The 43706-nt window shown below is 52.9% G+C and carries 30 protein-coding genes and 1 tRNA gene; 13 read left to right on the forward strand and 18 right to left on the reverse strand.

What is annotated here, in order from left to right; genetic code table 11:
• From WG929_RS18995 to WG929_RS19045, 11 genes are all read right to left on the reverse strand, one after another.
• Positions 1-2371, reverse strand: a 2371-nt coding sequence (locus tag WG929_RS18995) for a hypothetical protein (protein ID WP_416207333.1), incomplete at its 3' end; no start/stop codon positions are given.
• Positions 2372-2507: 136 nt separating this feature from the next.
• Positions 2508-3926, reverse strand: coding sequence for an FAD-dependent oxidoreductase (locus tag WG929_RS19000; protein WP_416207334.1), 1419 nt, complete (start codon positions 3924-3926; stop codon positions 2508-2510).
• A gap of 50 nt (positions 3927-3976) precedes the next feature.
• The gene (gene gltB / locus WG929_RS19005) at positions 3977-8425 is read right to left on the reverse strand and encodes a glutamate synthase large subunit (RefSeq protein ID WP_416207335.1); all 4449 of its coding nucleotides are present in this window, start codon (positions 8423-8425) and stop codon (positions 3977-3979) included.
• A 181-nt stretch (positions 8426-8606) separates the two neighbouring features.
• Positions 8607-9941, reverse strand: a complete 1335-nt coding sequence (locus WG929_RS19010) for an SPOR domain-containing protein (RefSeq protein WP_416207336.1) — start codon at positions 9939-9941, stop codon at positions 8607-8609.
• Positions 9942-9962: 21 nt separating this feature from the next.
• Positions 9963-11048 carry a 3-dehydroquinate synthase gene (gene aroB / locus WG929_RS19015; protein WP_416207337.1) on the reverse strand — a complete coding sequence of 362 codons (1086 nt, stop codon included), beginning with the start codon at positions 11046-11048 and terminating at the stop codon, positions 9963-9965.
• Entirely contained in the window at positions 11045-11566 is a 522-nt protein-coding gene (gene aroK, locus WG929_RS19020) for a shikimate kinase AroK (protein ID WP_369856381.1), read from the reverse strand. The genes aroB and aroK overlap by 4 nt, the downstream gene beginning before the upstream one ends.
• Before the next feature lie 3 nt (positions 11567-11569).
• Positions 11570-13669, reverse strand: a complete 2100-nt coding sequence (locus WG929_RS19025; RefSeq protein ID WP_416207338.1) for a type IV pilus secretin PilQ — start codon at positions 13667-13669, stop codon at positions 11570-11572.
• Position 13670: 1 nt separating this feature from the next.
• The gene (locus WG929_RS19030; protein ID WP_416207339.1) at positions 13671-14219 is read right to left on the reverse strand and encodes a pilus assembly protein PilP; all 549 of its coding nucleotides are present in this window, start codon (positions 14217-14219) and stop codon (positions 13671-13673) included.
• A complete protein-coding gene (locus WG929_RS19035) occupies positions 14209-14844 on the reverse strand; it encodes a type IV pilus inner membrane component PilO (RefSeq protein WP_416207340.1) in 636 nt (211 codons plus the stop codon). Before WG929_RS19035 ends, WG929_RS19030 begins: the two co-directional genes overlap by 11 nt.
• Position 14845: 1 nt before the next feature.
• Complete coding sequence (locus WG929_RS19040; RefSeq protein ID WP_416207341.1) at positions 14846-15397, reverse strand: PilN domain-containing protein; 552 nt, start codon at positions 15395-15397, stop codon at positions 14846-14848.
• A complete protein-coding gene (locus tag WG929_RS19045) occupies positions 15397-16500 on the reverse strand; it encodes a pilus assembly protein PilM (protein ID WP_416207342.1) in 1104 nt (367 codons plus the stop codon). Before WG929_RS19045 ends, WG929_RS19040 begins: the two co-directional genes overlap by 1 nt.
• Positions 16501-16519: 19 nt before the next feature.
• Between WG929_RS19045 and WG929_RS19050 the strand changes: the two genes are divergently transcribed.
• Positions 16520-19150 carry a penicillin-binding protein 1A gene (locus tag WG929_RS19050; protein WP_416207343.1) on the forward strand — a complete coding sequence of 877 codons (2631 nt, stop codon included), beginning with the start codon at positions 16520-16522 and terminating at the stop codon, positions 19148-19150.
• Between the two features lie 76 nt (positions 19151-19226).
• On the opposite strand, the gene WG929_RS19055 is transcribed toward WG929_RS19050, so the two are convergent.
• Positions 19227-20633: an FAD-binding oxidoreductase gene (locus tag WG929_RS19055; RefSeq protein WP_416207344.1), complete on the reverse strand. Its 1407-nt coding sequence runs from the start codon at positions 20631-20633 to the stop codon at positions 19227-19229.
• A gap of 207 nt (positions 20634-20840) precedes the next feature.
• Between WG929_RS19055 and serA the strand changes: the two genes are divergently transcribed.
• Positions 20841-22070 (forward strand): phosphoglycerate dehydrogenase, encoded by a 1230-nt coding sequence (gene serA / locus WG929_RS19060; protein ID WP_416207345.1) that lies wholly within the window; start codon positions 20841-20843, stop codon positions 22068-22070.
• 65 nt (positions 22071-22135) lie between these two features.
• On the opposite strand, the gene WG929_RS19065 is transcribed toward serA, so the two are convergent.
• The 5 genes from WG929_RS19065 to hisB form a co-directional block, all read right to left on the reverse strand.
• Positions 22136-24382: a TonB-dependent receptor plug domain-containing protein gene (locus WG929_RS19065; RefSeq protein ID WP_416207346.1), complete on the reverse strand. Its 2247-nt coding sequence runs from the start codon at positions 24380-24382 to the stop codon at positions 22136-22138.
• A 93-nt stretch (positions 24383-24475) separates the two neighbouring features.
• Positions 24476-25243: an imidazole glycerol phosphate synthase subunit HisF gene (gene hisF / locus WG929_RS19070; RefSeq protein WP_369856371.1), complete on the reverse strand. Its 768-nt coding sequence runs from the start codon at positions 25241-25243 to the stop codon at positions 24476-24478.
• 24 nt (positions 25244-25267) lie between these two features.
• Entirely contained in the window at positions 25268-26008 is a 741-nt protein-coding gene (gene hisA, locus WG929_RS19075) for a 1-(5-phosphoribosyl)-5-[(5-phosphoribosylamino)methylideneamino]imidazole-4-carboxamide isomerase (RefSeq protein WP_416207347.1), read from the reverse strand.
• A 35-nt stretch (positions 26009-26043) separates the two neighbouring features.
• On the reverse strand, positions 26044-26688 hold the full coding sequence (hisH, locus tag WG929_RS19080; RefSeq protein WP_416207348.1) for an imidazole glycerol phosphate synthase subunit HisH: 645 nt from the start codon (positions 26686-26688) through the stop codon (positions 26044-26046).
• Positions 26689-26714: 26 nt separating this feature from the next.
• A complete protein-coding gene (hisB, locus tag WG929_RS19085) occupies positions 26715-27305 on the reverse strand; it encodes an imidazoleglycerol-phosphate dehydratase HisB (protein WP_416207349.1) in 591 nt (196 codons plus the stop codon).
• Positions 27306-27438: 133 nt separating this feature from the next.
• Here hisB and WG929_RS19090 point away from each other — a divergent pair, with 133 nt between their 5' ends.
• The 6 genes from WG929_RS19090 (at position 27439) to WG929_RS19115 (ending at position 32778) form a co-directional block, all read left to right on the forward strand.
• Entirely contained in the window at positions 27439-27837 is a 399-nt protein-coding gene (locus WG929_RS19090) for an acetyl-CoA sensor PanZ family protein (RefSeq protein ID WP_416207350.1), read from the forward strand.
• 187 nt (positions 27838-28024) lie between these two features.
• Positions 28025-28666 (forward strand): MlaC/ttg2D family ABC transporter substrate-binding protein, encoded by a 642-nt coding sequence (locus tag WG929_RS19095; protein ID WP_416207351.1) that lies wholly within the window; start codon positions 28025-28027, stop codon positions 28664-28666.
• A 166-nt stretch (positions 28667-28832) separates the two neighbouring features.
• Positions 28833-31223 (forward strand): bifunctional diguanylate cyclase/phosphodiesterase, encoded by a 2391-nt coding sequence (locus WG929_RS19100; protein ID WP_416207352.1) that lies wholly within the window; start codon positions 28833-28835, stop codon positions 31221-31223.
• A gap of 12 nt (positions 31224-31235) precedes the next feature.
• Positions 31236-32291, forward strand: a complete 1056-nt coding sequence (mutY, locus tag WG929_RS19105; protein WP_416207353.1) for an A/G-specific adenine glycosylase — start codon at positions 31236-31238, stop codon at positions 32289-32291.
• 27 nt (positions 32292-32318) lie between these two features.
• Positions 32319-32597 carry an oxidative damage protection protein gene (locus WG929_RS19110; protein ID WP_416207354.1) on the forward strand — a complete coding sequence of 93 codons (279 nt, stop codon included), beginning with the start codon at positions 32319-32321 and terminating at the stop codon, positions 32595-32597.
• 105 nt (positions 32598-32702) lie between these two features.
• Positions 32703-32778, forward strand: a tRNA-Phe gene (locus WG929_RS19115).
• A 595-nt stretch (positions 32779-33373) separates the two neighbouring features.
• Here the strand turns inward: WG929_RS19115 and WG929_RS19120 are convergent.
• Entirely contained in the window at positions 33374-33760 is a 387-nt protein-coding gene (locus tag WG929_RS19120; RefSeq protein ID WP_416207355.1) for a hypothetical protein, read from the reverse strand.
• A gap of 50 nt (positions 33761-33810) precedes the next feature.
• On the opposite strand from WG929_RS19120, the gene WG929_RS19125 reads away from it, so the two are divergent.
• The 5 genes from WG929_RS19125 (at position 33811) to WG929_RS19145 (ending at position 43558) form a co-directional block, all read left to right on the forward strand.
• A protein-coding gene (locus WG929_RS19125; RefSeq protein ID WP_416207356.1) for an IS5 family transposase occupies positions 33811-34561 on the forward strand; the annotation gives its coding sequence in 2 pieces (ribosomal slippage) (positions 33811-34140 and positions 34142-34561; 750 coding nt in all).
• 106 nt (positions 34562-34667) lie between these two features.
• Positions 34668-34877, forward strand: a complete 210-nt coding sequence (locus WG929_RS19130) for a hypothetical protein (protein WP_369856362.1) — start codon at positions 34668-34670, stop codon at positions 34875-34877.
• A 305-nt stretch (positions 34878-35182) separates the two neighbouring features.
• A complete protein-coding gene (locus WG929_RS19135; protein ID WP_416207357.1) occupies positions 35183-39391 on the forward strand; it encodes a beta strand repeat-containing protein in 4209 nt (1402 codons plus the stop codon).
• Positions 39392-39504: 113 nt separating this feature from the next.
• Positions 39505-41493 carry a ribosomal protein L7/L12 gene (locus WG929_RS19140; RefSeq protein WP_416207358.1) on the forward strand — a complete coding sequence of 663 codons (1989 nt, stop codon included), beginning with the start codon at positions 39505-39507 and terminating at the stop codon, positions 41491-41493.
• Between the two features lie 217 nt (positions 41494-41710).
• Positions 41711-43558 carry an ATP-binding response regulator gene (locus tag WG929_RS19145; RefSeq protein ID WP_369856359.1) on the forward strand — a complete coding sequence of 616 codons (1848 nt, stop codon included), beginning with the start codon at positions 41711-41713 and terminating at the stop codon, positions 43556-43558.
• Positions 43559-43706: the final 148 nt, after the last annotated feature.

Genomic DNA, 43706 nt, shown 5'->3' on the forward strand with positions numbered 1-43706 from the left:
TGCCGTTGCCCAGATCCGGGGTGCTGGTCTCCGTCGTGGTGGTCGCCAGGGTGACGGCTACCGCAATGCTGTCGAGCACGTCGCTGCCGCCTGCCAGGTACAGGCTGGCGGTCACTTCGCTACTGCTACAGGTTGGTGCTGCCGCACCGGCGGTATACCGGGTTTCGATCGCGCTGGTCAGGCTTTGGCTGGCGACGCTGAACGATCCAGCATCAGCCGCACAGGCTATGGTTTCTGTCCATTCGATACGATACGCCGCCGAGTTGATCGCCGCGTTGGCGTCCAGTGGGTTGACGGCATCTGCCGTCAATGTGGTTTCGTTGCTGCCGGTGATGGTCACCGCCAGATCGGCGGCGGTATCACGGAACTCGGCTCCGGTGCCAGTACCCAGTTTTGGCAAGGTCGCAGACAAGGTCGCACTGGCGCTCACGCCTGCAACAAGCGACCCGGAGTTCAGGTCATACAAGGAAACGGTGATTGTGTCGTTTAAGCAATTATGATTAAGCGCTGTATAGGTAGTCGTAGCTGTCCCTGTACTGCTGATCACATCGGCCCGACTGAAGCTGGCATCTGCACCACAGGCAGAGCGGAATTGATATTGATACCGAGCTGCCAGGGTTTCATTGAGGTTTTCTGAATCAACCAAATTCACAGAAACGGCGATTTCTTCACCAACCAGCACACTGGTTGCACCGAGACTTATCTCGTTGGCTATAAAGCCATCACCACTGCCAACACCGAGATCCGGTATTGCATCTGAATTGGCCGTATCCTGAGAAATGCTCAAGATCGTGCTGATCGAGTCCACTACGACGCTATGATCACTAGCCAATACGACCGTTAAGGTTACGGTATTGTCACCTATACAACTGGTTAAATTCCCAATGTAGCGGGTTGCTATCGTGCCATTTGTGATCGCTTGATCGGCCACACTGAACCCACCACAGGTGGTTTGCCAAAGAGCATCGTAGACTTCATTTTGCACCAGCGCATTGGCGGCGGATGGATCAACCAGTGTTGCGGATAAAATAGAATCGGTAGTTCCTGCCAGTTCGAGGTCACCATCCAGTTCTTCATTCTGGAATGAAATCCCGGAGCTGTACCCAAGTTGAGGCTTCACAACCGGCAAAGTATAGGTCGCCGTTGCCACAGGCGTTGCGGCGGTAACATCAGAACCATCAGGGTACAGATTTACAACAATGTGCTCGTCTGTTTCACAACCAGCATTGCTGTATCGGGATGAGACTTGGCCTGTTGAACTCTGTGTGACAGCCGGTGAAAAGCGGGCAACGGCTGGATCAGCCGAGCTGCAGTTGGACTGAAACTGGTAGATATAGGTATCACCCAGCAAGGTATTTTCAGTATTTTTATCGACGGCACTAACAGTGAAAACGACACTATCACCATAGAGTACGTGGTCGTCACTGACCGCTGGTTGCCCCTCGTAAAAGGAAGCACCCGTACCAGAACCCAGTGCTGCTTGAATGGCATCACCACCAGTGGAAGATACAGAAATAGACACTGTCGCAGTGATACTGTCGAGTACCGTCTTGTGCTCATCAGCCAGAACCAACTCGAGCGTGACGGTGTTGTCGCCAAGACAGCTTGTCAGGTTACCGTCATAACGGGTAGAAAATTCACCAGCGGTAACATTTTGATCGCTAATACTGAAACTGCCACAACTGGTCGTCCAGAGGACATCATAGTCACTGGAAGTCACCAGTGCATTCAGGTTGGACGGATCAACAATCGAGCCTGTCAGTACCGTTTCAGCCTCGTCAACCAGCTGGATATCACCTGAAAGAACACCATCCCGGAAGTCCACACCATTACCATTACCCAGTGCTGGAATAACGGCCGGAATAATAATGGAGGCGGTTGCCAGCGCTGAGTCACTGGCGATATTGGCACTGGCAGAAAATAGCTGTACAAGAATGGTGTCGTCTTCGCTGCAGCCATCATTCACATAGTTGGAACTCACCTGGCCGGTGGAATCGTAACTGGTCTGAGTTGTAAAGTGGGCCGTTCCCGCACCAGCACAATCAGAGCCGAAGACATATAAATAGCTGTCGGTCAAAGCTGTGTTGCTAGCGTTCTGGTCAACGGCGTCCACAGTAACAGTGACGACACCACCGATCAGCACATGGTCTACGCTCAGTCCCGGTTTGCCCGAGGTAAACGCACTACCCGTGCCACTGCCCAGCGCAATCGATAGTGCCGAACTTCCTGTATCGGTGCCGGTACCAGTGTCAGTACCCGTATCGGTCGTAGTATCGGTAGTAGTTGTGTCTACGACAGAGTCTCCCCCTCCACCACACGCCGTCAACCCCAGCGCCAGTAAAAAGGTGATTAACAAACCGCGACTAAACATACGGACAAGCTCCCTTGGAATTGTTCCTGACAGTTCTATGGTTCGGGAGAATACCACTTACGCATGAGCAACGGCCACTCACAAAAAACGCGGCCGGAGCCGCGTTTTCTACTTTCCGTCACAAAAATGGTATTTATCAGACATCCAGGTAATCGAGAATACCTTCTGCAGCCTGGCGGCCTTCGAATATCGCGGTTACGACCAAATCAGAACCGCGCACCATATCACCACCCGCAAAGATCTTCGGGTTGGTGGTTTGGTGCTTGAATTCCTGTGTTTCAGGAGCAATAACGCCATCCCAGGAATTCAATTCAATACCAAAGTCCTTGAACCAAGGGGCCGGACTTGGGCGAAAGCCAAAGGCGACCAGTACCGCATCGGCGGGCAGGATCTCTTCCGAACCTTCCACCACCTGCGGACGACGACGGCCATTTTCGTCAGGTTCACCCATTTCGGTCGTCACTACCTTGACGCCTTCAACCTTGTCTTCACCAACAATCGCAATTGGCTGGCGGTTGAACAGAAACTTCACCCCTTCCTCGCGCGCATTGGTGACTTCACGCTTGGAACCCGGCATGTTGGCCTCGTCACGACGATAGGCACAGCTAACGCGGGTTGCACCCTGGCGAATAGAGGTACGGTTACAGTCCATCGCGGTATCACCTCCCCCAAGCACAACCACCTGTTTGCCTTTCATGCTGATAAAGTCGGCGGCGTCTTTTTCGAAGCCCAGGTTACGGTTGACGTTGGAGATAAGGAAGTCCAGTGCGTCGTACACACCTGGCAGGTCTTCACCGGGGAAACCGCCTTTCATATAGTTATAGGTACCCATGCCCAGAAACACAGCATCAAACTCGTCAATGATGCTCTGGAAATCGACGTCCTTGCCCACTTCGGTCTCAAGACGGAACTCGACACCCATTTCTTCAAACACCTTGCGGCGGTTGGACATAACGGTTTTTTCAAGTTTGAATTCGGGAATACCGAAGGTCAGCAAACCACCGATTTCAGGGTACTTATCGAACACCACCGGAGTCACGCCGTTACGTACCAAAATGTCGGCGGCACCAAGCCCCGCAGGGCCAGCACCGATAATGGCCACACGCTTGCCCGTTGGCACCACGTTGGACATATCCGGTTTCCAGCCCATGGCAAATGCTGTATCGGTAATATACTTTTCGACATTACCGATAGTGACTGCGCCAAAACCGTCATTCAGGGTACAGGAGCCTTCACACAGACGATCCTGCGGGCATACCCGGCCACAGACTTCTGGCAGGGTGTTGGTCTGGTGACTCAACTCCACGGCTTCCAGAATATTGCCCTCACTGGCCAGCTTCAGCCAGTTAGGGATGTAGTTGTGTACCGGGCATTTCCATTCACAGTAGGGATTACCACAGGCCAGGCAACGATGTGCCTGGTCATTAACCTGCGCCTGCCTGAATGGCTCATAAATTTCCACAAACTGCTTCTTGCGGGTGGAAATTGCTTTTTTCTTCGGGTCCTGGCGACCCACTTCAACAAACTGAAAATTATTGTTCAGACGTTGTGCCATCTCGAACCTCTCTATACTCGTCCTAGACTCATTCTATTGTCGCGTCGTAATTACTCAGGACGAGCGCGGGTGTTTTTCAGCAACTGTTGCAGATCAGCAGCCTTCGGTTTAACCAGCCAGAAACGGCCAATAAAGCCATCGAAGTCGTCAAGGATTTCCTGTCCCCAGGCGCTTCCTGTCTCGGCAACAAATTCACGAATGACGCTACGCAGGTGGTTACGGTGTCCTTCGGTTTCTTCGTTGGCGATCCGGTGAATATCCACCAACTCGTGGTTGTACTTGTCAACGAAACTGTTATTGCGATCCAGGACATAGGCAAAACCGCCGGTCATACCTGCACCAAAGTTGTAGCCGGTTTCACCCAGCACACACACCATACCGCCGGTCATGTATTCACAACAGTGATCCCCAGCGCCTTCGACGACCGCATGTGCACCAGAGTTACGCACAGCAAAACGTTCGCCAGCGCGGCCAGCAGCCAGCAGTTTGCCACCCGTTGCACCATAGAGGCAGGTATTACCGACGATGGACGTATCATTGGTTTTGAATTCAGAACCTTGTGGCGGGAAGATAACCAGCTTGCCGCCGGTCATGCCCTTGCCCACGTAGTCGTTGGCATCACCTTCCAGTATCATGTCCAGACCACCCGCATTCCAGACACCGAAGGATTGACCGGCAACACCTTTCAGATTCAGGCGCAGCGGTTTATCCGCCATTCCCTGATTGCCATAACGCTTGGCGATCTCACCGGATAACCGCGCACCAATGGAACGGTCACAGTTGGTGATGGTAAATGCATACTGACCACCCGTTTTAGCTTCAATCGCCGCCAGCACTTCCTCAACCATACGCTCAGCCAGCAGTCCTTCATCGTAAGGTGCATTACGTTCAACTTCGACAGTGTGCGGTTTGTCGGCCGGAATCTGGTCATTCACCAGCAGCGGCGTCAGATCAAGATGACGCTGTTTACCGGTATTGCCTTCCAGCATATCCAGCAGGTCGGTACGACCAACCAGCTCTCCCAGAGTACGAACACCCAACTGAGCCATCAGACCGCGAACTTCTTCTGCCAAGAAGCGGAAGTAGTTTTTCACCATTTCGGCGGTGCCGATATAGTGCTTGTCGCGCAGGTCATCGTTTTGGGTTGCAACACCGGTGGCACAGTTGTTCAGGTGACATATACGCAGATATTTACAACCGACCGCAACCATTGGCAGGGTTCCGAAACCAAATGACTCCGCCCCCAGAATAGCAGCCTTGACCACATCCAGACCGGACTTCAACCCCCCATCCGTTTGTACCCGAACCTTGCCACGCAGGTCGTTGGAGCGTAGTGCCTGATGCGCTTCAGACAGACCCAGTTCCCATGGTGAACCCGCATATTTGATGGACGTTAGCGGTGATGCCGCCGTACCGCCATCATAGCCGGAAATAGTGATCAGGTCGGCATAGGCCTTGGCCACACCGGCTGCGATGGTGCCCACACCAGGCTCAGAAACCAGTTTTACCGACACCAGGGCTTTGGGATTCACTTGCTTCAAATCGAAGATCAGCTGAGCCAGATCCTCAATGGAGTAGATATCGTGGTGTGGTGGCGGTGAAATCAGCGTCACACCGGGCACGGAATAGCGCAATGTCGCGATCAGGTCATTGACCTTGCCACCTGGCAGCTGACCACCCTCGCCTGGCTTGGCACCCTGGGCGACCTTGATCTGCAGCACTTCAGCACTGGCCAGGTAAGCCGGAGTGACACCAAAACGACCGGAAGCAATCTGTTTGATCTTGGAATTTTTGTTGGTGCCATAACGAGCAGGATCTTCACCCCCTTCACCAGAGTTAGAGCGCCCACCCAATGCATTCATGGCCTCAGCCAAGGCTTCATGAGCCTCGGGGGACAGAGCCCCCAGCGACATGGCAGCCGTATCAAAGCGGGCAAACAGCTTTTCTGCCGGCTCCACTTCACTGATATCGACTGGCTGGATATTCTTGCGGAACCCCAACAAGTCACGAATGGTGGCGACTGGACGGGTGTTGACCAGTTCGGCAAAACGATCGTAGGCAGCCTGGCTATTCTGCTGTACGGCTTCCTGAATATTCTTTACCACATCCGGGTTATAAGCATGATATTCGCCACCGTGGACGTATTTCAGCAAGCCGCCCTGATCAATTTTCTTGCGCGCTTTCCAGGCGTGTTTCGAGATCAGTCGGAGATCTTCATCGAAATCGGCGAAAGTCGCCCCGCCAATGCGACTGGTGACGCCACAGAAACACAGATCGACCACCTCCCGGCTCAAGCCAATGGCTTCAAACAACTGCGAGCCACGATAAGAGGTCACCGTCGAGATACCCATTTTAGACATCACCTTCATCAAGCCCTTGCGAATCGCCTTGCGGTAATTCTGCTGCGACTTGAGCGGGTCTCCCAACAGCTCGCCGGAGCGGTGCAAGTCGGTCAGGACGGTGTACGCCAACCATGGATAGACCGCTGTTGCCCCAAAGCCCAGCAGCACGGCAAAGTGATGAGGATCTCGGGCATCACCGGTTTCAACCACGATATTACCGTTGGTACGTAACCCTTTGTGTACCAAATGATGGTGGACAGCGCCGGTCGCCATGACAGCAGGAATCAGCACCTGATCCCTGACCACATCACGGTCACTCAGAATCAGTATGACATTGCCATCCTGGATTGCCTGTTCTGCGGCAAGGATCAGATTCTGAACGGCCTGTTTCAAACCGATATCAGGATCAAACGCCATCGACAGCGTGGTATGGCGGAATGCGTCTGCGGTATTATTGGTCAGGCCAATAAACTTCAGCGGAGACAATACTGGTGACGTCAGAATAATACGATTGGCATGATCCGCAGTCTGTTCAAAGACGTTTTTCTCCGCCCCGATACAGGTTTCCAGCGACATCACAATCGCTTCACGCAGTGGATCGATCGGCGGATTGGTGACTTGGGCAAACTGCTGGCGGAAGTAGTCGGCAACATGACGGACACGCAAAGACAGCACCGCCATTGGCGTGTCATCACCCATGGAGCCGGTCGCTTCCTGACCCTCTTCACCCATCGGACGCAACACCTGGTCACGTTCCTCATTGGTAATCAGGTGGAGTTTTTGCTGACAATCAAGCGCCTCTCCGGCAATCGGATCAAATCCGGCCTTTTGCAGATAAAGCTCACTTTCAATACGGATTGCGTTCTCTCGCAACCACTTTTTATAGGGATACTCGGACTTCAGCGCATTATCGATGTCATCCGTTTTGAGCAACTTGCCCTGTTCGGTGTCGATTGCGAGGATCTGGCCAGGTCCTACCCGACCCTTGGCCACGACATCTTGCGGCAGATAGTCGTGTACGCCCACTTCGGAGGCTACGGTGATGAAATCATTTTTGGTGATCACCCAACGGGACGGACGTAAACCGTTACGATCCAGGCCACAAACGGCATAGCGGCCATCGGTAATCACCAGACCCGCCGGGCCGTCCCACGGCTCCATGTGCATGGAGTTGTATTCATAAAATGCGCGCAGGTCGGCATCCATGGTTTCGACATTCTGCCATGCTGGCGGAATCATCATGCGTAACGCCCGGAACAGACTCATGCCACCCGTAGTCAACAATTCCAGCATATTGTCCATTGACGACGAGTCAGATCCCGTTGTATTCACCACTGGCGACAAGTCGGTCAGATTTGGCAGCAGAGGGCTGACAAATTTACTGGAACGGGCATTTGCCCAGTTACGGTTACCCTGAATGGTGTTGATTTCACCATTATGCGCCAACATGCGAAATGGCTGGGCCAGCTGCCAACGCGGCATGGTGTTGGTTGAAAAGCGCTGATGGAAGACACAGATCGCGGTTTCCAGCCGTTTATCACCCAAATCCAGATAAAAATTCGGCAGGTCAACCGGCATCGTCAGACCTTTATAAGACAGCACTCGGGAAGACAGGCTGGCAATATAAAAATCTGGATACTGGGTCAGGGACTTTTCGGCATAACGCCGTGCGTAAAAAAGCTTTACGTCCAGTTCCGCATCGCTCAGTTCCGTATCAGCCGAGACAAAAATCTGCTCAAAGCGCGGCAGACAATCCAGCGCCATTGGGCCCAGACAATCGTTATTGGTTGGCACAGTGCGCCAGCCCAGAACATTCAGCCCCTGGTCGCGGATCGCTTTTTCCACTACGGCTTTCTGTTCCGCGCAAACGGCATCGTCAAGATCCACAAACAACATGCCAACCGCATATTGGACTGGCAGGTCGATACCAGCTTCTGGCGCCACTGCACGCAAGAAAGAGTCCGGCTTTTGCAGCAATAGTCCGCAACCATCACCGGTTTTGCCATCCGCTGCAATGCCGCCCCTGTGCGTCATGCAAGTCAGGGATTGGATCGCTGTCTTCAACAGCTCATGACTTGGTTGGCCCTTCAAGTGAGCCAGTAGACCAAAGCCACAGTTGTCTTTGTAATCGCCTGGAGTATACAGACCAGTTCTCATAGAACAGCTCTCACCAAAAAAATGCTATTAAAATTATTTGCGACTGGAAACAGCCGACTGCTCAAAATTTGAGCAATAAAGAGACAAAAGGACGCTCATTCTACACATCCGCACGTCCTCTCACAAATGGGCGCTGGCCAGCAGGCCAGCAACGACCGAAAGAGAGGGGCTAAAAACCCGTTTACAGAGGTTCTACCTGAGGGGCGATCTGGCTCATTTTCCGAACCCAGGGAGATCCCTTTTTTAAATCTCCAGGCCGTCTCCCGAGCCATACAGTCGCGTCTTCCCGAGATGAAAAAACACCTGCGATGACCACATACCAAGACTGGCCATTCCGTTGACTGCGATACCAGATCAATTTACCGTCTGCCTCCGACTGCCATTTGGCCACAAAATCTCGCGCACCTTGAGGTTCGGAAGTCCCTAGCAGCTGAATCCCCCACCCCTCTCCATTTTTTAACCAGGTGGGGTATCCAGACAAGCGGGACGGCAGTGACTCCGGTACGATGAGATCACCCTGCTTCGGAGCAACCTGAGTGGCCGCACTGGGTATTGCGTCTGTCTGCGCTACCCCTGCCCCACGATCAAGAGCTCCCTTTGGATCCTCGGAGTGTGTCGGATTCCCGACGACCTGTGAAGGCACCGACAAATCCTCTTCAGGCATTGCTGCCAAACTGCGATCGGATTGGACAAATACCGGTGGCAGCGGAACTTGAAGAACCGTGCTCGAAACATCATCAGCCCCGTCATCGTATAACAGCCAGAGAACCATCAACGTCAGCAACACAGCAGACACGAGGATAATCACCAACGGAGAGCGCAGCTTGAGCGAAAGAGCAGTCATATTAACGACACCCAGTGCATGGCCAATACCAGACTGCTGCGGAGTGGCTGACTGGTCTATGACTGCTTGCTGCTGACTGTCTGGTGGCAAAACGTCATGACTGACGTCATCCAGCAGCAGGTCAGGAAAATCTCCACCTATTGATGGCTCTGGCAAAGAGATACGGTAGACAGGGGCCACCGCAGGCCCTTCTTTCAAACCCTGATCAAACCCTTCACGACCAAACAGACAAAAGGAAATCGCATGGGACGACATCAACGCAAATTGGGCCAATGCCTGCAGCATCTCAAGGGGAAGATTCTCGCCCTGATCAACCAGAACCAGGAGCGGATCGGAAGACTCAGCCCGGAAACGGGCCTTTTCCAGTATTGCTTCCCGGGCAGCCACTTCATCAGCGGGTAAAGACGTTATTCCAAAAACCAGAGCAAGCCGGGCAATCAGATGGCGCGGATGATCCAGGTCTGCTGCCGTCAATTTCAACACCGGGCCAGATTCGGCATAACTGTCAGCGACCGCCGTCGCCAAAGCACCCGCCTCGACCTCGGATTGATGGCGAATCAGCACCATCAAAGGGGAGTAGCAGCACAGGTGACAGATCAGCTCCAGGTAACGGGCGGGTGAGGCATAGACATCCTGGTCACGATCCAGCGCCTGAGAAAATTGCGGTGTCATTCTGCCTCCGCGAGTTCGGGGTTAGCCGTTTAATGCAGCGCCTGCCAGCGTCTGGCAAAGCTGCGTCCTGTCCACATCTGATGTGATATAAGCCTGACCAATCTGGCGTAACAGCACCAATCGGATACGGCCGTCTAGAACTTTTTTATCGATACTCATTCGTGACAGAAAATCGGCTTCGGTCATATCTGCCGGAGGCAATACCGGGAGAGAGGCTTTTACCAACAAGGCTTTCAGCTCGTCCACTTCTGCGACAGAAATAGCCCCCATGCGACAGGACAGGTCGGCAGCCATCAACAACCCGGTGCCAACCGCCTCGCCATGCAGCCAATTGCCGTAGCCTTGATGGGACTCAATCGCATGGCCGAATGTATGGCCAAGATTCAGGATGGCGCGAATACCGCCTTCCCGCTCATCTTGTGCAACCACCCGAGCCTTGCATTCACAGGAGGTACGAATAGCGCGAGCCAGCAGTGTCGCATCGCCAGCCATCAGGTTGTCAATGTGCTGTTGAATCCAGCGATAAAATGCCAGATCCTCAAGCAGGCCATACTTGATGACTTCAGCCATTCCCGCAGATAACTCACGCGCAGGTAACGTTGTGAGCGTATTGGTATCGATCAGCACCGCCTGTGGTTGATAGAAAGCACCAATCATATTTTTGCCAAGACGATGATTAACACCCGTTTTGCCACCGACGGAAGAATCAACCTGAGATAACAATGTCGTCGGCAGCTGAATAAAACTCACCCCACGCTGATAGCTGGCAGCGGCATAGCCACACATATCCCCTACCACACCACCACCCAGTGCCAGTAGAGTCGTTGTGCGGTTGTGGCCCTTTTCCAACAAGGCGTCAAAGATCAGATTCAACGTCTCCAGGTTTTTGTATTGCTCGCCATCAGGGAGAATAACGCTATCAACCTGGTAGCCGTCCAGTAGCTGCTCGACCATCGCCAGATACAGGGGTGCCACCGTGGTATTGGTCACGATCATGACCTGATTGCCCTGGATATGGCGCGTCAGCAATTCTGGCAACACCAATAAATCAGCGCCAATATAGATTGGGTAACTGCGCTCAGCCAGCTCCACGGTCAATGTAATCATGACAAGGCCTTGATACGTTTTTTTATTTCATTGACGACCCAGCGGGGGTTCCGCTGGTCAGTTTGTAATACGACATGAGCGACTTCCCGATATAAGGGATCACGCTTTTTGAACAGCTCGCGTAGCACTTGCGCCGGATTAGCCGTTTGTAACAAGGGACGGTTCTTGTCCTTCGACGTCCGGGCAATTTGCTGCTCAACCGAGGTGCACAGATAAATCACGATGCCGCGACTGCCCAGATGCTGACGATTCTCCGCCCTCATCACAGCCCCGCCACCGGTAGCCAGAACCAATCCACGACGCTGCGTGAGTAGGTCTATCGCCTGCTCTTCGCGATCACGAAACCCGACCTCCCCTTCCATATCAAATATCCAGGGAATATTGGCTCCGCAGCGCTCCTCGATAAATTTGTCCGAATCGACAAACTCGAGGTGCATCTCGCAGGAAAGTAAACGGCCAATGGTGGTTTTACCCGCTCCCATTGGCCCTATCAGAAAAATCGATTGTTCGGACGGCATAGACTATCTGGCGCTGAAGGAGTCCTTCACCAGCTTCGGCGTGATGAAAACAAGTAACTCGCTCTTGTCATCCGAAACACTAGAGTAACGGAACAGGGCTCCAATTAATGGCAAATCCCCGAAGAAAGGCGTCTTGCTGACCGACCTGACTTCTTCAGAACGGAAGATACCACCTAATACGATGGTTTCGCCATTATCGACAAGCACCTGGGTTTGTACCGCATTGGTATTAATACTCGGACCAGCCGAGGTTTGCTCACCAACGGAGTCCTGATTGATTACCAGATCCATGATAATCCGATCATCCGGAGTGATCTGTGGAGTCACCTCAAGTCGCAACACGGCGGCTTTGAATGTCACGCTGGTGGCACCGCTGGACGTCGATTCTTCGTAAGGAATCTGGGTACCTGATTCAATAAAGGCAGTTTGCCCATCGGCGGTAATCACCCGTGGCTGGGAAACAATTTCAGCACGACCATCGGTTTCAATCGCCGATAACTCCAGATCCAGCAAATAGTCTGCGGTCTGATATCCAATCGCAAATGTCGTTGCAGATGCACTGGTTGCACCAAAGTCGACAATATTGGATGACGTCAGATCCAGCCCATCGGTTGTATCGCCGGAAGCCCGATCAAACAAAATCTGGTTGGTATCCGCGATGGTTTGCTGACTACCACCTGCTGTAACCCAATTGGAGCCATTATCCTTATAGAAGCCTCCACCCCATTTGACGCCCATTTCTTCACCAACAGTGGTCGAGGCAACCACAATACGCGCTTCAATCAAAACCTGCCGCACCGGCACATCCAGCATCACCAGCGCTTCACGCACCTTCTCCAGATTAGCGGCGGTATCCTTCATCAGGATAGTATTGGTTCGTTCATCCACAACAGCCGTACCACGATCAGATAACAATCCCTGATCCGAGGTCAGAATCGTTGCTATATCCGCTGCCTTGGCGTACTTGAATTGCATGAACTCCTGCACCAGTGGAGCCAGCTCTTCAACCTGACGCACGGCTTCCAACTCAATCTTTTCACGTGCAGCAATCTCTTCCGCCGGTGCGATCAACAATACCGAGCCCATCTGACGCTTGCCTAATGCCTTGGTCTTCAACACCAGATCCAGAGCCTGATCCCAGGGAACATTCTGCAAACGCAAGGTAATACTCCCCTGAACCGTATCCGAAGCAACCAGGTTCAATCCGGTAAAGTCAGCGATCAACTGCAGTACCGCTCGCACTTCAATATTCTGAAAGTTAAGCGACAGCTTTTCACCAGTGAAGGGGAATTTTTTCTTACGATCTTCAACCGCCTCTTCCGGTACATTAGTGACGTTAATCGACAGCAACCGATCGGTCTGATAGGCCAGATATTCAAAATCTTCCGACACTGGCTCAATCACGATACGGGTTCCACCCTCATGATCCTTGGCGTCAACATATTGAACCGGGGTCGCAAAATCAGTGACATCCAGACGGCGACTCAGCTCGCGAGGCAAACGAACCCCCGACAGGTCGGCAATGATTTTTGAGCCTTCGCGGCGAATATTGGCAGACGCCTTGGCATCATTGAGCATAATCTGAATCTGACCGTCACCCTGTTCGCCACGACGGAAATCAACATTGACGACCTTCAGTTCATTAACCCGTGCAGAAACTTTTGGAGCACCCAATAATTGTGGTTTGGTATCCTCAGCCGTCACCTCGTTAGCGACCCCGATACGCACCAGCAGGACATTCCCTTCCGCCTTGGTACTGTAGGACACCATCCGCGACAGATTAATCACCAATCGGGAACGATCCTGAGTGGTGACGACAACAGCAGATCGGGCGTTACCAGCACCAATCTGGTGGCGCTTCGCCTTCAGGGCACTGACAACGCCCGGCATATCAATAGCAATACGCGCAGGTTTCTCAATGGTATAACCACTGATTTCTGGAGGTGCACTGTCAAACTCCAAGCTGATTTCAGTGACATCGCCGGGCAACGACGAAAAATGGATATCGTTCAAGACGGCGGCGGAAGACAGGCCAGCCTGAAGCATCAACAAAGCTGCAACCCAGGTACGACCCAGAGTGCGTACAGCGTTTAAAAGATTCATTTCAGTTATCTCCGCCTATTCCTTCCAGAGCGATTGTTTTCGGGCGTTCAACCCAACCACCAAGACCGTTCGGTACGATCTCGATAAGACTGAGTCTGTTTTGGGATATGGTCATGATCCGACCGTGATTTTGTCCCATGTAATAGCCTTCCTTTACACGTACAACACTGCCATCACCGTCGTTTATCAGCGCCCACAGGATATCATCAGCCCCGGTCATGGTGCCGACCATCGTCAATTGCCCAAGTGGGAACTGCTCAAGATGTTCTTTCGGCCGATCAAAATCAGGTCGAACGTTACTTGATGGCTGAGCCGCCTGAAGTGAGCTGTCGACCACCACCGGCAATTCAAAAGGTGATCTTAATCCGGCAGCGCTATAACTGAAGTACTCATAAGGCTTGAATACTGGAATAGGCTCAATTCGACCACGGGGTTTAGCTAATGCCTGACTGACAAACTGCTGTAAATCAGACGTATTCGCTGGCTGTGAGCACCCTTGTAAAAACATCATTGTCACGCCCATAACAATCAGAAGCAGTCTATTCTTCATCGCCGCCTCCATACTGATAGGTCTTGGCCAGAATCGTCATAGACAAACCACCACCTTTGGCGGAACTGATGTCAAAATCATGTAAGGTCACAATCCTGGGCAAAGCGGCAACACCGGATACAAACGCCCCCATTTCATGATAACCGCCGTCGACTTCAATGCGGATCGGCAGCTCATTATAAAACTCGGTGCTGACCATTTTTTGTGGCGAAATAGCGTTCAGTTTCAATCCGGCACCCAAGGCTGCTGCACTGATATCGTCTACCAACCCAGGCACCTCCGTGTCTTTAGGCAATTGTTTTAGCAACGAGCCAAAGCTGTCGCGCATTTCTGCCAGTTGATCCTTGTAGGCATCCAGGTTAGCAACACGATAAGCTTTTTTCTCAATATCCTGCTTCAGCTGAACTTCTTTAGCCGTCTCCCGCTCCAGATGCTCGACGGAGTCCTTAACCAACAGGAAATAGCCACCAATCACCACTGCAATAAAAATAAGCGAGCAAAAAACGACCTTGCCAGGCATCGGCCAAGAGCCCATATCCTCCCAGTCGATCTCATTCAGATCATTGACATCCAGCTCCTGCAGCTTGTCGGTCCATGCCTTGAAATCAAATCCCTGCTTGGCCATATCAAGGCTCCTCACTGGATTGAGGCTCTACCCGTCGCACGGATACCTCGAATTCATTGCTGCCGTTGGCCACCGCTTTGACCCCCAACAGCGCGGGGTCAGCAAACCATTCCGATTCATCAAAATTACGCATCAACGCTGCCACACGGTTATTGGATTTGGCCACACCTTTAACACTGACCCGACTGCCAACAACGGACAGGCTGGTATAATAAAGATCCTCGGGGACAGAACGAGCCAGCTCATCAAACAAACGCACAATAACCGGTCGATTACCCTGCAAATTCTGGATCAGTTCCATACGTTCAATCAGCTGCTGGCGCGTATCTGTGAGTTCATTAATCTCAACAATTTTTTTATCCAGCCGGGCAATTTCCTGCGACAAAAAAGTATTTCGCCCTTGTTGGTTACTCAACTCACCATCGTAGTAACTGCTTACAGACCAGATCAGCGCAGCCGCAATGATTGCTACCATTACGATGATGCCGACAAACTCTTGCTGCTTCTCCTTGCGGAGTTCCTGGCGCCAAGGCAATAAATTGATATTGGCCATTAGTTAAAACCCCGCATCGCCAATCCACACGCCACCAGCAATGAGGGCGCATCGTTACTCAGTAACTTGACATTCACCCTGGACGACACAGCCATATCCCGGAATGGGTTGGCGACCAGTGTTGGCAATCCCATGTCATCCTGCACCTTTTCCACCAGCCCAGTCAGCGATGCAGTGCCACCCGCCAAGACAAGGCAATCCACTTCATTAAACTGACTGGAGGAAAAGAAAAACTGTAATGAACGACTGATTTGTTGAACAACCGCATTCCGAAACGGCTCCAGCAGCTCTTCTTCATAATCACTCGGCAGGCCATCACCGTCGCGCGCTGCTGCCGCTTCCGGTTCAGACATACTGTAACGTCGCATGATGTCGTCAACCAGCTGACGACCGCCAAAAAGCTGCTCGCGGGTATATATAGATACACCATTATGAAGCACACTGAGCGTGGTCATGGTCGCACCAATATCGATAATTGCGACAGCCTCATTGGTGTCACCTTCAAGATGATCACGAATAAGCTCAAACGCCCGCTCGGTACAATAGGCTTCGATATCCACCACTACCGCTTCAAGATCCGCGTATTCAACAGCATCCTTGCGGCGTTCAACGGTGTCCGAACGACAAGCGGCCAGTAATACCTGAGCAATTTCATCATTACCCGCCAGGCCTTGCTGCACTTCCCAGTCCAGCGACACCTCTTCCAATGGATAGGGAATATATTGATCAGCCTCGGCACGGATCTGCAAATCCATTTCCGCTTCTGACAGATTGGCACTCATCTGAATGATTTTGGTAATAACAGAAGAACCGGCCACCGCCAGAGCAGCACGCTTCGCACCCGAGCGGGATTTGGTTAATGCTCGCTTGATCGCTTCGCCTACTTCTTCGTCATTGTGGATATTCTGTTCCACAATAGCTCCCGCAGGCAGTGTTTCAGCAGCGTAGGCTTCTACCCGATATCCGGAATCGCTACGACTCAATTCAAGGACCTTTACCGACGTGGAGCTGATGTCCACGCCAAGAAGGGCCTTGCCCTTCTTGCCAAACAGGTTCGCCAGCACAACAAAATCCCCTTGAAAATCGAGAACTTGCGATAACAAGCTCAGATTAATCCTATATTTGGGCGGTCATTATAAGCACAATCCTATAAAAAGGACAAAAAAGCCTTATAATGCCGCGACCGCTGATGACAGACCATACGAAGGAATTTTCAACACCTTTATGATCACACCCAAATCGATTCTGAAATTCGTCATCTGGTTATGCGTTTGTGCCGTTTCAGGCACCGGTTTAGCCTGCCTTGCCATATACCTTTATCTAACACCCACCCTGCCTGACCCACGCCAGCTACGCGATGTCGATCTGCAAACACCGCTACGGGTATACACCGCCGACAATCAACTGATCAGCGAATTTGGCGAAAAACGCCGGACGCCGCTCACCTTTGAACAAATTCCCGAACAGTTTATCAACGCCTTGCTCGCCTCCGAAGACGACGGCTTTTATGAACACTACGGCATTGATGTTAAAGGACTTTTAAGAGCAACGCTGGAACTGATTCGCACTGGAAGAAAGAAATCTGGCGGCAGCACCATCACGATGCAAGTGGCCAAAAACTACTATTTGTCCAGCGAGAAATCATTTGCCCGAAAATTTACCGAAATATTATTGGCAATAAAAATAGAGAAGACGCTCACAAAACAGGAAATTCTTGAACTTTACATCAATAAAATATATCTGGGTAAACGTGCATATGGTATTGAGGCTGCCGCTCAGGTGTATTACGGCAAATCCATAAACGAATTAAGTCTTGCCCAAACCGCAATGATCGCAGGTTTGCCCCAGGCCCCGTCTGCAGCCAACCCCATCAATAGTCCAGACAGGGCTATTAGTCGGCGTAACTACGTCCTTGCACGCATGGTGAGCTTGGGCATGATCAGCCAGCCTGATTTTGAAACTGCCGCAGCGGAGCCGATCACTGCTCGCTATCACGGTGCCACCAGCGAGATTACAGCCCCTTACGTTGCAGAAATGGTTCGCCAGTACATGGTCGACCAATATGGCGATCATGCTTACACCGATGGCTACGTTGTCCACACGACGATAGATGCCCGCCGCCAGACAGCAGCCACCCAAGCGCTGCAACAAGGGCTGTTGAACTATGACAGAGCGCACGGATACCGCCAGCAACCCAGCTTTGCAGATACAATCGCAAGAACCTCAACATTGACAGCGCCAGACAACCCACCCGACTGGTTCGATACAGCAACGGCCGACCCCGCAACTGACTGGCCCGCAACCTTCTCAAACTGGCAACAACAACTCCGCAGCCAGGAACCACAAAACCGGCTAGTACCGGCCATCATCGCCGACGTAAAAACAGATGGCGCCTGGATGGTGACGGCTGAAGGCTTCCGTTTTTTACCGTTCAGCGGGATGCAATGGGCAGCACCGTATATTAACGTCAACGTTATCGGCAAAAAACCCACCACCCCTTCGCAATTACTCAGCAGTCGCCAGAAAATTTGGTTTGAAGACCGGGACGGCGAACTGCTTCTGGCCCAAACTCCAGAAGTTGAAGGCGCACTGATCTCCATCAATCCAAATAGTGGTGCCATTCAAGCTCTGGTCGGAGGATTCTCCCAATCCGGTAATCAATTTAACCGTGTACTTCAGGCCAACCGCCAGCCCGGCTCATCTTTCAAGCCCTTTATCTATAGTGCCGCGCTGGAAAATGGCTTCACACCGGCAAGCATAATCAATGATGCTCCGGTCGTATTTAACGACTCAAGCCTGGAAAACACCTGGCGGCCGGAAAATTACAGCGGCAAATTTTATGGCCCGACACGCTTGCGGCAAGCGCTGTATAAATCCCAGAACCTGGTGTCCATTCGAATTCTCAAGCAGATGGGCCCCGCCACAGCAGTCAACTACATTACTCAATTCGGTTTTCCAAAATCCAAACTCAGTGCAGATTTATCCCTTGCTCTGGGGGCTTCGGCGGTATCCCCAATGGAGCTAGCCACCGGCTACGCGGCACTGGCAAACGGCGGCTTTGCCATTACGCCGTTTTTTATACAAAGCGTCACAACAGCAGATGGCCTGGAGCTGTTCTCCGCTACGCCAGAAATCGCCTGCCGCCAGTGTGAGAACCAGACAACCGCAACGGAGCAGGCAGCAAGCGCCAGTAACTTAAACTTACTCCAGCCATCCACAGATACTGCAACGCCAACAGAACCGGTGATCGCCAGACGCATTATGGACAAGCGCACCAACTTCCTGATGGTCAATATGCTCAAAGATGTTATTCGTCGCGGAACGGGACGCCGCGCCAGAGCCCTTGAACGCAGCGACTTGGCAGGCAAAACCGGAACGACTAATGACCAGGTCGATGCCTGGTTTTCCGGCTTTAATCCGAATCTGGTCACCACCGTCTGGGTTGGCTTTGATCAACCTCAAAGCATGGGGAAATGGGCCCTGGGCGGCACCACAGCCTTGCCTATTTGGATCGATTACATGGCTGTCGCTCTTGAGACCGAGCAGGAAGTATCACTGGAGCAGCCCGACGGGGTTGTCTCGGTGCGTATCGACCCGCAGTCCGGCTTGCTGGCAGCTCCCGGACAAGAAGATGCTATCTTCGAATATTTTCGCGCAGAAAATGTCCCCACCGACGTGGCATTGCCTTCCTACTCAGAAACGGCGGATGGTGACAATAGCGGCCTGACGGCCACGCCGGAGCTGTTGTTCTGATTCCGTTAAGCCAGAAATAAAAACGCCGCCTTTATAAGGCGGCGTTTTTCTGTCCCGAGTCCGACAGCCTGCTAGATCAATCCATATCGATTACTTTACCAGGATTCATCACGTTATTTGGATCAAAAGCAGCTTTCATTGCTTTCATATAGCCAATTTCGGCTGCAGAACGAGAATAATGCAAGTAAGGCTTTTTGGTCATGCCGACGCCATGCTCTGCAGACACTGAACCGTCGTATTTTTCGGTGATTTCAAACACCCACCGGGATACACCTGCACAACGCTCAAAAAATTCTTCTTTTGGCATCTCATCCGGTTTGAGGATATTCAGGTGCAGGTTGCCATCACCAATGTGACCAAACCAGACGATCTCAAAGTCCGGGTACTCGCGCACCACCACCGCTTCAACTTCTTGCAAAAACTCAGGCACTTTAGAAACAATCACTGACAAATCGTTTTTGTACGGCGTCCAGTGTGAAATCGTCTCAGAGATGTCTTCACGCAAGCGCCACAAATTCGCCGCCTGGGTTTCATTCTGGCTGATCACACCATCGAAAACCCAGCCTTCTTCCATGCAGACCTCAAACAACTGCATAGCAACATCCATTTTAGCGTCAGTTTCCGCCTCAAACTCCAGCAACGCATAAAACTCGGTTTCTGTTTCAAACGGCGCCTGAACATCTCCCCGCGCTAACACCTTGTTCAAGGCTTTGTCTGAGAAAAACTCAAACGCGGTCAAATCGATGCCGGATTGAAACTTGTGCAACACATTCATAATGGCCGCCATTTCCGGCACACCCAGCACCAGAACCGTCAGATTTTTGGGTGGGCGAGCCAGGCGCATAGTGGCTTCAGTCACGAATCCCAGCGTCCCTTCACCACCGATAAACAGGTGGCGCATGTCATAACCGGTATTGTTTTTTAGCAAATCCTTGTTCAACCGGACGATATCGCCCTTACCTGTCACAACGGTTAATCCAGCCACCCAGTCACGGGTCATACCGTAACGAATCACCTTGATTCCACCGGCATTGGTACTGATATTGCCGCCAATCTGACTGGAGCCAGCAGAGGCAAAATCCACTGGATAAAACAGCCCCTGCTCTTCCGCATAGGTTTGCAGCTGCTCGGTAATCACCCCGGCACCACATTTCACCGTGCGGTCAACGGCGCTGAATTCAGAAATCTGATTCATATAGTCAAACGACACTACCACTTCGCCATTGGCTGCCATGGCACCGGCACTCAATCCGGTACGACCACCCGATGGCACCAGCGCCAGACCCGCTTCATTGGCCAGCAACACAATCTGCTGTACCTGCTCTGTGGTTTTCGGAAAGACAATCGCACTTGGCTGTGGCTCGTAAATACGCGTCCAGTCTTTGCCAAAAGTTTCCAGCGAATCGGCATCAGTACGAACCTTGTCGGTGCCAACAATGGCAGCCAGGCGTTCAACGAGGGCGTCTTGAGTAAGTTGTGTCATGGTCAGTCCAGGAATATGAGGAATCGTCACACCAACCTGAAGAATCGTCGGATTGAAGGTGTTGACGGAGGATCACATTGAAAGTCGGACATGCTAACATGTGCGCCCTGTTTTTCGGAGAGCTTTTGCCCCGAACAGACCGACCGCACACCAACAGCATGGCATCAGGCCCCAACCTGAACCAGCACCTCACGAGAAGGTACCCCAATGGCCCAGACTTCCCTCGACAAAAGCAAGATCAAATTCCTCTTGTTGGAAGGCGTGCATCAGTCAGCTCTGGATACACTCCACGCTGCTGGCTATACCAATATCGAATACCTGAAAACATCGATTTCCGAAGATGATCTGAAAGAGCGCATCAAAGACGTTCATTTCATCGGTATTCGTTCGCGCACCCAACTGACAGAAGCTGTCTTCGCCGCTGCCGAAAAACTGATTGCGGTAGGTTGCTTCTGCATTGGTACCAACCAGATCGACCTGAAAGCCGCGACCAAACGCGGCGTTGCGGTCTTCAACGCACCATACTCCAATACCCGTTCTGTCGCTGAACTGTCGATCGCCGAAATCATCATGCTGATGCGCGGCGTGCCGGAAAAGAGTGCCCAGTGTCACCGTGGCGGCTGGAATAAGTCGGCGACCAACTCCTACGAAATACGCGGCAAAAAACTCGGCATCGTTGGCTACGGCAGCATTGGGACTCAGCTGTCAGTGATGGCTGAAAGCATGGGCATGAAGGTCTATTTCTACGACATCGTTACCAAGTTGCCTATCGGCAACGCCACCCAGGTAGGCTCACTGCCAGAGCTGCTAGACATGTCGGATGTCGTCTCTTTGCACGTGCCAGAAACCGCGTCTACAAAATGGATGATGGGACCAGAACAGTTCGCCCAGATGAAGCAAGGGTCAATCCTGCTGAACGCATCTCGCGGCACTGTGGTTGATATCGACGCTTTGGCAGAGAGCATTCGCAATAAAAAATTGCTGGGTGCTGCCATTGACGTATTCCCAACCGAGCCACGCTCTAACAACGAAGAGTTTGTCAGCCCGCTGCGCGAATTCGACAACGTCATCCTGACCCCACACGTGGGCGGATCCACTATGGAAGCACAGGAAAACATTGGCAAAGAAGTGGGCGAAAAACTGGCGACCTACAGCGACAGAGGCACAACCACAGCATCCGTTAACTTCCCAGAAGTCGCTTTGCCGTCGAACGCCAATGTACACCGCATTTTGCACATCCATCAAAACGTTCCTGGCGTGATGAATGCCATCAACAGTATTTTCGCGAAAAACGACATCAACATCTGCGGCCAATACCTGCAAACCGTTGAAGACATCGGCTACGTCGTGATCGATGTTGCTGCGTCAGCCAGTGAGCTGGGGCTGGAAAAAATCAAGGAAGTCGAAGGTACTATTCGCGCCCGCGTGCTGTACTAAGCGACAAGTGCGACGGCCCCCCTCCTCACGGGAGGGCCGGTCGTCTCACCTTGGCCACAAACCCGCTACAATCGGTAGTGAGCACTGACCCACGACAACCAGCGCGGAGTTCTTTCAAAGTAAAGCTGACCACCATCAGCATCATACTGAACAGATAGCGCTACTCCGGTACGGCCAAAGTCATGAGCAAACCGGCTCTGCCACTTGCGTTGACGATAAAATTGCTGGCTGGCAAAACGGGAACCAATATGACCATTCCCTTCATCAAGAACCACACCCAGCATCCACTCCGACATACCTGGGGCATAGGTCCATGCGGCCCGAAGGCTACGCTCTGCACCTAAAACACCTTCACTACTCCCCTCGTTCAACTCCCGATGCTGCAGCAAGCCGACCAGCCATAGCCGTTGCTGCTGAGCCAGTCGCCAGTCCAGCTGCCATTCCAGACCCATCAACTTCATGTTGTTGGAATCATCAAGATACCCATCCAGCAAATTAACCTGCCCTTCAATCAGCTGGTACATACGCTCGTGAAACAGTTTGATATCTGCGGAGAGTCGAGGATCAAGAAAAGCACCGTAGTAACCCAGCTCCCAGGCATGAATTACTTCACCACTCAGATTGCTGTTCCAGGCATCGGCGTTAACGGAAAGAAACAACTCTCCGCTCTCAAGCCCGAGGTAATTGCCAGACAACTGCGTCACCGCCGCAGTCGCATCAAGATGCTGCTCTGCCAGATCTGGTGAACGATGGGTACGGGAATACTGGAAACGCAAGCTTTGATTCGGGGTCAAGAGATGCGTCACCGCCAACCGGGGGGAAAAATTAACCTCATTATCAGGCTGATACTCTGCAGTTATCGAAAAGAAGGTCAACCAGTCCGGTCGTAGCCGATATTCAATGCTGGAAAAGGCCATCAGGCTGCTCTGAGTCAGAACCCGATTAAAAAACGCCTGGGAGTTGACCTCATCCCGGCGATACATCAAGCCCTGAACTGAGCGTAACTGACTGCTCCACCAGACCGTATCTTCAAGTTCAACTTCCAGCCGCTGCTCATAAATATCGTAATCGCCTCGACCACAAGTTGCCTGATCCAGACTGTTTACCCCAGCAGCTGCCGCGACCACCTGTTGCGCCAACGCATACTCTTCTGCCGAAACATCTGTATCCACACCTTGGCTCGCCAGATAACTCTGCAGCGACGAAGCATCAACCAGGCCATACGCCAACGCCTGATAGAACTGCTCGATGCTGTCTTTCTCAGCAGTCGAGGTTTGCTCGTCCAGTAGCGGCAATACACCGTAGGCAATTGCTTTCGCCAGTTCAGCATCCAACCCGAAGAGGCTGCTGAGATTAGGATCGAAGGCAAGGGTTGTCGTACATGCCCGATAGGACTTTTCCTGGTTTTCCGACTGCCAATAAGCCTTGAGTTTCCACTCGTGTCGGCTATTTTCAAGACTGCTGAGCGTCGCTGACATAAAATCCGTCATCGATTCATGCTCTGGCGACGCCTCATGAAAGTTTTCATCGGCCAGAATATTACGCTGCAGCCGTTGCCGGCCCGCTTGCCAACGCAATTCAGTATTAGCCGATACGTCACTGGCACCGCTCCAGTTCAGTCCTTCAACCCGATCATAATCCGGCTTGTCCCAAGCTTCGTAGTGATTACCGCCGCTGGCTCCTTCGCTGTAGCCAAAAAAACTTAATCGCTGACGGGAACCACCCATATCATAGGCCGTAGACAAATAGGCCCGACGGCGGGATTCAGACCCAAGCGAAGCAGAGAGGTTGAGCGAGCGACTGTCGGCAGGATGTCGGGTAATTATATTGATTACCCCCTGAAACGCATTCATACCGTACGAAGAGGCGCTGGGGCCTCGGGTGATTTCGATGCGTTTGATGTCCTCAAGCGCGATATTCAACTGATCCCAATCCACACTGGCGAAGGTGGCACGATAGACTGAACGCCCATCCACCAGCACTTCCAGGCGACGCGACAAGGAGAGATCGCCCGAGTGATACACCACACCAGACTGGTTGGAATCCAGCTCCTGCGCCACAAACATACCGGGAACATACTGGAAGACGTCGACCAGGCGCTGGATACCCCAAAGACGAATTTGCTCAGCCGTAATCAGCGTCACACTGGCCGGTACTTCAGACAAGGGCTGCGGCAGACGCACCGGACTCAACACCACCGGTAACTCTGGCTCAAAGCTATCCAGTGCATCTGCCTGACAATACATCGCACCGACTGCCAGATATCCTAGAATGCTGGCAAACACACCAGTACGTCGTCCAACACGAGGCATAGATCAATCCATCGGCATTGTTGCAGAGTTCAAAAAAGACTGTTGGAATTATGCCTATATAAGCATCAAAAAACGACCGTGATTGACCAAAGATCAATCAATTAGACGCATTTCAATCCCTGCCGCTGCCATATGCTGCTTGGCCTGCTGCACCGTATACTCACCAAAATGAAAAATACTGGCTGCCAAGACCGCATCGGCCTTGCCCTGTTTAACCCCCTCCACCAGATGATCGAGGTTGCCCACACCACCAGAAGCGATCACCGGGATATTCACTGCATCCGAGATGGCGCGGGTAACCCCGAGATCAAAACCGGATTTTACGCCGTCCCGATCCATGCTGGTCAGCAGGATTTCACCCGCACCGTACTCGGCCATTTTAACAGCCCACTCGACGGCATTAATACCCGTTGGCTTGCGACCACCATGGGTAAATATTTCCCAATGGTTATCACCCACCTGCTTGGCATCAATTGCCACAACAATGCATTGAGCGCCAAATTTCTGCGAGGCTTGACGCACAAATTCCGGGTTATACACCGCCGCTGAATTGATCGAGACCTTATCGGCACCGGCATTCAGCATCCGGCGAATATCATCCAGCTCGCGAATACCCCCGCCCACGGTGAGCGGAATAAACACCTGCTCGGCAATCGCCTCCACCATATGCACCGTAGTTTCACGGCCTTCATGACTGGCCGTGATATCCAGAAAGGTAATTTCATCCGCGCCCTGATCATTATAACGCTTGGCGATCTCAACCGGATCGCCTGCATCCCGAATACCAACGAAGTTCACGCCTTTTACAACGCGGCCCTTGTCGACATCCAGACAAGGAATAATACGTTTGGCCAATGCCATGGGAACTCTCCTGAATTAGGCCGCTTAGCGAGCGGCCAGCTTGTCAGCCAGCGCTTGAGCTTCGGCAACATCGAGCGTGCCTTCATAGATAGCCCGGCCGGTAATCGCACCCAAAATACCCTTGTTTGCCACCATCGACAGGTGGCGAATGTCCTCGATATTGGTCACACCGCCAGAGGCAATAACAGGAATACCCCCTTCCACAGCCAGCTCAACAGTCGCTTCCAGGTTTACGCCCTGCATCATGCCGTCACGGGCAATATCGGTATAAACAATGGCAGACACACCGTCGTGCTTAAACTGTTTAGCCAAGTCCACCGCTTTGACTTCCGATACTTCGGCCCAACCATCGGTCGCCACAAAGCCGTTCTGGGCATCCAGACCCACAATGACCTTGCCTGGGAAAGCCGCGCAGGCTTCTTTCACAAACGCAGGTTCTTTCACCGCCTTGGTGCCGATAATCACGTAACTCACGCCCGCTTTAACGTAGGCTTCGATCGTCTCCAGCGTACGAATACCACCACCTATCTGAATTGGCAGGCCCGGAAACTCTTTCGCAATAGCCGTCACCGCACCACCATTCACCGGGACACCGGCAAACGCACCGTTCAGGTCGACCAGGTGCAAGCGACGGCAGCCGGCATTCACCCAGCGTCGAGCCATCTCCACCGGGTTATCACCAAACACCGTAGAATCGTCCATACGACCCTGACGCAGACGAACACATTCGCCATCTTTCAAATCAATTGCAGGTATTACGAGCATGAGGAAAACCTTAATTCAGTGAGGAAACCAGTCCGTCAGGCCTGGCCATTCCAGTCGAGAAAATTCTTTAACAAGGCCAGACCGGCGTTATGGCTTTTTTCCGGGTGAAATTGCACCGCAAACACATTGTTTTCAGCCATCGCAGCAGCGAAATCAACGCCGTAGTGGCCATGGCCCTTCACCTGCTCCGGACGCTGCGCCTGCACATAATAAGAATGAACAAAATAAAAGCGGCTGTTATCCGCAATGCCACGCCAGAGCGGATGTGCAACCTGCTTTACCTGATTCCAGCCCATATGCGGCACTTTCAGCTTTTCGCCGTTCTCGACCAAATCATTACCAAAAAAGCGTACTTGGCCCGGAAACAACCCCAGACAATCCACCCCGCCGTTTTCTTCCGAACGATCCATCATCGCCTGCAAGCCAACACAGATACCCAACAGCGGTTTGGTTCTACGGGCTTCTTCCACGACCTGATCAATGCCCTGACGACGAATCTCAGCCATACAATCGCGAATAGCACCCACCCCCGGCAGCACCACATGATCAGCCGAACGAATCACCTCCGGATCACTGGTCACCAGCACTCGGGTATCCTGCGCGACTGCCTGCAATGCACCATGAGCGGAATGCAGATTGCCCATGCCGTAATCGATCACCGCACACAATTTACTAGTCACTTAAACCATTTCCTTACAGGAGAATATTACAGAGTGCCTTTAGTGGATGGCATAACGCCCGCCATACGAGGATCCATTTCAACCGCCATCCGCAGCGCCCGACCAAACGCCTTGAAAATCGTCTCGGCTTGGTGGTGGGCGTTAAAACCCTTGATATTATCGATGTGCAAACTGACCTTGGCATGATTAACAAAGCCCTGGAAAAACTCCCAGAACAACTGGGTATCCAGCTTGCCAATGGAAGCGCGGGTAAAATCACAATTGAAACTCAGGCCCGGACGACCGGAGAAATCGATCACCACCCGCGACAGCGCTTCATCCAGCGGCACATAACTATGGCCATAACGGACGATGCCTTTCTTGTCGCCAATGGCTTCAGCAAAGGCCTGACCCAGAGTGATGCCGATATCTTCCACCGTATGATGATCATCGATGTGGAGGTCACCTTTACAAAAAATATCCAGATCAATCAGGCCATGGCGGGCAATCTGATCCATCATATGCTCCAGAAACGGCACACCGGTATCAAACTGGCTTTTGCCAGTACCGTCGAGATTGACAGACACCCGGATCCGGGTCTCCAGGGTATTACGTTCGACCGTTGCCGTGCGGGCCATGGAATACTCCAAACTATCGCCAAAGAAAAAGGAAACCATTATAAAGGGCGCGGTGGAAAACCTCCATGAAACCTCGACCAGCGTCCAAATACAGCAACGTTGCCGCTCAATATCAGTCCCAAGGGAGCCTCAAGTGCCCGTCAAACTCGAACATATCAACCAGCCCACCCCTGCCGACTGGGCTGATATCGCCAAGATTCAGGCCGATACGACCGACGAGCAATTACTATCGTCCGCGTTACAACACCATTTTGAACAACAGGGTTGGCTTATCGCAGCGCGATTTAACGACCGCATCATCGGCGTTATACTCGGCTCCCGGAATCACCAGACCGTTACGTTATCAAACGCCGCAGTGAGAAGTATCACGCAGCGCCGGGGGGTGATGCATCAGACAATACACTTGCTGCAACACTGGGCCAGTGATCTGGACATCACCATCCGTATCAATACAGTCCCTGAAACATTGCTACCCGCGCTGGAAAAACGGGGTTTCAAACGTACCGAATCGGCCTGGATATGGCAGCCGTAGAGAGCCCTTAAATTGATGACGACGAGCCAACGGCCCACCACAGAAGATACGTTCACCCGCCAGAGGCAACAATCTTTTCAAGCAATGGACGCTACACAAGTGACACCTGGCACGACATACTGCACAAGTAATCAGAACCTGATCTGTTGCCTGTTAGCCAACCCACACACCAATGGACGACTCACTCATGCTTCGACTCCTGACCACCATTTCCACGTTGCTTTTCAGCCTCGCTGCCTGGGCCGCTCCAACACCATCGGAAGTGGTCACTCGAGCAACCAACGGACTGATTGATAAACTGAACCAGACCCCAGCAGAACAACGCACCGATAGCGTAGTACGCGAACTCGTAATGTCGTACATCGTTCCTGCCATTGATCAGGAAAAAATCGCCAAAGGCGCACTGGGCAAATACTGGCGACTGGCCAACCCCGACCAGCAACAAGAATTTATTGACCGTTTCCGAGAGTTGCAGATTCGCACCTACAGTGGTGCCTTCAAGGCATTCAGTGGTGAAAAGCTGGAATTTGAAGAAGCACGCATCAATCCGGAAGGTGACAAGGCATTTGTTCAAGGCCACCTCACTCAGACCAACGGCAACACCATCCCTATCGACTTCAAACTCTACCGGGAAAAAGCCGACGCCCAATGGCGGGTGTACGATGCCGTCGTCTCCGGTCTGAGCATGGTCAAAACCTACCGTGATCAAATGGCCGAACGCCTGCAAGGCACCAACCCTGGCAATGCCACTACTCGCATGAACGAACTGCTGACGCAGTTACAGAAGGAAGCCGATCAGGTTGCCCTGCAGAATTCGACTGCAGAATAGCCCCACAGGGGGCTGCACCAGCACAGCTCCCCGCCCTCCACAGCTCCCTGTTTCCGAGTTCAGGCAAGCGTATCCGATCCGGCAATAATCCGGGTTATGGTACATACTATGATGTTATCTTATGCGGACAACATCACGTAACCGCCCTAAGCGAGCTGAGAAATACATGCAACTGCAGGTACAAAGCCTGAAGCGCAAGCTGGTGATCGTCGCCTTGCTGACGACAACCCTCACATTGATATTTTCAAGCATTGCATTCACCTGGCTGGAATACTACCTGACTCGCCAGGATAGCGAACGTCAGCTGACCACACTCGGCAGCATGATGGCGCGGCATAGTGCGCATGAAATCAAAGCAGGCCACATCGATGATTTGCAAGAAACCATTCGCTCACTCAGCGCCCACGGCGACATTCTGAGTGGCTGCATCTACGATATCAGCAACCATCTGCTCATCAGCTACCTGCGCGATGGCCCATCCTCAGCAGAAAGCTGCCCGCTTGAAGGACATCCAGACAGCAACGACCCCAGGCAATGGGTCTTCCCCATTCAGTACAACAAAAACGTCATTGGAACCCTGACAATTCAGGCAACCAACGACTCACTCAACAAGCGGCTGCAGCAATTTGGTGCCTTTTCAATCGTCATTTCCGCCCTCGCCTTACTGCTCGGATTCTTCGCCTCTTCACGACTGAAAGAATTGATCTTACGTCCACTACACGACCTTTACGCAACACTCAAGCGTATCGCACAAGACAAGGACTATTCCATCCGCGCAACACGGGAAACCGACGACGAACTGGGTGCGCTGGTCGACCTGTTCAACTCACTACTACACACCATCGAAAGCGAGCATGCCGCCTTAAAAGAAAATGAAGCCCGCTTCCGTAAACTGGCCACTTTTTCACCAGTGGGTATTTTTCAGGTAGACACCCAACAAACGCTGCAATACGTCAACCAACGTTGGCGAGAAATTCACCAGATGCATGGCGACCTGCCAGAACTCGAGCGCTGGTTTGGCTGCATCGCTCCGGCCGACCTCGACAGCCTGCGTGACGCCTGGCAACGGTTAACGACTTACCAGGAAAGCATTGCCATGGATCTGCGCTTGCTTCATCGCGACAGCACCCAGACATGGATTCACCTGATGGCCAGCTCCCTGAATGACCGGGATGGTGAAGTCATTGGCTACCTCGGAGCCATATCTGACATATCCGAGCTGAAATCGGCCCAGCTGCAAATGGAAAATCTGGCCTTCTACGATGCCCTCACCGGCCTCGCCAACCGACGACTGTTTAAAAACCGGCTGGCCAAATCCATCAAGTCTGCCCAACGAACCCGCTCCACCCTGGCACTGATGTTTCTCGACATGGATCAGTTCAAACGTATCAACGACTCCATGGGCCACGATGCAGGTGACTTACTGCTACAAGAAGTCGCCAGACGGCTCAGCAACTGCGTGCGTGATAGAGATACCGTCTCCCGCATTGGTGGCGATGAATTCACCATCCTGCTGACCGATGTCAACCATACATCCGATGTACTGACCGTCGCCGAAAAACTGCTCGAAGCACTGAGTCGTCCAATCCGAATCAAGGGCCAAGACATCACCACCTCTGTCAGCATCGGCATCACCCTGACCCCACAGGATTCCAGCGATCCCAACACACTGATGAAAAACGCCGACTTGGCCATGTATCGCGCCAAAGAACTCGGCCGCAACAACGTCCAATTCTTCTCGGAAGACATGAACCGCTCGATTCTTGAACACCTGAGCTGGGAACAGGAAATTAACGATGCGCTGACAGCAAACCAGTTCACACTGGCCTATCAGCCCAAAATCAGCCTGCGGGATTACCACACCACCGGCGTAGAGGCGCTGATCCGTTGGCACCACCCGGAAAAAGGCTTCGTCTCGCCAGACCGATTTATCCCCGTAGCCGAAGAAACCGGACAGATTCTCGCCATTGGCCGTTGGGTACTGGAGCGCAGCTGCACCGAAATGCGAGCGCTACTACAGTCGGGGGCGCTGCCAGAAAACGCCCGTATTGCCGTCAACTTGTCGGCACGACAATTTGCCGCTCCCGACCTTGAAACCGTTATCAGCCAAGTGCTGCAAGAATCCGGGCTGTCACCCTCCAACCTGGAGCTGGAAATCACCGAAAGCACCTTGATGCTCGACGTCGAAAGTGCCATTGCCACCATGGCCAGCCTGCAAGCGATCGGCGTCCGCTTTGCCATTGACGACTTCGGTACCGGCTACTCATCACTCGCCTACCTCAAGCGCTTACCGATCGAAGTACTCAAGGTCGACCGATCCTTCGTCCTCGATATCCCCGATGACACCAATGACATGGCCATTACCGCAGCCGTCATCGCCATGGCCCACAAACTTGGAATCATCGTCGTTGCTGAAGGTGTTGAATCCGAAGATCAGGTAAACTTCCTGCGAAATAACCTCTGCGATGAAGGTCAGGGCTATCTTTTCAGCCGACCGCTAACCCTGCAACAACTGCAGTTATTTCTCCGCGAGGCACAAACCGCTACCTTGAAATAATGATTCCCGCTGATGACATCTGCCCTGACCACCACCGCCTTCGCTGACACCATTCTCCACTGGTACGACTTGCACGGGCGCAAACACCTGCCGTGGCAACAAGACATCACCCCCTACCGCGTGTGGGTGTCTGAAATCATGCTACAACAGACCCAAGTAGCTACCGTTATTCCCTATTACGAGCGTTTCATGGAACGCTTCCCCAACGTACAAGCGCTGGCAACAGCCGAACAAGACGATGTCCTGCACCTCTGGACCGGGCTCGGCTACTACGCCCGAGGTCGCAACCTGCACGCCTGCGCCAGACAGATCGTCGAACGCTATAACGGCGAATTCCCCCAATCTGTCGAACAACTGTCCGAATTACCCGGCATTGGCCGCTCCACTGCCGGAGCCATCGTCTCCATCAGCATGGACATACGAGCCGCCATCCTTGATGGCAACGTCAAACGGGTCCTCACCCGTTTTTACGCCGTTGAAGGCTGGCCCGGCACCACCACAGTACAAAACCGGCTCTGGGACATTGCTGAACGCCTGACGCCACAACATCGACACCGCGAATACACCCAAGCGATGATGGATATGGGTGCCACCCTCTGCACTCGCAGTAAACCGGCTTGCGGCATTTGCCCGCTGCAACCGGAATGCCTAGGTCACGCCAGCAGCAAACCTACCCAATACCCCAACAGCAAACCCAAAAAAGACAAACCGGAAAAACACACCTGGATGCTGATGCTGCGCAACCCACAAGGCGAATACCTGTTACAACCACGCCCTCAAACCGGTATATGGGGTGGTTTATGGAGCTTTCCGGAAGCACCCTCCATGGCACAAGCCGAACAATGGCTAAGCACCCATTTCGGCGACACGGCAGAACACACACAAGAACTCAACAGCTTCCGCCACACCTTCAGCCACTACCACCTGCACATCCACCCGGTAGCAATCAGCCTGACCAGATCAACGGCACAAATAGGCGAAGCCGAACAGCATTGGTACAATCCCCGCAACCCAAGCGCACTGGGCCTGGCCGCACCGGTAAAAAAACTGCTGCAATCCAGCCTCTGAACCACCGCCCAATACCAGGAACGCCACATGAGCCGCACCGTACTCTGCCGCAAATACCAGCAAACACTGCCAGCGTTGGCGACCGCCCCCTTCCCTGGCCCTGCCGGAGAAGACATCCTCAACAACGTATCAGCCAAAGCCTGGGAAGAATGGACCACCCACCAAACCCGATTGATTAACGAAAAACACCTCAACATGATGGACAAGGCAGCACGCAAATACCTGACCGAACAGCGCGGGAAATTCCTCTCCGGCGCCGACTTCGACCAGGCAGACGGCTATGTGCCTGAAAGTTCTGAAAAATAATCGCCAGAATACAGTTGACAGAAAAACATGAGAGCGGTTTAATACGCGCCACTCAACGAACAGCACGTTACATCAAGCCGTACCGTTCAGGTGTTAGTTGACGTTGCCCGGATAGCTCAGTCGGTAGAGCAGGGGATTGAAAATCCCCGTGTCGGTGGTTCGATTCCGCCTCCGGGCACCACTCCATTTTTTAGACATGAAAAATCACCTAAGTACTTGAAAGGTAAGGTGGTTTTTGCGGTTCTAACTCCCTCATTTCGTTTCCATGCCAGTGGCTCTGCAAATACCAGCTTTAAAACAGCTCTTTGATTAGCTAATTCTCCTGTAGCCCAGAGTTTATGAGGGTTTTCTAGGAATTCGAGGGCGGTTCTAACAGATTGTGTCTGATCAGCCTGTTCGGCCATAAAATGGCGGATTTTCTCCTCTAAAACCAGCTTCTCTTGCTCCAGTGATTCCAGCTTGTTTTCGTAGCCCTGACGCGCCCTGGGCGATGATGTGTTCACCATAATATCCACTACAGAATCCATGGTTCTATCTAACTCCTTCAGGGTGTTTTTGAGCTTTTGGGCGTAATTTCGGCGGTGCTGGCTTCTGCCTTTCCAAATGTCATCGAACATTTTTGCGGCAGCATCCAGTGCAGACTTAGCCGGTGTGATCGCCTTCAGAAGCTCTGCGAACTCGTTTTCGACCACATCACGCTTGACGGATTTTCCGTAGCTCTCACAGCCTTTCTTGCGACAGAAGTAATACGGATACTTAGCACTCCTTCCCTTACATCAACTTGAAGTCATTGGGCTGCCACAATCGGCACAGGTTACAAAACCACGCAGCGGAAAATCTTCGCTGATGTTCTTCTTAGCGGGCACGTAAGCTCGCCCGGCTAATCTGTCCCGCGCTTTCTTGAAAGTTTCCAAACTCACCAAGGGTTTATGCTGCCCTTTGCGAAGTGAAATCCCCCAGCGTTCGTGCTCAATGTAACCAGCGTCAATAGGCCGGTTCCGAGTGTCCTTGACGCGCTGAACTTTCACACACCCATCACTGCCGCATGGATATTCTGGGAATTGCTCGAAGAAATACATCGCTTCCGACAGCGTTTGAAAGCGCCCGGAGGCCAGACCTTCAAAGCCTTCCCGAATGATGGAAGCATACGGCTCGTTAGGCACTAGAGAATGTTCTCAATTAACTTTCTCGGCGTTTTCGCGATTTGCCCAAGATGAATAGAAACGTACTTCGGGATAGCCAATGGGAGCGCATCGAGCATCTGCTTCCTGGAAAAACCACGGATTGCGGTGTCACCGCAAAGAATAATCGCCAATTTGTCGAAGCCGTCCTCTGGATTACCCGAACCGGGTCTCCCTGGCGGGATTTGCCACCGGAGTTTGGTCACTGGCACCGGGTGTATGTTTGTTACAATCGCTGGTCACACAAAGGGGTTTGGAAAGCGGTCTTTGAAGCGCTGAGTGATCAACCGGATCTGGAATATTTGATGGTGGACGGCAGCATTGTCCGGAGTCATCAACACGGTGCCTCAAAAAAACGATCGTGATCAGGAAGCCCAGGGAAAATCACGAGGTGGATTAAGCACCAAAATCCACCTGGCCGTTGACAGTCTTGGTAATCCAGTGCGACTGCTTCTCACCGATGGTCAGGCATCTGAATATGGGCAATCAGAGTGCTTGATTGCTGGGTTTTCTGCGGATTATGTCCTGGCTGACAAGGGCTACGATTCAGATGCCTTTATTCAACGGATTGAAAGTCAGGGCAGCCGGGCTGTGATTCCTCCTCGCCATCACCGCAAGGAACAACGCGATTACGATAAGGGGCTTTACAGAGAGCGCAATCTGGTTGGACGATGTTTTTTGAAACTCAAGCGCTATCGCCGCATTGCTACTCGTTACGAGCGCCTGGCCAGAAATTACTTCTCGATGCTCTGTTTGGTGTCATCCATAATTTGGCTGGCATAATTGAGAACGCTCCCTAAGGGACAGTAGACAACGAGCCACTAACAGCATTATGAGAGCACCGCAGGGGACTAACCCGCATATTTATACAAGAACGGCGGTATCCCTTATGGTTCCTGTTGTCGAAGCAATCACCAAAGAGCTTACCGCCGTGACAGAATACTACCAGGACGCCATTCCGTTTTTCTTTCTCGATCGACACCAGTTTGCAGCCAGCTTCAACGGCGGCGACATCACCTCCAACGCCGGTTTACTGCTGCTTCGAGAGATCACTCAGAAAACCGGTTTGGCCAAAAAACACCGTTTGTCTCAACAATGACCGTCGACAAGTCTCTGTCCAGCATCGGACTGCGATGCTGCTGACCCAGCGATTAATGACTGTCTGTGCCGGGTATGGTTGCAAGAACTGATTTCATAGCCAGACCTGACTCCATTATTGCACGACAATCCATCCAACATACCCCTTGCAGCGACTTCGCGGACTTATTGACCAATAAAATCACCCATATGGGTGAAGCTGACCGATCTGTCAAAGATTACCCTTCTGATGCTTCATGACAACTTCAATTACACAGGCTTGTCTGGCCAATCGGGCACCTGTTGACTCTCCGAAGGAAGGACTCAATGGAAATCAGCAAACTGATGCTGGCCATGATGGCAGCATCCTCACTGACACTGACTGCCTGTGGTGGCAGCTCGTCGTCAAGCAACAACCAGCAGGACACCGACACTGGCAGCGATTCTATCTATCTCTCTGGTACCGCAGCCACCGGCCTGGCCATCGACGGCACCCTGTTCGTTTACGATGCTGAAGGGCGCTCCACCAACGTGGTTATCGATGACGACGGTACATTTAACGTCAACGTGGATGGCATGACGCCACCATTTATGCTCGAAGCCCATCCAGACAACAGCAGCCTGGCGATCCAGTATTCGTTTGCTGAAGCTGCCGACATCACTGTCAACGTGACCCCGCTGACCACCCTAGCGCTATTCCTGGCGAACGACCAGCAAAGCCTCGAAGCGCTGCGTGCTGCCTGGGATGATGAAGCAGAAAGCTTCGATGCAGCCGCTCTGGCCGACGCCGAAGAAGTGATTCTGGCCAATTTTGCCGAGCAGTTTGAAGAGCAAGGCATCGACCCGAACACTTACGACCTGTTCAACGCCGCATTCAGTGCCGACCAGACTGGCTTCGACGCCGTGCTGGACGATGTCAAAATCGTCTTTGATATGGATGGCGGCAGCTTTGACGTGGATGTCGACGAAGCCGACTACAGCTTTGACGAAACCGCTGAACTCGACGATGACAATACCGATGGAGAAACCGACACCACGCCAGACAGCTTCAGCTTTACCGCCTTGGCCAACGCAGAACCCTTAACCCGTGCAGAAAGTAACACTGTCACCCTGTCCGGTTTTGATAGCGAGCTGGCCCTGAGCGTCAGCAACGGCAGTCTGATTCTGAATGGCACCGCAACCGCCAGCCCGGCACAGGTCTCCGCCGGTGATGAAATTCAGGTGTTCCACACCAGCTCCTCCGACTTCGGCAGCGCCGTCACCAGCACCGTCACGCTGGGCAGCGTCACGGCCGATTTCACCTCGACCACCCGTGCGGCTGACGTCACTCCGGATAACATCAGCTTCACAGCTCAAACCGACGTTGAGCTATCTACCGGCGTGACCAGTACTCTGGTGGCGCTGACAGGCTTTGAAGGCACGCTGCCACTGTCCGTCACTAACGGCTCGCTGTTGGTGAACAATTCAGCGTCCGGTACTTCTGCTACGGTTTCCGCCGGAGACCAGATCCAGATCGTACAAACCAGCTCCTCCAACTTTTCCACATCCGTTACCAGCACCGTGACGCTGGGTTCAGTCACCACTGACTTCACCAGCACCACTCGTGCGGCAGACAATACGCCGAACAGTATCTCCTTCACCAGCCAGAGCGATCTGGCGCTGGGCGAAGGCACTTTCAGTAATCAGGTGACTGTCGGCGGCTTCGATGGTGACGCGACGGTTACCATCAGCAATGGCCAATTCCAGGTCAACGGTGGTGCCTGGATGACCTCTGGTACCATTTCAGCTGGCGATACCCTGCGCTTGTACCAGGAACAGCCAGAAGGCTTTGAAGAAACCAAAGTGACCACGGTCACCATCAATGGTGAAGCATTCACATTCACTACCACTACTCGTGCAGCGGATACCACGCCAGACAGCTTTACCTTCGCCGCTCAAGCCAACGTTGAACCATCCGGTGTCATTCAAAGCAGCGCAATCACCCTGGCGGGTTTTGAAGCTGCGATGACCATGTCTGTTAGCAACGGTACCCTGATCGTTAACGGCACGGCAGCTGGCACCTCGGCGCAGGTAGAAGCTGGCGATCAGGTCGCTGTATCCCACACCAGCTCAGCCGATTTTGATGCCTCAGCCACCAGCACTGTCACGCTCGGTTCAGTGAACGCAACCTTTACCTCGACCACTCGTGCCGCCGATACCACACCAGACAGCTTCAGCTTTAGTGCTCAAACTGACGTCGAACCTGCCACCAGAATCAATAGCAACATCGTGACCATCACAGGTTTTGAGGAGCAACTGCCACTGACAGTGACTAACGGCTCGTTTCTGGTCAACGGCAGTGTCGCCGGATCCTCAACACAAGTGGTGGACGGTGACCAGATTCAGGTGGTACACACCAGCTCGTCCGACTTTAGTACTCAGGTAACCAGCACAGTGACACTGGGCTCAGTCACCGCCGACTTCACCTCGACTACCCGCACAGCGGATACCATACCAAACAGCTTCAGCTTTACCGACCAAACGGATGTCGAACCTTCCACCAGCATCAACAGTGACCCCGTGACCCTGTCCAATTTTGAAGGTGAGCTGACCATGAGCGTCGACACCGGCTTCCTGCTCGTGAATGGCGCACCATCAGGGACTTCAACCCAGGTGGAAGCGGGAGATCAGATTCAGGTATCACACGTCAGCTCATCGGAGCTGGAAACCGATGTGACCAGCACCGTCACACTGGGCAACCTGACAGCCGACTTCACCTCAACCACCCGTGTGGCAGACACCACACCGGATGCAGTGGTCTTTAACCCTGTGCAGAACGCCAGCAGAAACTGGTACATCTACAGTAATGCCGTGACCCTGACCGGCTTTGATGGTGATGCCAACATCAACATCAGTAATGGTCATTACGAACTGGACGGTTCCAATAACTGGGGCAATGGCAGTGCCTCTGTTCCTGCCGGTACGCAAGTCAAGTTGCGTGCGACTACCAGCAATAGCTATGGCGCAACCACCGATGTCACTCTGACAGTCAATGGCACCCCATTCGCCTTCTCGGTCACCACGCAAGCAGCGCCAACTCCGGCTCTGGGTAGTCCATTCAGCCATTATATTGATGGCCAGATCGTCGATCCGGGGTATGTCAGCACCAGCTACGAGCAGTGGCAGAATGCCAAGGATCGAGTACCACAAAACGTCCTGATTGAAGTCCGCTACGACGTCGATTCTGCGGTACAAGGCACCCCGATCAACGTCTACAACGGTGAGTACAGCATCGGTTACAGCGGCGTATGGCATCAGGGTACTGCCACTTCGGAAACCGATATTGGCAACTACAGCCATACCGTGACGTCCTCTGAGACGATCAAGGTCCGTCATACCTCGGGCAGCAGTGACCGTGAAACCGTCGAAACCACGCTGATCATCGGTGGTGCTATGGGTGCCGGTATCGACACTGCCAGCTTCAGTACCCGCACCTACGACGTTGATTTCTTCAAGATCCCTGTAATCGACAGCACCTGGAGTATTGGTGTCGACGACGTAGCGGGTTTGGCAATTCCACAAGGTTACGAACAAGCCGACATTACCGACGACTTCCCGATCTATACGCTGAAATCCAGCAGCATGGGTAGCGGTACTGGTAACACAACCAGTCTGATGAAAGCTCAGATGACCTCTAACTCTGGCACCATTGATCAGGCTAATGTCACTTCCTATAGCGGAGTATCACTCACTGCTGACATTACGGCAGTGAAAATCAGCGAGACGGAAGATCTGCTGGTGTACTGCAATCAAGCCATTTCACCAGCGCGCTTGAGCCTGGCGCCGTCTTCACAGGTCACGGATGTTGTGGATGTTTCTCTGAATATCAACGACGGCACCACCTACTGGCGTTTGAATAGCTGCCAGGATGTGGCCATTACCGATGTGACCCGAGCGTCTGGCAGTGTTAGCTTCAAAGCGTTCGTAGGTGGTACCGGAACCGATGGCTCTAACACCAACCTCTACCAGGTTGCCACAGCCTATGTCAGCTTCGACACCAGCACCAGCGGCTCCCTGAGCAACAAGGTGAGCATCACCAACAAGGTGCTGTTCACAGAGATCGATACCTCCAATAACCGTACCGTTCTGGCGATGTCCGCCATCGACAGCAACAACGTTGTCTACGCTGTATCCCAGCCTAACGAAGTCATGTGGGGCACCAGTGCACTGTACCTCTATAAGGGTGATACCGGTTCAACTCATCAGTTGATTGGCAGTGACGTCGAGCCATTCAATAACTGGAATACGATCTGGACAGTCGATGACATATTCGTCTGGAATAAGCCAGGCGATCCGCAAATCTATCTGGTGTCCGGTAATCGTGGTGTGATCAGGGTTGATGCAGACAATCGCAACCTGTCCAACTACAGCGTGTTGTCAGCCGGCTCCACCTGTATTGATGGCGTTACCGGTATCCCGAACGACAGCAAGATCACCCTCTACTGTCACGACCGAGATGGCGACCCAAGCCACATCATCAACTTCGACGACCAGTAATCATCCCCACTCCAGCAGCGAGTCCTGGCTCACTGCTGGCTTCACCGATACTGGCCGTCGCAACCCAAGCGCACGGCCAATTTGATAACCAAGATATTCATAAGGATATATTCATGGATCTCAATAAACTGTTTATCGCCATCGTCGCGGCTTCCTCGCTGGCACTCACCGCCTGTGGTGGCAGCTCATCATCCAGCGATAACGACCAACAAGATAGCGGTACTAAAACCGGTACTGAAACCGGAGCAGACACCAGCCCGGACAGCTTCAGCTTCAGCAACCGCAGCGACGTTGAACTGCAAACCATCACCAACAGCGATCCAATTACCCTGTCCGGCTTTGACGGCACTCTGACCGCAACCGTCACCAATGGCTATATCATGCTGAACGGCGCCGACCTTGGTGTCTCCACCCAGGTAGAAGCCGGTGACGAAATCCAGATTACCCAAACCAGCTCGGCTGACTTTAGCACCAACATCACCAGCACACTGACCGTTGGTGATGTCTCTGCCGAATTTACCACCACCACCCGGGCTGCCGATGCCAGCCCGTATGCCTTCGGTCTGACACCAATCACCGATGCCACACCAGGCGCAGAATATTCCAGCACCACGGTGACTCTGAGCGGCTTTGAAGGCCGATTAGCACTGACTTTTGACAATGGCCTCGCGGTCGTTAACGGAGCATTGCACAGCAGCGGCGTGATGGTGGAAGAAGGCGACACCGTATACTTCAACCTCACCGCCAGCAGCGACTACGACACCACCGTCACCAAAAACATTAGCCTGGGCGACTACAGCACCACGTTTGTAGTAACGACCGAAACAGCGGCAGTCGTCTTCGACGGCATCTATGATGACACCTACAATGTCGGCAGCGACGCTTTTCTGGATATGTCCGTCGCCTACGGCGGTGCTGGCATCGCCGAAGTCACCCTCCTCAAGCGCGTGGGTAACGGCAGTGCCGAACTGCTGAACACCACCATCGACGCCGATGATAAAACCCTGGCCAATGTTAAAAGCGTCAACTACTACAACGCCAACAAAGCCTCGAAGATTGCCAGTTTCAAGGACGCCTTCCTGAACGACACACTGGTTGCCACCTGTATGTCCGGCGAAGCCTTTGTTGATCGCAGTGAAACTCCATGGTTCTCCGGCCTGACCCAGGGCACCATCGACCTGCATATGTCATCCGACCCGAACACTGTGATCAGCCTCGACGATAACTACATCTATGTCGACAGCAACGACGTGGAATACAGCTTGGTGGGCTGTGAAGGCCTGACCGAAGCCACCTTGCTAACCACCAGCGACTCTACCGAAGCGACCTACACCATGGCCGGTGTGATGCGCTTTGCTGCTCTTACACCCGCGCCGCCGTTTGGCAACGACCTTGCCGACCTTTATGCCCTGGTAACCATTAGCATCACGCTGGACTCAGCCATCAGCGCCTTTGGCTCAGGCAAAGAAGCTGGCAATATGACTGATTTCGACTTCAACGTACTGCATACCTATTCGGGCACGGGTGACCTGATGCTTAACGTCGCGGCGACAAGCGACAACGAAATCTACGTTGCCACCGTGCTCGACGGCTACAGTGTGTACCGTCAGAACCGTATTGAGCGTTACACCACCACCGATGGCTGGGAAAATGTGTTTCATTCCACCAGCAACCCATTCACTGGCATGGAAGAAAACTGGGACGTTAGCAACATGGTGGTCACCCAAGACATCAACGGCTCGGACGCGCTCTATCTGGTCAACGAGGACAGCGGTCTGGTTGCCTTCGACCTCACGGCCATGAATGGCTCAGCCCTGACCGAACCGGCTTTGCTGGCAGCGGATGACTACGACCGCTGTACCGGTGTACTGGCCCACAATGGCGGTTACACCACTTCAACGGCCAGCCTCTGGTGCCACGATAGCAGCAATGAAGGCCAGATGCTGGAATTCACACCGCCATTGCTGACTGACATCCGCGTAAAAGCGGCTGTTGCCAGGCCGGATAATCATACCTTCATTCAACAGCTAGTCTCGAAGGAAGAAGCCGAACAAATCAAGGCCGAACTGGAAGGAGCCGGTGCCGAAGTCGAGGTAAAATAACTGTGGGCGGAGTACCTGAATCGAAGTAGCTGAACCGGAGTACCGGGCATCGGCACATCAGATTACTCCTGCATCGAGCAGGAGCAGGTCAACCCGCCTCTCTTACATCCCGGCCATAACGCGATGGCCGGGCTTTTTATCATGGTCGACCAGCGCCGTCCGGGACGCCTGCTGGCGACTCAACGTTCACCCGCAGCACAAGGACGATGTCACGCCAATGCAGATTTCCAGCCCCACGACACCCCGTCAAACCCAGTCAGGCATCCTGGATAAGCTCACCAATCTGGGTTTTGGTGAATACCCTTTAGCAGACGAAATGCAGTGGGAGCGCCACCACCTGTTTATGCAGGAAGTCGGTCCCCGCATGGCCGCTACCCTGGTTGCAGCGGTGATTGTTGGCCTGTTATTCGTGAACTCCGCCAGCACAGCAACCCTGGCAATCTGGTTCGGCATGAACCTGTTTGTGGGGCTGAATTCGTGGTTGATCCTGGGCCGCTACCACAACCACCAGAAAGGCCATAGGCCCGATCCCTCAATCCCCAAACAACGCCGCGCCATCCTGCGCTGGCACCTGGCTAATCTTTACCTGTCGTTACTGTGGGGCTTCCAGTGGGCCACCTTGCCACTGCTGTTTTTGGGAGATGCCTCGATCGTGCAAATCTTCTCCATCCTGTTGCTCGTTACCATTACCTCCACCATGCCATCAATAAGCATGGGCCTGTACCCGGATATCTATGTGGCCTTTCTCACCCCGGTACTAACAGCCTTTGGCTGGCATCTTTGGAGCATGGATCTGGAGGATGTCTGGCTGCATAAAGCCATGGCCCCGGCGGTGTGGCTGTCGCTGGTTGGGTTCAGCTACGCCATGTTCAAAACCCAGATCCATGCCCTCGCCACACGCCTTGAGTTGCAACACTCCAAGCGCGAGATTGAACTCGCCAATCAGGCAAAAACTCGTTTTCTGGCCGCTGCCAGCCACGATATTCGCCAGCCGCTACAAGCCGCGTCACTGTATTGGAGCGCCATCCCCGACAGCGCCGTAGCCAATGCCCAACACCCCATGTTCGAACGTCTGGGCGCAAGCCTGAAAGCCACCAACGAACTGCTGAATCACCTGCTGGATGTGTCGCGTCTGGATGCCGGAGTCGCAACCTGCCAACCTGCTGCCATAGATCTGGTAGAACTGCTGGGCGAACTACGGGTCGTTTTCAGTCCGCTGGCTGAGCGCAAAGGGCTACTCCTAGAGATCGACCAGCCACCCGATATTTACGTTTGGTGTGACCGGGCCATGACTCTGCAAATATTCAAGAACCTGCTGGCTAATGCCATCCAGTACACCACCACAGGTGCCGTGTGCATCAGCATAAAAAATCACTCAACCCATCTGCAAATCAGCGTTGATGACACAGGTATTGGTATTCCCAAGTCGCACCAACAGGCCATTTTCGAAGAATTTGTGCAGTTGCATAACCCAGGTCGCCAACATACCAAAGGACTCGGACTGGGGTTGGCGATCGTCCGTCGCCTGTGCCAACTGCAACAACTGCCACTGATGCTGGAATCCGAACCAGGCCACGGCAGCTGTTTTCACATTACCCTGCCGCAGTGTAAAGCGCCCACCCTGCCGCAGGCTCCGTACACGCCGGCAGCAGAAGCCAGACTGGCCGGTCTGAAAGTACTGGTGGTTGACGACCACGAAGACATTGTCGAAGCCCTGTCGATGCTGCTGGTGAGCTGGGATTGCGATGTTTGGGTGGCCCAGGGGCTGAGCAGCCTGAAACAACAGCTAGCGCAACCAGCTTGTGTGCCGGAAGTTGTCCTGACCGACGACATGCTGGGGGATGACGGCCAGGCAGAAGACGTTATTCAGGTTGTTAATCGCATACTAGAGAGCATCCCTCGCATCGTCATCATGACCGGCAATACCCTGCCCCAACGAATGCAACAGCTGCAATCCCTGGGATTACCGATGCTTCACAAACCGGTGCAAGGCGAGGAGTTAAAGGCGCTGTTGCTGCAACCCGAGCACACTCCTGCGGCAACACACACCGAAACCGCCATTTGAATAACGGCTGAGATAGACGTAGCCTAATGTCCCTTAACAAAAATAAATAGAATTTATATGAGTGGTTATAGTCTACTTTGAGGAGTGCATTTTCAGGCAGAGGCAAACCATGGGACGACCAGTCAAAGTGCTCGACATCACTGACGAT

Source organism: Oceanobacter antarcticus (assembly GCF_044962685.1).
Taxonomy (GTDB): domain Bacteria; phylum Pseudomonadota; class Gammaproteobacteria; order Pseudomonadales; family Oceanobacteraceae; genus Oceanobacter; species Oceanobacter antarcticus.

Coding starts and splice junctions, on each gene's coding strand:
- hisB (WP_416207349.1), bottom strand. CDS start 27,305: ATGGCCCGCACGGCAACGGTCGAACGTAATACCCTGGAGACCCGGATC.
- WG929_RS19010 (WP_416207336.1), bottom strand. CDS start 9,941: ATGACACCGCAATTTTCTCAGGCGCTGGATCGTGACCAGGATGTCTAT.
- WG929_RS19135 (WP_416207357.1), top strand. CDS start 35,183: ATGGAAATCAGCAAACTGATGCTGGCCATGATGGCAGCATCCTCACTG.
- WG929_RS19110 (WP_416207354.1), top strand. CDS start 32,319: ATGAGCCGCACCGTACTCTGCCGCAAATACCAGCAAACACTGCCAGCG.
- WG929_RS19145 (WP_369856359.1), top strand. CDS start 41,711: ATGCAGATTTCCAGCCCCACGACACCCCGTCAAACCCAGTCAGGCATC.
- WG929_RS19055 (WP_416207344.1), bottom strand. CDS start 20,633: ATGACACAACTTACTCAAGACGCCCTCGTTGAACGCCTGGCTGCCATT.
- WG929_RS19035 (WP_416207340.1), bottom strand. CDS start 14,844: ATGGCCAAGCAGGGATTTGATTTCAAGGCATGGACCGACAAGCTGCAG.
- serA (WP_416207345.1), top strand. CDS start 20,841: ATGGCCCAGACTTCCCTCGACAAAAGCAAGATCAAATTCCTCTTGTTG.
- WG929_RS19100 (WP_416207352.1), top strand. CDS start 28,833: ATGCAACTGCAGGTACAAAGCCTGAAGCGCAAGCTGGTGATCGTCGCC.
- aroB (WP_416207337.1), bottom strand. CDS start 11,048: ATGATTACATTGACCGTGGAGCTGGCTGAGCGCAGTTACCCAATCTAT.
- WG929_RS19030 (WP_416207339.1), bottom strand. CDS start 14,219: ATGAAGAATAGACTGCTTCTGATTGTTATGGGCGTGACAATGATGTTT.
- WG929_RS19130 (WP_369856362.1), top strand. CDS start 34,668: ATGGTTCCTGTTGTCGAAGCAATCACCAAAGAGCTTACCGCCGTGACA.
- hisF (WP_369856371.1), bottom strand. CDS start 25,243: ATGGCATTGGCCAAACGTATTATTCCTTGTCTGGATGTCGACAAGGGC.
- gltB (WP_416207335.1), bottom strand. CDS start 8,425: ATGAGAACTGGTCTGTATACTCCAGGCGATTACAAAGACAACTGTGGC.
- WG929_RS19025 (WP_416207338.1), bottom strand. CDS start 13,669: ATGAATCTTTTAAACGCTGTACGCACTCTGGGTCGTACCTGGGTTGCA.
- WG929_RS19140 (WP_416207358.1), top strand. CDS start 39,505: ATGGATCTCAATAAACTGTTTATCGCCATCGTCGCGGCTTCCTCGCTG.
- WG929_RS19000 (WP_416207334.1), bottom strand. CDS start 3,926: ATGGCACAACGTCTGAACAATAATTTTCAGTTTGTTGAAGTGGGTCGC.
- WG929_RS19040 (WP_416207341.1), bottom strand. CDS start 15,397: ATGGCCAATATCAATTTATTGCCTTGGCGCCAGGAACTCCGCAAGGAG.
- mutY (WP_416207353.1), top strand. CDS start 31,236: ATGACATCTGCCCTGACCACCACCGCCTTCGCTGACACCATTCTCCAC.
- WG929_RS19095 (WP_416207351.1), top strand. CDS start 28,025: ATGCTTCGACTCCTGACCACCATTTCCACGTTGCTTTTCAGCCTCGCT.
- aroK (WP_369856381.1), bottom strand. CDS start 11,566: ATGCCGTCCGAACAATCGATTTTTCTGATAGGGCCAATGGGAGCGGGT.
- hisA (WP_416207347.1), bottom strand. CDS start 26,008: ATGCTCGTAATACCTGCAATTGATTTGAAAGATGGCGAATGTGTTCGT.
- WG929_RS19065 (WP_416207346.1), bottom strand. CDS start 24,382: ATGCCTCGTGTTGGACGACGTACTGGTGTGTTTGCCAGCATTCTAGGA.